47 protein-coding genes, 1 tRNA gene and 4 pseudogenes (2 of these 52 cut by a window edge) are annotated in these 57248 nt (G+C 70.9%); 32 read left to right on the forward strand and 20 right to left on the reverse strand.

What is annotated here, in order from left to right:
• From OHB09_RS17975 to OHB09_RS17985, 3 genes are all read right to left on the reverse strand, one after another.
• Window positions 1–430 carry the 5' portion of an ABC transporter ATP-binding protein gene (locus OHB09_RS17975; RefSeq protein ID WP_006141996.1) on the reverse strand. Its footprint begins 329 nt before the window's first position, so only the first 430 of its 759 coding nucleotides appear in the window; the start codon lies at window positions 428–430; its stop codon lies off the left edge, out of view.
• Window positions 427–1716 (reverse strand): hypothetical protein, encoded by a 1290-nt coding sequence (locus OHB09_RS17980; protein ID WP_191852575.1) that lies wholly within the window; start codon window positions 1714–1716, stop codon window positions 427–429. The genes OHB09_RS17975 and OHB09_RS17980 overlap by 4 nt, the downstream gene beginning before the upstream one ends.
• Before the next feature lie 71 nt (window positions 1717–1787).
• A complete protein-coding gene (locus tag OHB09_RS17985) occupies window positions 1788–2450 on the reverse strand; it encodes a hypothetical protein (protein ID WP_167793874.1) in 663 nt (220 codons plus the stop codon).
• A 102-nt stretch (window positions 2451–2552) separates the two neighbouring features.
• Between OHB09_RS17985 and OHB09_RS17990 the strand changes: the two genes are divergently transcribed.
• Together OHB09_RS17990 and OHB09_RS17995 are read left to right on the forward strand one after the other, a co-directional pair.
• Window positions 2553–3278, forward strand: coding sequence for a response regulator transcription factor (locus OHB09_RS17990; RefSeq protein WP_040896142.1), 726 nt, complete (start codon window positions 2553–2555; stop codon window positions 3276–3278).
• Window positions 3265–5052, forward strand: a complete 1788-nt coding sequence (locus tag OHB09_RS17995; RefSeq protein ID WP_328922247.1) for a sensor histidine kinase — start codon at window positions 3265–3267, stop codon at window positions 5050–5052. Before OHB09_RS17990 ends, OHB09_RS17995 begins: the two co-directional genes overlap by 14 nt.
• Before the next feature lie 58 nt (window positions 5053–5110).
• Here OHB09_RS17995 and OHB09_RS18000 read toward each other — a convergent pair.
• Window positions 5111–5512: pseudogene (locus OHB09_RS18000) on the reverse strand (Rid family hydrolase); the annotation flags it as partial.
• A 134-nt stretch (window positions 5513–5646) separates the two neighbouring features.
• On the opposite strand from OHB09_RS18000, the gene OHB09_RS18005 reads away from it, so the two are divergent.
• From OHB09_RS18005 to OHB09_RS18025, 5 genes are all read left to right on the forward strand, one after another.
• Window positions 5647–6030 carry a winged helix-turn-helix transcriptional regulator gene (locus OHB09_RS18005; RefSeq protein ID WP_093596942.1) on the forward strand — a complete coding sequence of 128 codons (384 nt, stop codon included), beginning with the start codon at window positions 5647–5649 and terminating at the stop codon, window positions 6028–6030.
• Window positions 6031–6175: 145 nt separating this feature from the next.
• Window positions 6176–6355, forward strand: a complete 180-nt coding sequence (locus OHB09_RS18010; protein ID WP_006142003.1) for a hypothetical protein — start codon at window positions 6176–6178, stop codon at window positions 6353–6355.
• Window positions 6356–6442: 87 nt separating this feature from the next.
• Window positions 6443–7252: a formate/nitrite transporter family protein gene (locus OHB09_RS18015; protein WP_006142004.1), complete on the forward strand. Its 810-nt coding sequence runs from the start codon at window positions 6443–6445 to the stop codon at window positions 7250–7252.
• 333 nt (window positions 7253–7585) lie between these two features.
• Window positions 7586–8071: a hypothetical protein gene (locus tag OHB09_RS18020; protein WP_328922248.1), complete on the forward strand. Its 486-nt coding sequence runs from the start codon at window positions 7586–7588 to the stop codon at window positions 8069–8071.
• Between the two features lie 659 nt (window positions 8072–8730).
• A complete protein-coding gene (locus OHB09_RS18025) occupies window positions 8731–10833 on the forward strand; it encodes an ATP-dependent nuclease (RefSeq protein WP_328922249.1) in 2103 nt (700 codons plus the stop codon).
• A gap of 138 nt (window positions 10834–10971) precedes the next feature.
• On the opposite strand, the gene OHB09_RS18030 is transcribed toward OHB09_RS18025, so the two are convergent.
• Complete coding sequence (locus tag OHB09_RS18030; protein WP_191889824.1) at window positions 10972–12192, reverse strand: IS110 family RNA-guided transposase; 1221 nt, start codon at window positions 12190–12192, stop codon at window positions 10972–10974.
• Window positions 12193–12854: 662 nt separating this feature from the next.
• Between OHB09_RS18030 and OHB09_RS33315 the strand changes: the two are divergent.
• Together OHB09_RS33315 and OHB09_RS18040 are read left to right on the forward strand one after the other, a co-directional pair.
• Window positions 12855–12956 (forward strand): annotated as a pseudogene (locus OHB09_RS33315) (helix-turn-helix transcriptional regulator); the annotation flags it as partial.
• A 184-nt stretch (window positions 12957–13140) separates the two neighbouring features.
• A pseudogene (locus OHB09_RS18040) lies at window positions 13141–13458 on the forward strand (tyrosine-type recombinase/integrase); the annotation flags it as partial.
• Window positions 13459–13555: 97 nt separating this feature from the next.
• Here OHB09_RS18040 and OHB09_RS18045 read toward each other — a convergent pair.
• The 3 genes from OHB09_RS18045 to OHB09_RS18055 all read right to left on the reverse strand — a co-directional run bounded on the left by OHB09_RS18045 (window position 13556) and on the right by OHB09_RS18055 (window position 15518).
• Window positions 13556–13629 (reverse strand) — tRNA-Pro (locus OHB09_RS18045).
• 32 nt (window positions 13630–13661) lie between these two features.
• Window positions 13662–14447, reverse strand: a complete 786-nt coding sequence (locus OHB09_RS18050; RefSeq protein ID WP_328922250.1) for a Pr6Pr family membrane protein — start codon at window positions 14445–14447, stop codon at window positions 13662–13664.
• A gap of 141 nt (window positions 14448–14588) precedes the next feature.
• The gene (locus OHB09_RS18055) at window positions 14589–15518 is read right to left on the reverse strand and encodes a metallophosphoesterase (protein ID WP_328922251.1); all 930 of its coding nucleotides are present in this window, start codon (window positions 15516–15518) and stop codon (window positions 14589–14591) included.
• Window positions 15519–15658: 140 nt separating this feature from the next.
• Between OHB09_RS18055 and OHB09_RS18060 the strand changes: the two genes are divergently transcribed.
• Window positions 15659–16123: a GatB/YqeY domain-containing protein gene (locus OHB09_RS18060; protein WP_319351172.1), complete on the forward strand. Its 465-nt coding sequence runs from the start codon at window positions 15659–15661 to the stop codon at window positions 16121–16123.
• 137 nt (window positions 16124–16260) lie between these two features.
• Here the strand turns inward: OHB09_RS18060 and OHB09_RS18065 are convergent, their stop codons facing one another.
• Window positions 16261–18642, reverse strand: a complete 2382-nt coding sequence (locus OHB09_RS18065) for a transglycosylase domain-containing protein (RefSeq protein ID WP_328922252.1) — start codon at window positions 18640–18642, stop codon at window positions 16261–16263.
• Window positions 18643–19177: 535 nt separating this feature from the next.
• On the opposite strand from OHB09_RS18065, the gene OHB09_RS18070 reads away from it, so the two are divergent.
• Complete coding sequence (locus OHB09_RS18070; protein ID WP_006142009.1) at window positions 19178–19516, forward strand: WhiB family transcriptional regulator; 339 nt, start codon at window positions 19178–19180, stop codon at window positions 19514–19516.
• Window positions 19517–19659: 143 nt separating this feature from the next.
• Here the strand turns inward: OHB09_RS18070 and OHB09_RS18075 are convergent, their stop codons facing one another.
• On the reverse strand, window positions 19660–21189 hold the full coding sequence (locus OHB09_RS18075) for an ArsA family ATPase (protein WP_318295327.1): 1530 nt from the start codon (window positions 21187–21189) through the stop codon (window positions 19660–19662).
• The gene (locus OHB09_RS18080) at window positions 21186–22163 is read right to left on the reverse strand and encodes an ArsA family ATPase (protein ID WP_093596972.1); all 978 of its coding nucleotides are present in this window, start codon (window positions 22161–22163) and stop codon (window positions 21186–21188) included. Before OHB09_RS18080 ends, OHB09_RS18075 begins: the two co-directional genes overlap by 4 nt.
• Before the next feature lie 72 nt (window positions 22164–22235).
• Between OHB09_RS18080 and OHB09_RS18085 the strand changes: the two genes are divergently transcribed.
• The 4 genes from OHB09_RS18085 to OHB09_RS18100 all read left to right on the forward strand — a co-directional run bounded on the left by OHB09_RS18085 (window position 22236) and on the right by OHB09_RS18100 (window position 24697).
• Window positions 22236–22394 carry a DUF4177 domain-containing protein gene (locus tag OHB09_RS18085; protein WP_009189813.1) on the forward strand — a complete coding sequence of 53 codons (159 nt, stop codon included), beginning with the start codon at window positions 22236–22238 and terminating at the stop codon, window positions 22392–22394.
• The gene (locus tag OHB09_RS18090; protein ID WP_006142013.1) at window positions 22391–22858 is read left to right on the forward strand and encodes a RidA family protein; all 468 of its coding nucleotides are present in this window, start codon (window positions 22391–22393) and stop codon (window positions 22856–22858) included. The genes OHB09_RS18085 and OHB09_RS18090 overlap by 4 nt, the downstream gene beginning before the upstream one ends.
• A gap of 139 nt (window positions 22859–22997) precedes the next feature.
• Entirely contained in the window at window positions 22998–23870 is an 873-nt protein-coding gene (locus OHB09_RS18095; protein WP_040896145.1) for an NUDIX hydrolase, read from the forward strand.
• Window positions 23867–24697: an MBL fold metallo-hydrolase gene (locus OHB09_RS18100; RefSeq protein WP_328922253.1), complete on the forward strand. Its 831-nt coding sequence runs from the start codon at window positions 23867–23869 to the stop codon at window positions 24695–24697. The genes OHB09_RS18095 and OHB09_RS18100 overlap by 4 nt, the downstream gene beginning before the upstream one ends.
• Before the next feature lie 141 nt (window positions 24698–24838).
• Here OHB09_RS18100 and OHB09_RS18105 read toward each other — a convergent pair whose 3' ends face one another.
• Window positions 24839–25513 (reverse strand): Crp/Fnr family transcriptional regulator, encoded by a 675-nt coding sequence (locus OHB09_RS18105; RefSeq protein ID WP_006142016.1) that lies wholly within the window; start codon window positions 25511–25513, stop codon window positions 24839–24841.
• A gap of 314 nt (window positions 25514–25827) precedes the next feature.
• Between OHB09_RS18105 and nth the strand changes: the two genes are divergently transcribed.
• The 3 genes from nth to OHB09_RS18120 all read left to right on the forward strand — a co-directional run bounded on the left by nth (window position 25828) and on the right by OHB09_RS18120 (window position 29051).
• Window positions 25828–26694 (forward strand): endonuclease III, encoded by an 867-nt coding sequence (gene nth / locus OHB09_RS18110; RefSeq protein WP_006142017.1) that lies wholly within the window; start codon window positions 25828–25830, stop codon window positions 26692–26694.
• 373 nt (window positions 26695–27067) lie between these two features.
• Window positions 27068–27733, forward strand: coding sequence for an NUDIX hydrolase (locus OHB09_RS18115; protein WP_191852581.1), 666 nt, complete (start codon window positions 27068–27070; stop codon window positions 27731–27733).
• A gap of 118 nt (window positions 27734–27851) precedes the next feature.
• The gene (locus OHB09_RS18120; RefSeq protein WP_006142022.1) at window positions 27852–29051 is read left to right on the forward strand and encodes a MarP family serine protease; all 1200 of its coding nucleotides are present in this window, start codon (window positions 27852–27854) and stop codon (window positions 29049–29051) included.
• 63 nt (window positions 29052–29114) lie between these two features.
• Here the strand turns inward: OHB09_RS18120 and OHB09_RS18125 are convergent, their stop codons facing one another.
• The 6 genes from OHB09_RS18125 to OHB09_RS18150 all read right to left on the reverse strand — a co-directional run bounded on the left by OHB09_RS18125 (window position 29115) and on the right by OHB09_RS18150 (window position 37804).
• Window positions 29115–29294, reverse strand: coding sequence for a hypothetical protein (locus OHB09_RS18125; RefSeq protein ID WP_006142024.1), 180 nt, complete (start codon window positions 29292–29294; stop codon window positions 29115–29117).
• Between the two features lie 287 nt (window positions 29295–29581).
• Window positions 29582–30532 (reverse strand): alpha/beta fold hydrolase, encoded by a 951-nt coding sequence (locus OHB09_RS18130; RefSeq protein WP_167794947.1) that lies wholly within the window; start codon window positions 30530–30532, stop codon window positions 29582–29584.
• A complete protein-coding gene (locus OHB09_RS18135; protein WP_006142027.1) occupies window positions 30529–31005 on the reverse strand; it encodes a phage holin family protein in 477 nt (158 codons plus the stop codon). The genes OHB09_RS18130 and OHB09_RS18135 overlap by 4 nt, the downstream gene beginning before the upstream one ends.
• A 121-nt stretch (window positions 31006–31126) precedes the next feature.
• A complete protein-coding gene (gene nhaA / locus OHB09_RS18140; RefSeq protein WP_006142029.1) occupies window positions 31127–32563 on the reverse strand; it encodes a Na+/H+ antiporter NhaA in 1437 nt (478 codons plus the stop codon).
• A gap of 362 nt (window positions 32564–32925) precedes the next feature.
• A complete protein-coding gene (gene acs / locus OHB09_RS18145; RefSeq protein ID WP_167794949.1) occupies window positions 32926–34887 on the reverse strand; it encodes an acetate--CoA ligase in 1962 nt (653 codons plus the stop codon).
• A 265-nt stretch (window positions 34888–35152) separates the two neighbouring features.
• Window positions 35153–37804, reverse strand: coding sequence for a SulP family inorganic anion transporter (locus tag OHB09_RS18150; protein WP_328922254.1), 2652 nt, complete (start codon window positions 37802–37804; stop codon window positions 35153–35155).
• 301 nt (window positions 37805–38105) lie between these two features.
• Here OHB09_RS18150 and OHB09_RS18155 point away from each other — a divergent pair, with 301 nt between their 5' ends.
• Together OHB09_RS18155 and OHB09_RS18160 are read left to right on the forward strand one after the other, a co-directional pair.
• Entirely contained in the window at window positions 38106–39452 is a 1347-nt protein-coding gene (locus OHB09_RS18155; protein ID WP_191852528.1) for a polysaccharide deacetylase family protein, read from the forward strand.
• Between the two features lie 229 nt (window positions 39453–39681).
• A complete protein-coding gene (locus OHB09_RS18160) occupies window positions 39682–40503 on the forward strand; it encodes a Fic family protein (RefSeq protein ID WP_006142036.1) in 822 nt (273 codons plus the stop codon).
• Between the two features lie 469 nt (window positions 40504–40972).
• On the opposite strand, the gene OHB09_RS18165 is transcribed toward OHB09_RS18160, so the two are convergent.
• A complete protein-coding gene (locus OHB09_RS18165) occupies window positions 40973–41806 on the reverse strand; it encodes an HAD family hydrolase (protein ID WP_006142037.1) in 834 nt (277 codons plus the stop codon).
• A gap of 526 nt (window positions 41807–42332) precedes the next feature.
• Between OHB09_RS18165 and ssd the strand changes: the two genes are divergently transcribed.
• From ssd to OHB09_RS18200, 7 genes and pseudogenes are all read left to right on the forward strand, one after another.
• Window positions 42333–43427, forward strand: coding sequence for a septum site-determining protein Ssd (gene ssd / locus OHB09_RS18170; RefSeq protein WP_191852529.1), 1095 nt, complete (start codon window positions 42333–42335; stop codon window positions 43425–43427).
• A 149-nt stretch (window positions 43428–43576) separates the two neighbouring features.
• On the forward strand, window positions 43577–44824 hold the full coding sequence (locus OHB09_RS18175) for a TadA family conjugal transfer-associated ATPase (protein ID WP_318295328.1): 1248 nt from the start codon (window positions 43577–43579) through the stop codon (window positions 44822–44824).
• A gap of 13 nt (window positions 44825–44837) precedes the next feature.
• Entirely contained in the window at window positions 44838–45755 is a 918-nt protein-coding gene (locus OHB09_RS18180; protein WP_191891535.1) for a type II secretion system F family protein, read from the forward strand.
• A 68-nt stretch (window positions 45756–45823) separates the two neighbouring features.
• Window positions 45824–46600: a type II secretion system F family protein gene (locus tag OHB09_RS18185; protein ID WP_328923034.1), complete on the forward strand. Its 777-nt coding sequence runs from the start codon at window positions 45824–45826 to the stop codon at window positions 46598–46600.
• Between the two features lie 320 nt (window positions 46601–46920).
• Window positions 46921–47133: a DUF4244 domain-containing protein gene (locus OHB09_RS18190; RefSeq protein ID WP_040896148.1), complete on the forward strand. Its 213-nt coding sequence runs from the start codon at window positions 46921–46923 to the stop codon at window positions 47131–47133.
• A 166-nt stretch (window positions 47134–47299) separates the two neighbouring features.
• Window positions 47300–47650 carry a TadE family type IV pilus minor pilin gene (locus OHB09_RS18195; protein ID WP_191852532.1) on the forward strand — a complete coding sequence of 117 codons (351 nt, stop codon included), beginning with the start codon at window positions 47300–47302 and terminating at the stop codon, window positions 47648–47650.
• A gap of 119 nt (window positions 47651–47769) precedes the next feature.
• Window positions 47770–48072 (forward strand): annotated as a pseudogene (locus tag OHB09_RS18200) (Rv3654c family TadE-like protein); the annotation flags it as partial.
• Here the strand turns inward: OHB09_RS18200 and OHB09_RS18205 are convergent.
• Window positions 48066–50711 (reverse strand): DEAD/DEAH box helicase, encoded by a 2646-nt coding sequence (locus OHB09_RS18205; RefSeq protein ID WP_191852533.1) that lies wholly within the window; start codon window positions 50709–50711, stop codon window positions 48066–48068. The pseudogene OHB09_RS18200 and the gene OHB09_RS18205 sit on opposite strands and share 7 nt — an antisense overlap.
• An 83-nt stretch (window positions 50712–50794) precedes the next feature.
• Here OHB09_RS18205 and bldG point away from each other — a divergent pair, with 83 nt between their 5' ends.
• From bldG to OHB09_RS18230, 5 genes are all read left to right on the forward strand, one after another.
• On the forward strand, window positions 50795–51136 hold the full coding sequence (gene bldG, locus OHB09_RS18210; protein ID WP_005475923.1) for an anti-sigma factor antagonist BldG: 342 nt from the start codon (window positions 50795–50797) through the stop codon (window positions 51134–51136).
• Between the two features lie 101 nt (window positions 51137–51237).
• Window positions 51238–51684: an ATP-binding protein gene (locus OHB09_RS18215; RefSeq protein ID WP_006142049.1), complete on the forward strand. Its 447-nt coding sequence runs from the start codon at window positions 51238–51240 to the stop codon at window positions 51682–51684.
• 513 nt (window positions 51685–52197) lie between these two features.
• Window positions 52198–54606 (forward strand): sodium-translocating pyrophosphatase, encoded by a 2409-nt coding sequence (locus OHB09_RS18220; protein ID WP_006142050.1) that lies wholly within the window; start codon window positions 52198–52200, stop codon window positions 54604–54606.
• Between the two features lie 323 nt (window positions 54607–54929).
• The gene (locus OHB09_RS18225; protein ID WP_040896151.1) at window positions 54930–55520 is read left to right on the forward strand and encodes a hypothetical protein; all 591 of its coding nucleotides are present in this window, start codon (window positions 54930–54932) and stop codon (window positions 55518–55520) included.
• Window positions 55521–55855: 335 nt separating this feature from the next.
• Window positions 55856–57248, forward strand: the 5' portion of a protein-coding gene (locus OHB09_RS18230) for a class I SAM-dependent methyltransferase (protein WP_328922255.1). 152 nt of this gene lie beyond the right edge of the window; 1393 of the gene's 1545 nt are visible here — the first part of the coding sequence; its start codon is at window positions 55856–55858; the stop codon falls past the right edge of the window.

Raw genomic sequence — 57248 nt, forward strand, 5'->3', positions numbered from 1 at the left:
AGAGCTGAGCCGGCCGGTGTTCCGCCCGATGGGCGAGCCCGACCCGTTCCAGCGCCCGCAGGGCCATCGGACGGCGGTCGCGCCGCGGAACGCCCGCGTACAGCAGGCCGGTGGCGACGTTGTCGGTGGCGGTGAGCCCGTCGGACAAGTGGAAGTGCTGGAAGACGAAGCCGAGTTGCCGTCCCCGCAGGGACGACAGCCGCCGGTCGGACAGCCCGGCGACGTCGTGCCCGGCGATCTCCACGACACCGGCCGTCGGCCGGGCCAGCGTGCCCATGATGTGCAGCAGGGTGGACTTGCCCGAGCCCGACGGCCCGACGATGGCGAGGAGTTCGCCCTCGTGGATGGTGAGCGAGACGCCGTCGAGGCCCTTCACCCCGCCGGGATACTCCACGCGGACGTCCTTGACCGACAGCACCGGCGGCGTCATGACGCGACCACCACCCGGGCGCCCTCGGCGAGTCCCGCCCCGCTGACCTCGACCTGCCCCTTGGCGAACAGCCCGGTGGTCACCGCGATGAGCCTGCCCCTGGACAGCTGCACGCCGTAGCCGCCCTCGCGCAGCGCCAGCAACGCCGTGACCGGGACCGCGAGCACGTGCCGACGGGTCTCACCGACGAACTCCACCTGCACCGGCCCCGCGTCGAACCTCTTCACCTTCGACGCGTCCTCGAACGTCACCAGGACGTCGACCTTGGGAGCGGAGTCGTCACCCTCCGCCTCCGCGGCGGTGGAGACGGAGGCGACCCGGCCCGCGGCGGTGGAGTCGTCCGGGAGGTGGACGGTGACGTGCTGGTCGCGCGCGATGCCGCCGGCGTCACCCGCCTCCACCGGCACGGTCACGGCCTTGCCCGTCGCGGTCGCCTTGAGCAGCTCCCCGTCCGCCGGATCCCCGACCTGCGCCTGCAGGCTCTCCACCCGCATCGGCCCGGTGAGAACGACCACGTCGTGCGGGTCGACGACGCCGGTGGCCGGGGCCCCGATGGCGGTCTGCCACCGCTTGACCGCGTTGATCAGGTCCGTGGTGAGCACCGCGTCGCCCTGCTCGACCCTGACGGGGGCGGACACCGGCGCCGCGGGAGCGGACTGCCCGGCGGACGCGGTCCCCTCCGTGGACGCGGTCCCCCCTGCGGATCCGTTCCTCCCTTCGGGCGAGGGCTTCCCGTCCGGCGCGTCGTTCCGCCCGGCGGTGTTCTTCTCCGGCCGACCCGCCGGCTGGTCCTCCGACCCCGCCCCCGACCCCGATCGCGGCCCCGGCTCCGCCGGCATCGGGACGACCGTCCGCCCCGGTGCCGGCTGGGGGCCGATGGCGTACCCGAGGGCCAGGAGGTTGTCGGCGAGGACACGGACGTCCCGGCCGACCGTGTTGACGGCACGGAGCGTGCGGTACAGCGGGAGATCGCCGTACAGCACGGGCACGGGACGGTCGTCTACCCGGTAGAGCGTCTTCCCCCGGGTGACCGTCGTGCCACTGGACGGCAGCCAGGTGATCCGGCCCTCGCCGCCGCCCCGTACGGTCGTCGCCGCACCGTGCCCGAGGGTCCCCTCCAGCGTGCGGCTGTTGCTGAGGTCGGTGCGGATCACGCGCGCGGTGCGCGCGGACGGATCCGACGCCGCGGTCCTCGTGCCGCTCCCGTCGCCGAAGCCGCCACCGCTCAGCGCCACCGCGGCCGAGCCGGCCACGAGCAGCGCCGCGACGGCCGCCCCGGTCGCCATCCGGATCCGCCGGCGCCGTCCGGGAGGGCCGTCCACCCGGTCGGGACGGTCCCCTCCCCGGTGCCCCACCCTCACCACTTGTAGGACTCCACATAGCACTTGTCGCGGACCTTGTGCCTGGCCTCGTCGTCGTGCGCGAGCTTTGGGGCGACCTTCCCCCACGTCCAGAACTCGTCGTCCCAGTCGCCGCTGACCTCGATGCCGTGACTGTTCAGGCAGGCCATCAACGCCTTGGTCTGCTCGGCGTAGTGCGGGTTGGTGTCCTTGTCCAGGAGCGGGTCCGGGTAGGGCTCCTTGTCCGCACAGGCGCGATAGGCCGCGGCCGGCTCCCGCGACTCGTCGTTCTTGATGAGTTTCTGGCCGGTCCTGGGCTTCTTCACCATCTGCACGCCGTGCGACTCGAGGCAGTCCATCCAGGCGCCGTCGATGGCCGCCATCTCGTCGTTCGACGCCGTCATGGGGATCATGACGCCCTTCTTCCCGCCTTTTCCGTTCCCCGCGCCCCCGGCCCGGGACCCACCCGATCCGCCCGAGGTCTTCCCCGCCCCGCCCTCGCCCTTCGGCGTCTTCACGGAGGCGACCCCCTGGTCCTTTCCGTCCTTTCCGCCGTAGCCGGACTCCTGCGAGGAACAGGCCGCGAGCAGCGCGCAGCACGCGGCGGCCACCACGAGACGGGGCAGGCGGGACGTACGAGAGGGGCCGGGCGCCGTACGGCGCGTCATCCATGGGTTCATGCCGGGCAGTCTGGTGAGCCCGCATCAGACCGCGGTCAGCCTCATGTATCGAAGTTGTCAGCTTTCCCGGAGCCCCGCCGGGCCGCTCATATAGTCCGGAACATGAACGCCAGGGTGCTGATAGCGGAGGACGATCCGCGGCAGGCGGAGGTGCTCCGCCTGTATCTCGATGCCGAGGGGTACGAGACGGTGGTCGCCCACGACGGCCGTGCCGCCGTCGACGCCGCCCGGCGGCTCCGGCCGGATCTGCTCGTGCTCGACGTGATGATGCCGGGCGTCGACGGCCTCGACGTCTGCCGGATCCTGCGGCAGGAGACGGCGATGCCCATCCTCATGCTGACCGCACGGTCGAACGAGGACGATCTGCTGCTCGGCCTCGACCTCGGCGCCGACGACTACATCGGCAAGCCGTACAGCCCGCGCGAACTGATGGCCCGGGTGCGCACCCTGCTGCGGCGGGTCGAACGGGCGGTCCCGCGGCGCGACGGCGTCCTGCGGGTCGACGGCCTCACCGTGGACCCGCTGCGCCACGAGGTGTGGGTGGACGACCGCCTCGTCGACTGCACGGCCGGCGAGTTCACGGTGCTGGCGACCCTCGCGGCCGAACCGGGGCGCGTGTTCACCCGGCAGCAACTGCTGGAACGCACGCGCGGCTGGGACACCGCGCCCACCCAGCGCACGATCGACATGCACATCATGCACCTGCGCAAGAAGGTGGAACGCGACCCGCGCCGCCCCGCCCGGCTGCTGACCGTCCACGGCATCGGCTACAAGCTCGGTGTCCCCGCCGCACCGCGGAGCGGCGGGGACACCGATGGCCCGGCGTAAGGTCCCGGCACACCGCAGCCTGCTGGTCCGGATGCTGCTGGCGTCCGTCGTGATCGCCCTGTGCGCGGTCGCCGTCACCGCCTGGCTCACGGTCACCGCCACCACACACACCCTGCGCACGGAACGCGACCGGTCCATCTCGGGCGACACCCGGATCTACGACACCCTCGTCGGGTACGCGGCCACGCACCGCGACTGGGACGGCGTGCAAGGCCTGGTGAACCGGCTCGCGAAGCAGACGAACCGCACGATCACGCTGACCACGCCCTCCCGCGGGCGGCTCGCCGGCTCGCCCGGCTCACCCGGCACACCGCACGGGCTGCCGGACCGCCCGGCCGCCGCCGTGGATCCTCTGCAGGTCGACCCGGCCCTCGCGCACCGGGGCGAGGGGCCCATCGACCCGCGCGCCGTCGGCCCCTACCGCCTCACGGTGCAGGAGCGCGCCCGGCTGCGGAAACAGGTCGCCAAGGCCGCCTCCTGCGTGCGCCGCCGTGGCCTCGACCCGCAGGTCGTCGAACTGCCCGGCGGCCGGCTGGACCTGCGCTTCCCCAACCCGGTCCTGGAGTACAAGTACGCGGAGACCTGCGAACTCCCCGACAGCTCGGACGCCTTCCCCACCCGGCGGGCGGCCATGAGGGAACTGACCACACGCACCGCCGCCTGCCTCGGAGCCGAACCCCACTCGGTCGAGGTGACGCCCGACTTCGCGGTGTGGCTCCTCGGCCCGCGACCGAGGACCAGCGCCGACCCGGCGGCCCGCGTGTGCCTGGAGGACGCACGCCGGCAACAACTGCGCCCCTACGTGGCGCCCCCGGCGTCCCTGTTCCTCGGCACGGACGCGCACGCGGGCGGTTCCTCCCGGCTCACCCTGACCGGCGACGGCGTGCGGCGCGTCGCCGGCGCCGCCGCGCTCGTCCTGGCCGTCACCGTGGGCATCACCGTCGTCGTCGGGCTGCGCCTCATCCGCCCCCTGCGCTCGCTCATCGACGCGACCCGGCAGCCCGCCGACCGCAACATCCGCATCCCGGTGCGCGGCAACGACGAGATCGGCCACCTCACCGCCGCGTTCAACGACCTGGCCGAACGGCGGGAGTTGCTGGAGGCGCAGCGCACGTCGATGGTCAACGACGTCGCCCACGAACTGCGCAGCCCCCTGACCAACATCCGCAGCTGGCTGGAGGCGGCCCAGGACGGCATCGCGCCGACCGACCGGCAACTCCTCGACCTCCTCTTCGACGAGGCCGGAGCGCTGCAGCACATCATCGACGACCTGCGGGACCTGGCCGCCGCGGACACCGGCGAACTCGCCCTCCACTACGAGATGGTGCGCGTGGCGGACATCCTCGACCAGGTCGTCGCGGGACAGCGCAGCCGGGCGGAGCACGCGGGCGTGGCACTGGAGATCCACGTCGACGAGGACAAGCACGAGGTGTGCGCCGACCCGCTCCGGCTGCGGCAGGTCATCGGCAACCTGGTGGGCAACGCCGTACGTCACACGCCGAGCGGCGGCCGCATCAGCCTCACCTGCCGCCACCTCGGGGACGAGGTGCGGATAGAGGTCCGGGACACCGGCAGCGGCATCGCCCCCGAGGACCTCCCGCACATCTTCGACCGGTTCTGGCGGGCCGAGAAGTCCCGCAACCGCCGCACCGGCGGCAGCGGCCTCGGACTCTCCATCGCCCGTAAGCTGACCGAGGCCCATGGCGGAACGATCACCGTCCGCAGCACCCTCGCCGAGGGCACCACCTTCACGGTGGCCGTCCCGCGCTACTGAGCGCCGCACCGATTCCGCGGCCCCCGGTGGGCCCGTGCCCGTCCGCCTTGCGGCCTCCGGCGGGCAGCCGCAGGTCGACGGCGAAGGCGATCTCCACCACCTGCCCGGGCACGGCCGGCTCGGTGACCCCCAGAACCGTGGCGGCCGGCCGGTGGTCACCGAAGTACTTCAGATCGCCCTCCGACGCCGCCGCGGCGTTCCGCCGCACCCCCACCATGTACACGGTCCGCGAGACGATCTGATCGCGGGTGGCGCCGCCGTAGTGGTCGAGGACCCGGTCCATGTCGGCGCAGGTTTCCGCTCGAGCTGGGCGGCGAAGTCGCCGGGGTGCGGGAACTCGCCCGCCTCGTCGAACGCCACCTGCCCGAAGACATGGATCAGCTCACCGGACCTGATCACCCGTGCGTAGCCGAAGTCGCTCGGCCGGGATGCCGTAGCTGAGGACATCGTTGCCGGCCATGGTGCTCGCCCTCCATCGGAATGCCTGAGCCGCCCTCGCCACTGGACGTGGACGCTCTCTTGCGGTTACTGGGGAACTGTAGGAGAGTTTGCGCTGACCTGGAAGAACGTACTTTTTGGCGACTGGGGAACCCGATGGTGACCAAGCAACAGCTCAAGGGCCTGCCCGAGGACGCCGACCTGCGGCGCGCCGACTCCCTGGCCAGGGAGATCTTCTCGGACGTCGCCAACAAGTGGGCACTCCTGATCATCGGAGCCCTCCACGAGCACACCCTGCGCTTCAACGAACTGCGCAACGAGGTCGAGGGCATCAGCCACAAGATGCTCACCCAGAACCTGCGCATGCTGGAACGCAACGGCCTGGTCGACCGCGAGGTGTACCCCACCGTGCCCCCGCGCGTGGAGTACACCCTCACCGAGCCGGGCCGGGGCCTGTACATCGCGGTCGACTCCCTCTGCGGCTGGACCCAGCAGCACCTCACCCACATCGAACGCGCCCGCGACAGCTTCGACGCCTGAGACCCGGCGCGGACCCCGACGAAGCGGACCCGAGGCGCACTTGACGACGCACCTACAGTGAACACAGACGCATCCACGTCCGAACCGGACCGCGCGGGGGCCGCGAACCGGACGGGCCGAGCGGGGGAAGAAAGGTGCGTGCCCGATGACGGTCGGGCTGCTCTCCACCATCACCGCCGTGTTCTACGGCAGTACGGTCTCCGTCCTCGCGCTGACCGCGACCTTCTCCGGACGGGACACCCTGCGACGGGAAGCCCGCCGCACCCTCGCCGTCCTGGTACCGGGCCGGGCGGTGGAACCGCGGCAACCGGACCGCGAGGCGTAGTGGGCAGTGGGACGGCGTGGGTGACGCGCTCCGGGCCCCACCGTCACCGAAGATGCATCGGTCACTCACGCGCGACCGGAGGAAACGATGCAGCCGGACGAACGGATCATGCGGGGCCCCGGGGAACGACGGGTCGCCGAGGCCGCGGAACGCATCATCGCCGAGGGACGGCCCCGGCTGCACCGCACCTGGGCGTCACTGGTGGCCACCTCGCTGCTCGGCGGCATCGACGTCGGCGTCGGCATCATGGCGCTGCTGTTCGTACGGCACGAGACCGGCAGCGAACTGCTGTCCGGACTGGCCTTCTCCATCGGCCTCATCGCCCTGCTGCTCGGCCACAGCGAACTCTTCACCGAGGGCTTCCTGGTCCCCGTCACGACCGTGATCGCCGGCGCGGCCACCTGGCTCGACCTGGCACGCCTGTGGGCGACGGTCCTGGTGATGAACCTGGTCGGCGGCTGGATCTTCACCTGGATCGTCATCCAGGCATTCCCCGAGCTGCACCACACCGCGGCCACGACCGGGGCCCACTTCGTGAACGGGGGCTACTCGCTGAGCACGTTCTGCCTGAGCGTGCTCGGCGGCGGCGTCATCACCCTGATGACCCGCATGCACCACGGCACCGACTCCATGACCGGCAAGATCACCGCCTCGATCATCGCCGCCTTCGTCCTGGCCGGCTTCGGCCTGTGGCACTCGGTCCTCGACTCCCTCCTCGCCTTCGCCGGCCTCCACACCGGCCACACCCCCTACGGCTACGCCGACTGGCTCCCCTGGCTCGCCTGGTCCGTCCTCGGCAACATCACCGGCGGCCTCCTCCTCACCACAGCCCTCCGCCTCATCCGCAGCGCCCCGGTCCTGAACGAGGAGGAGCCCTCGGCGGAGGACGACTCCTGAGACCACGAGGCGCGGCCGTACCCGAGCACCACGCAACAGCACACACCTGGAAACACCTGAGGGCCCCTACCGCGAACGGTAGGGCCCTCACCTGCTGTTTTGGCTGTCGGGGTGGCGGGATTTGAACCCACGGCCTCTTCGTCCCGAAGCAACTTGGGTGGGGGTGCTGCCTTGGGCTGGGGTGCCTCTCACCTCGGTTGATGGTCCGTAGACGTTCGTGCTCGTCCGCGGTTGTTCGTTGGCGTTGTCACGCAGTTAGACACTCACCGCATGCCTGCATGATGAGACACAGTCGTGGCATGGCTGGCATCGGCCGGGTGGAACAATGGCCCGGTGGACGTAGCTTCTGAACTGCACGCCCTGATCGGATTATTGTCACGGGAAGAAGGGGTCTTCGGCCGCGTGGTCGGCAAGGCCGACGGATCTGTTCCGGAGATCGTCCACCGAGTGACCGCCGAGGCGGAACAGGCGTGGAAGGACTATGCCGTACAGGGGGCAGTTGGCCCGGACACGCCCGCAGAGGTCGAAGGTGCACTCTCGCAGATTGAACATGAGCGCGCTGTACAGCTCTTGACCCATCTGGCGACCGCTGACCTCGTGTTCCCGGGCACACGACGCCGCGACCGCACCCACGCTCGTCGAGCGGCGGAACGCGTCGTGCGCCTGCTGGGCTACCAGTCCGTCTGGTACACGAACATCAGTGAGCTTTCGCCCGGAGCACGGGTATGGGAAGCGGTCACACGACACACCTTCGACGGGGTCGTCGCGGGGACCGGCGGCAACTTCACCGTGGTGTTGTTGCAGGTGGGTGAGGACTGAACCTCGCTGGAGAGAAACACCCCATCTTGCCGGACGGCTACTCCGGGGGGAAACCCGATTGGCCGGGAGCCTCTGACCTATGATTTCGCTACTGGTGACCGCGGGAGGTCTGTCACTGACGGTTGCCGTCGAGCGCCCTCGGCGAACCCCGGACGGCCCAGAGACGGCCCAGGATTGATTATCGCGGACGGCCGGTCGGCCGACGACGGCCACCCTCAGTGCGGCCAGTCCGAACCTCAGCCGACGACAGCCAGCCACGACGGCGAGCGCGCCGACCGACCAGGCACGCGTGTGCCTCGCTGCACCCCCACCGGCCTCAGCCACGCTGCCGGTGCCGTCGACCAGAGCAAGCCGCGCCGGCCGACCCGAGACGACGGTGCCTAGCTGCTAGGGCGCTGACCTGGCCACAGGCCGGCTGTGGCCTCGCCGGGTGGAGCCCTGCTCTGGGCAACTGCGCGCCCGCAGGAGCTTCCTCGGCGCGGGGTGTGCTGTCCTGGGTTTCTCCTTCGCCAAAGCCCTGTAGGAGTAGGGGAGCTGACAGCAGGGTCGGCCAACTCGGGAAAAACAACACCCACATGAGCCTCATAGACCTACGCTGGTTATCTCACGAACCAGAGCACCGTCGGGCTTGGGGCCCATGATCCATGAGAGGCACAACGATGCGGATCTCGCATGTACATGTCCAGAATTATCGCGGACTTCGAGATCTTCAGATTCCAGTCTCTCAATTTGGCTGCATCATTGGCGAGAACAACGCAGGAAAATCCTCCATCTTGCAAGCTTTGGACATCTTCTTCAGTGGCCCCACCTTGAAAGACACAGACTTCTATGATGCGCGTAATCCATTGCGCATCGAGGTCACATTCGAAGAGATCAAAGACGAGGACCTTGCGCGGCTTGCTGAGGAACATAGAGGTCGCATTGAGAAGGTAGCCGAAGGCGGAAGGCTGACGCTTTCGCGAGCTTACGCCGTTCCTGGCAAGGGTGTCCTAAAGCAAGTTGACGATGTTCCGTCTGACAGACGCTATTGGCCCTCTTCCGTTCAGGAACTCGTGGCGGGTAAGCGCGGAGAGGAACTGCGACAGGGCGCGATTTATACATTCCCTGAACTTCGCGAAAAACTGTCACCGAAGCCGACGCAGAAAGAGGTGAAGGAGGCGATTGCCGAGCTGTCGGCTAACCTCTCGCCTGCCGAGCGGACTAAGGGTGATGTTGATCTGGTGACGGGGATGGATAAATCCATCCAAGCCCTCCTTCCTGAGGTAATCTACATCCCAGCGGTGAAGGAACTCTCCGACGACCTCAAAACATCCGAGAGTTCTTCGTTTGGGAAACTTCTAGGGATTCTATTCGAGCAGATCAAGCCGCAATTGTCCGATATCGATACCCTATTTGGGCAGCTGCGTAGTTACCTCAACGCCGAAGTCATGCCTGACGGCAGTTTGAGCGATAAACGTCTTGACGAAGTTCGCCAAATCGAGTCCTTGGTGCAAGGAAACCTACAGGCGGCCTTTCCTGACACGTCGGTGAGTATTGAAATTCCTCCTCCTGATCTTAAAAGTATTCTGTCAAGTGCGACTATTACAGTCGATGACGGGGTCCGTGGGGCGTTCAAAAGTAAGGGAGACGGCCTCCGCAGGTCTGTGACGTTCGCCATTCTGCGATCCTATGCAGAGTTGCGAACTACCGTTCGCGGAGACTCCATGGAGGTTAAGCCGAGGCCTTACCTCCTCCTATTTGAAGAGCCTGAGCTCTTCCTGCACCCGCGTGCTCAGCGTCAACTTTTCGAGGCGCTGCGTATTTTCGCGCAGGATAATCATGTCCTCGTCAGCACCCATTCCACCGCGTTCTACAGCCCTCAAGCGACGGGTACCTTCGTCAAGATTGCAAAAAACCGGAGCACAACGCCTCCGACTGCCATCGCATACCCTGTAGATCTTTCGCACCTTAAGGCGAAAGATCAGTTCCAAATGATTCGCCAAGAGAACAATGATGCCGCTTTCTTCTCCGACAAAGTACTTCTCGTCGAAGGGGACAGTGATCATATCCTGGTTCCGCATATCGCTCGGATGTTGAATTCAGATTGGGATTTCGATAAACAATCTGTCGCCATCGCGCGCGTTAACGGAAAGGCGAGCATTGCAAGATATCGAGAGTTCTTTGAGCGATTTGGTGTATCAGTAGCTGTTCTTGCGGATCTTGACGCCATCGCGGAGGGATTTGGCAAGTTGGGTGCCAGCGAGACTTCGCTGAACAAGCAGCGTCATCTCATGCAGTTGGTTGGGGAGGATATCGCCGCCGGCGGTGCAGAGTCGGATGAACTCTCTAACAATCAAGCCCGTAGGCTGCGCGATGCCCCTGCCATGAAAGAACTTTGGAGAGATGCGAAGCGGTTTGGTGATCTTTTCGCGGAGGGGAAATGTGAATGGCCTGAACTTCAGAAGAGGGTGGAAGATTTCTTCACCCGTGCTGTGACTCGTGACATGCGGACGATTCTCGTTAAATACCCTCCCTCTGGTGATATCTCTGAGGCGAAGCGAGATCTTATCTCGTCTTTGCGTAACGAGAAAATCTATGTACTTGAGCGGGGTGCAATTGAAGACTACTATCCCGACTCGATTTCAGGGGACAAGCTGACGGCGGCCCAGAGCTTTTGTGACGAGTATCGAACGGCTAGCGCGATCAGATCCGCTCTTGCGCAAGATGCCCCTGCTGATGAATGTGAGTTCGACCTGATCTTCCGAAGCTTCTTCGAGAAGTAGAACCCTGTTTGCGGCGTCCAGCTACTCAAGGCACTACATACCCCTTCCTTCACATCAGGGGCTGACTGCTATGAGCGCGGCACGGGCGCCGGCCGGGCTGGAGCGGGGCGGAGACAGACATCCGATGCGGTTGATCAGTCAAGCGGTGTTGGGGAAGGCGGTCTGCTCGTTGTAGGGGATGCGGTGGGTGAGGCAGTGGTGCAGGCATCCGAGTAGGCGGTTGAAGAGGTTGCGTTGGGCCGAGACGTGTCGGTCTTCGGCTGCGCGGCGGCGGTCGTAGTGGGCCCGTGCTCCGGGGGATGCGGTGAGGGCGGCGAAGGCCCAGATGTAGCCGGCTGAGGCGAGACGCTGGTTCTTGATGTGCCTGGCCCGGACGGTGGTCTTGCGTCCGGAGGATCGGGTGATGGGTGCTGATCCGGCGTAGGCCTTCAATGCGCGCGGGCTGGTGAAGCGGGTGTGGTCGTCGCCGAGTTCGGCCAGGACGCGGGCACCGGTCAGTGGGCCGAGGCCGGGGAAACTGGTGATGATCTCGGCGTCCTGGTGGGTGGCGAAGACGGTGGTGGTGGCTGCTTCCAGGTCGTCGGCGCTGGCGCAGGCTGCGTCGAACTGTTTCAGCAGGGCCAGCGTCTTGGTGCCCATGGCCTGCTCGACGACGGGTGGTTGGTGCATCTGGGGTTCGCGGAGCAGGGCATGGAGACGTTCGACCTCGCCGGTGATCTCCCGTTGACGTCCGGCCCTCTTGAGGATCGCTCGCAGTTGCGGGCGGGTGAGCTGGGAGGCCTGGGTGGGTGTGGGGGCTGCTGCGAGCAGGGTGCGGGTGACGGGTGAGGCAAGGCCTTCGCGGAAGTGCTTGAAGACGGGGAGGAAGCCGGGGAAGTACTCGCGCAGGTGGGACCGCAGCCGGTTGCCGGTTTGGACGCGGTCCCAGACGGCGTCCTGATGGGCTCGGGCCAGGACGGTGATGGCCTGGGCGAGGTGGCTGTCCGCGGGCAGGGGCCGGTGTTCTGCGGGGTCGGTGCGCAGGATGTTGGCCAGGACCTTGGCGTCGAGGTGGTCGGACTTCTTGCGGCTGAGGGCGTAGCGGTCGCGGTAGCGGGCGGCGGTGAGCGGGTTGATCACGTAGATGGGTCTGCCGGTGGCGCGTAGGCAGGCGACCAGGAGTCCGTGAGAGGTCTCGATGGCGACGGGGACCGGGTTCTCTGGGCTGTCGCCGTGCTGGGCCAACAAGTCCAGGAGCTGGCTGAGGCCGGCGGGGGTGTCGTCGATGCGGAGCTTCGCGAGGAGGGTGCCGGCCTGGTCGAGCAGTGCGATGTCGTGGTGGTCGGTGGCCCAGTCGATGCCGCAGAACACGCTGGTCATGGTGGTGTCCCTGGGTGGGTGGCGGTGGTGTGAGGTCGTCGCCGTGGCGGGGTTGCGCGTCTCCCTAATGGCAGGGCTCGGGGCCCGTCATCCGATTAGCCGTTCGCAATCCCAGCGGTCGCCAGGGGTCTCGGTCAGCTGCGGAACTGGGGCGTTCGCCGAGCGGTGAGAGGTGTTCCCTGGCGGCGGCTTGGACAACGAGAGCCAACGATGCCGCTGTTTGTGTGCGAGCGGGGGTGGCGGGGCCGGTCCGCGCGGGACGAAGGCATGAGCGCGGGCCGGCCCCGCCACCCCCGCGCTGCTGCACTGGGTGAGCAGGCACGTGGGGCCGACTCTGTCTTGAGAGGTCAGGCCTCAGGAGCGATTACGGATCACCACATGCCTGTCCACCAAGGCGCCTGGCACGACTCACCGCCCGACGTCTTATCGCGCCATTAGGAGCACAGGCCCGGCCGGGGGCCGTGCCGCGCGCGGGGAGCGGAGCGAGCCGCCTTGAACCAGTAGAGAAAGTTTGAATCATGCACGGGCTGTTGGGGTGTCCGGTCTCGGGACATGCTTGACGGTCGTCGGTGTGGCTTGGGCTCGTGGTGGCTGCTGCCTGGTGGCTGGGCATGGGGAGTGAGCGGCGGGAGCTGATGCGGGCGCTTGGCGGGCGTCTTCGGATGCTGCGGGCAGAGGCCGGCCTGACGGGTGCTGCCCTGGCGCAGCGTGCGGGTGTGGGGCAGCCGACCGTGTCCAAGGTCGAGACGGGGCGCATGGTTCCGAGTCTCGATGTGCTCGACCGGCTCTTGGGCGCCCTCGACCTCGACGAGCCGAGGGCTCGTGAGGTGCGTGATCTCCTGGCCGCTGTGGTCACTGCTGCGGACTCTGGCCGACCGGCAGACAACGGGGCCCCTGTCGGTGCGACCGTTGACGAAGAGGTTCGGACCGCTCGGCTGGTGCGGTCGGTGGGACGAACACGGGCTGGTCCTCTCCTCCGCCGTCGGCAAACCGCTCGACGCCGCGAACGTTCGCCGCGCCTTCCGCCAGGCGCTCAAGGACGTCGACGGGATCGACGCCGACGAGTGGACGCCGCGGGAGCTCCGGCACAGCTTCGTGTCCCTGCTGTCCGACCGGGGCGTCCCGCTGGAAGTGATCTCCCGCCTCGTCGGGCACTCCGGGACGGCCGTGACGGAAGAGGTCTACCGGAAGCAGATCCGGCCTGTGATCCAGACCGGCGCCGTGGTCATGGACGGCATCTTCGGCGCGGAGGAATGGCGGCCGTAGACACGCGGAAAGCGGTAGTCACGCAGATAGACACGCAGCCGGAAACAGGTGAGGGCCCTACCGCGAACGGTAGGGCCCTCACCTGCTGTTTTGGCTGTCGGGGTGGCGGGATTTGAACCCACGACCTCTTCGTCCCGAACGAAGCGCGCTGCCAAGCTGCGCTACACCCCGGTGTCGCTGCTGTCGCGGCGACGACGTTTACTTTAGCCCACCGGTGCCCGGAGACGAAATCCGGTTTTGCGGCGGCGGCGCAAGGGGGCCGGGCGGATGTGGTCCAGGGTGACCAGGAGGATCGCGAGGGCGTAGACGGCCAGGCACAGCAGGAGGGCGTTGGCCAGGACGTGCTGGTAGCCGTGGGAGGCCACGTCGAGGAAGGGGTGGACGTAGCGGTCCGGGGTGCCGGGGGTCAGGAGGGCGCCCCGGGTGAGGAGCAGGGCCAGGTAGGCCAGGGGGTAGAGCAGCCAGGCCGTGGCGTGGCGTGGGCGGAGTCGGCGCGGTGGGGTGAGGAGCAGCCAGTCCAGCGCCGCCGCGAGGGGGACCGCCGTGTGCAGGAGTTGGCCGGCCAGGGCGGGCCAGCCGGTCGCGTCGGCCGGGGTGTCGGCGAGCGCGAACGGCTGTGTCGTGTGTGCCAGGAGCAGGTGGTGGGTCAGGGCCGCGGTCACCGTGTAGAGGAGGGTGGCGCCGGTCAGGGCCGGTGGAAGGGGGCGGCGGGCCGCCCAGGCGCGCTGGGCGGACAGGGTGAAGACGATCGCCGCCAGTGCTCCGCTCTGGAGGGCGAAGTAGGTCAGGGCCCGGGTCGGGCTGCCGTGGAGCAGGGCGAGCGTGACGCCGGCCGCCGCCGCGGCGCCGGTGAGGAGGCGGAAGGCGGCCGTGGCGGGGCGGCGTACGGGCGCCACCACCGCCGCGGCCGGGACGGCGGCCGACAGGGGTCCGGGCACGCCCGGTAGCGCCGGAAGTCCCGGTATGTCCCGGGGTATGGGGGTGAGCATGCCCTCACGCTAGGGAGGGGGGTGGGGTGGGGCGATTCGGGTGGTCTGTTCGGGTTTCGGGGTGAGGGAGAAGGGGAGAGCGAGGGAGGGCAGGGGGCGAGTGGAGGGGTGCCGGCCGCCGGTGCCTCCGGCTTCCTGAACCTACTGCTTCGGGGTCAGCGTCAGCAGGGTGGCCTCCGGGGGGCAGGCGAAGCGGAACGGGGTGTAGCGGTTGGCGCCGCAGCCCGCCGAGACGTGCAGGTACGAGGTGTGGCCCTCGGCGGTGTGCGTGGAGAGGCCCTTGACGCGGTCGGTGTCCAGGTCGCAGTTGGTGACCAGGGCGCCGTAGAAGGGGATGCAGAGCTGGCCGCCGTGCGTGTGGCCGGCCAGGATCAGCGGGTAGGCGTCCGCCGCGAACGCGTCCAGGACGCGCAGGTACGGGGCGTGGACCACGGCCAGGGAGAAGTCCGCCTCGGCCGACGGGCCGCCGGCCACCTGTGCGTAGCGGTCCCGCTTGATGTGCGGGTCGTCCAGGCCCGTCAGCTCCAGTGAGAGCCCGCCCTCCAGCTTGAGCGTGTCGCGCGTGTTCGTCAGGTTGAGCCAGCCCGCCGCGTCGAAGCCGTCGCGGAGGTCCTCCCACGGGTTGTGGATCACGCGCTTGGCCGGTCCGTTGCCGTTCAGACCGTGGCGTCCGCTGATCTTCTCGCCCAGGTAGCGGGCGGGGTTGCGCGGCACGGGGCCGTAGTAGTCGTTCGAGCCGAAGACGTAGGCGCCGGGGAACTCCATCAGCGGGCCCAGGGCGTCCAGCACCTCGGGGACGCCCTCGGGGTCCGAGAGGTTGTCGCCCGTGTTGATCACGAAGTCGGGGCGCAGGCCCGCGAGCGACCGCAGCCAGCGCTGCTTCTTGCGCTGTCCGCCCACCATGTGGATGTCGGAGACCTGCAGGACGCGCAGCGGGCGCATGCCCGCCGGGAGGACGGGCACCGTGACTCGTCGCAGACGGAAGGAGCGGGCCTCGAACCCGGCCGAGTAGAGCAGTCCGGTGGCGGCAACCGCCGTGATTCCCAGGGGTACTTTGTATCGCGCGCGCATGTGTCCATCGTGGCAGACGGCGGAGGATGCTCCGCGCGGCCTGTGGACAACTCCGGCGGCCGGGCGGACGGCGCCGAGGACGAGGCGGGTGCCCGGGAAATGGCGGGCGGGCTTCTCCTCGTACCTGCGACAATCGAGCCATGACCACGCTCAAGTCGAAGCTGCAGGCAGACCTCAACGCCGCGATCAAGGCGCGGGACGAACTCCGCTCCTCCACGCTCCGGCTGACCCTCGCCGCCATCACCAAGGAAGAGGTCGCCGGCACGGAGAAGCGCGAGCTCTCCGACGAGGAGATCACCAAGGTGATCACCCGTGAGGCGAAGAAGCGCCGCGAGGCCGCCGAGGCGTTCGCGCAGGGCGGGCGTCCGGAGCAGGCCGAGCGGGAGCGGGCCGAGGGCGAGGTGCTCGCCGTCTACCTGCCCAAGCAGCTGTCCGACGAGGAGCTGCGGGCGATCGTCGTCCAGGCCGTCGAGGAGGCACGGGCGGCCGGGGCCGAGGGTCCGCGGGCGATGGGCCAGGTCATGAAGATCGTGAACCCGAAGGTGGCGGGCCAGGCGGAGGGCGGCCGGGTCGCCGCGCTCGTCAAGCAGGTCCTCGCGGGCTGATCCCGTGTTCGGCCCACGGCGGGGACACGTGCCCCCGCCGGACGCCGGCCGGCACCACCGGCCACGGTGACGAAGAGGTGCCCCCTTCGCTCGGAAGCGAAGGGGGCACCTCTTCTCGTGAACGCCGCTTCCGGTCCCTACCCCGTCTGCCCGCCGTTGCCGTTCCCCTGGGCGTTGCCGTTTCCGCCGCCGTCCTGGCCCTGGAAGAAGCCGTCGGGGAAGGAGAACGTCGGATCGGGGTTCGGGTTCGTCGTGCCCGCGTTGGTGCCGACGGTCGTCCCGCCGCCCGGGCCTCCGTTGCCGTTGCCCCCGTTGCCGTTGCCGCCGTTGGTGAATCCACCGTTGGTGAAGCCGCCGAGCAGACCGCCGAGGGGGTCGTCGTCCCCGTTGCCGCCGTCTCCCCGGCCGCGGCCGGGGCCCTTGTTCTTGTCGTTCTTGTCGCCCTTGCGCTTGGGGTCGGGGATGTTGATCGTGTGGAAGTCGGGCGCCGCCTTGCCCGCCAGCGCGCCGGACATCATGTCGCGCCAGATCGGGCCGGGCACCTCACCACCGAACACCTTGGCGTGCCACTGGCCGCCGATGGAGATGTCGACCATCCGCCGCTTGTGCGCCGGGTCGCCGACCCAGACCGCGCCCGCCATGTTCGGCGTGTAGCCGACGAACCAGGCCGCGTAGCGGAAGTCCGTCGTACCGGTCTTGCCCGCGCTGGGACGGTCGCCGAGACCGGCCTGTGTACCCGTACCGTCCTCGACCACGCCCTTGAGCAGCGTGTTCACGGTGTCCGCCGTCTTCTCCGACATCGCGCGCGAGCACTTCGTCTTCGGCACCGGGAGTGACTTCTTGCTCTCGCCGATCTTCTGGGTGATCGCCTCGATCGCGATGGGCGTGCAGTACGTGCCCCGGGAGGCGAAGGTGGCGTACGCGCTCGCCATCGTCAGCGGCGACATCTCCTGGGTGCCGAGGGCGATCGACGGCGCCTGGGTGATCTTGTTGCCGTCGGCGCGGTGGACGCCCATCTTCCCGGCCATGTCGATGACCGGGCAGATGCCGATGTCGGAGATGAGCTGCACGTAGTAGGTGTTGACCGACTTGGCGGTCGCCTCCTTCATGCCGTACGGGCCGCGCTCCGACTCGTTCTCGTTGGTCAGCTTGGTGCCGTCGGAGTTCACCCACTTCTTGCCGTTGCACACCGAGACCGGGCTCGGGTACTCCATCTCGTACGGCGAGGAGTAGGACTGCGTGGGCGGCTTGCCGCCCTCGAGCGCGGCGGCGGCCACGATCGGCTTGAACGTCGAACCGGGCTGGTAGCCGGCGCCGCCGCCCATGCCCTGGTTGACCGAGAGGTTGATCTGCGTCTCGTTCTTCCGGAAGCCGTACGGGCGGGACTGGCCCATGGCGAGGATCTTGCCGGTGCCGGGCTCGACGATCGTCGCGGCCGTGGCCACGCTGTCGCTCTTGTTGACGTGGTCCTTGATCGAGGCCTGGGCCGACTCCTGCGCCTTCGGGTCGAGCGTCGTACGGATCGTGAGGCCGCCGCGGTTCCACACCTTGGCGCGGTCGGCCCGGGTCTTGCCGAAGGCCTTGTCGTCGAGGAAGACCTCGCGCACGTAGTCGCAGAAGAAGCCGGCGCCCTTGACGGCCGTGATGCAGCCGTTCTTCGGGCGGCTCACGTGCAGCCCGAGGGGTGTCTTCTTGGCCTTGTCGGCCTCGGCCCGGGAGATGTCGTGGACCTGTGCCATGCGTGTGAGCACCACGTTGCGCCGCTTCTTGGCCTGCTCCGGGTTGTTCAGCGGGTCGTAGCCGGAGGGCGACTGGACGATGCCGGCGAGAAGGGCGGACTCCGGGAGGGTGAGGTCCTTGGCGTGCTTGGAGAAGTAGCGCTGGGAGGCCGCCTCGACGCCGTAGGCCTGCTGCCCGAAGAACGTGATGTTCAGATAGTTCTCGAGGATCTTCTTCTTGCCGAGGTTCTCCTCGAGCTGGATCGCGTACTTCAGCTCGCGGATCTTGCGGCCCAGCGTCTGCTGGGTGGCCTGGGCGACCTTCGTCGGGTCGTTGCCCGCCTCTTCGACGAAGTAGTTCTTCACGAGCTGCTGGGTGAGCGTGGAGGCGCCCTCGGAGACGCCGCCGCTCTGCGCGTTCTTGTTGAGCGCGCGCAGCACGCCCTTCAGGTCGACCGCGCCGTGCTCGTAGTAGCGGGAGTCCTCGATCGCGACGATCGCCTTCTGCATGTACGGCGAGACGGACTTGAGGTCCACCACCGTGCGGTCGCGCGAGTAGACCGTGGCGATCTGGCCGCCGCCGCTGTCCAGGATCGTGGTGCGCTGGCTCAGCTGGGGGCTCTTGAGGTTGGCCGGCAGATCGTCGAAGCTCTGGACCGAACCCTTGGCGGCCAGCCCCAGCGCACCGGCCGCGGGCAGTGCGATGCCGGCCATCACCGCCCCCGCGAGCACACTCACCCCGAGGAACTTGGCGGCCTGCTGCGTGGGGGAGGTGCCCCCGCCCGAGCGCTTTTTTGGCATGGGGGCAGCCTAATCCGAAGTGATGAGCGTTCCGGGGGAGCGAACGCCCATCGGAATGTTCGAGTGCAGGATCGTGACATACGGGGCGGTCGGTCGAGGGCGACCGGAGCGCGGGGGACCGGACGCGGCCAAGGGCCTACCTTCCCATTCGCCGGACACACGGACAGGCGTTGGCCTAAGCTGCTCACTGCTGTCACAGCGACAGGCCCACGTATCAAGTACGGCCGGCGACCCCGAATCGTTCCGGTGTTCAGCCACTTTTTTGTGGGATGCGTGTCCGAATCCGCCTCGTGTGTCATCCGGCGTCCGTTGTGGCACCGCCCACCTGCCCTGTTCTGACGGGAAAGTCACGCATGTCGCCGGCTCACTCCCCCGGGTGATCTGCCGCTTCCCCATAGTCCGTTCGGACCATTCAAGATTGGGCCCGCTGGGGGTGTTGCGCTGTGCCCACCTTCCGTAACGTCCTCAACTGGCGGCGGTGAATATGCCGCCGTCGCCGTGGGGGAGCCTCGATTCGGGAGAGGACGGCGCCGGTATGGGCTGGGTAACCGACTGGAGTGCGCAGGCGGCCTGCCGCACTACCGATCCGGATGAACTGTTCGTTCAAGGAGCAGCGCAGAACAGGGCCAAGGCGGTGTGCACGGGATGTCCGGTGCGCACGGAATGCCTGGCCGACGCGCTCGACAACCGCGTCGAGTTCGGCGTGTGGGGAGGCATGACGGAGCGCGAGCGCCGCGCACTGCTGCGCCGGCGGCCGACCGTCACCTCGTGGCGCCGTCTGCTGGAGACCGCGCGCACGGAGTACGAGCGCGACGCGGGACTGCTGACGCTCGACGAGGACGAGACGTACTCGGACTACGCCGCGGTGGGCTGAGCCGGCCCGTATAGGTGCGTGGGTGCGAGACCCGCCCCGCTCGTCCGTTGTTCGGTTGTCTGTGCGTCTGTGCGTCTGTGCGTCTGTGCGTCTGTGCGTCTGTTGAGTCGCGCCGCCCCGTTCGCCGGTCCGGTGCCGCTGCGTCAGCTCGGTTCCGCGTCGGCCGCGAGCCGGTCGCCGATCTCGCGCAGACCGGTGAGGTCGTGCACGTCGCCGGGCAGCGCGGCCACCTCGGCCACCGCCACCTCGGGGTGGAGCGCGAGGAAGCGGTCGCGGGTGCGCTGCTCGCGGGAGAGCAGCCGCATGCGCTCGGCGTGCAGCCGGAGCAGACCCGCCGACAACTGGTCCATGGTGGCCGCCCGGGCACCGGTCTGCCCGCCGCCGTCCTCGCCGCCGGCGGGGGAGCCCTCGTCGGAAGCGGCGGCCGGGCCCTCCGGGTGACCCGTACTGTCTGAACTGCCGTGTGTTTCGGGAGAGTTACGAGAACTGTCTTTCCCGTCCCGCTGATCCACAATGCGGGAGTCCTCAAGATTTTCCGCGGCGGCCAGCGCCCGCTCGGCGGACAGCTGGGCGGCCCCGCTGCCGTGCACCCGGTTGAGGACCAGACCGGCCAGCGGCATCCGCTCCGCGGCCAGGCGCTCCACGAAGTACGCCGCCTCGCGCAGCGCGTCCCGTTCCGGCGCCGCGACCACCAGGAAGGCCGTGCCGGGAGCCTGGAGCAGCTTGTACGTGGCGTCCGCGCGGGTGCGGAACCCGCCGAACATCGTGTCCATCGCCGCCACGAACGTCTGTACGTCCTGCAGAAGCTGGCCGCCGAGCAGCTTGCCCAGGGCCCCCGTCATCATCGACATCCCGACGTTGAGGAACTTCATCCCGGCCCGGCCGCCGACCTTGGCGGGCGCGAGCAGGACGCGGATCAGCTTGCCGTCGAGGAAGGAACCGAGCCGCTTGGGCGCGTCCAGGAAGTCCAGCGCCGAGCGCGAGGGAGGGGTGTCGACGACGATGAGGTCCCACTCCTCGCGCGCGCGCAGCTGCCCCAGCTTCTCCATCGCCATGTACTCCTGCGTGCCCGCGAAGCCCGCCGAGAGCGACTGGTAGAAGGGGTTGCCCAGGATGGCCGCCGCCCGTTCCCGGTCCGCGTGCGCCTCGACGATCTCGTCGAAGGTGCGCTTCATGTCGAGCATCATGGCGTGCAGTTCGCCGCCCGCGGTGTCGTCGACGCCCTTCACCCGGCGCGGGGTGTTGTCCAGCGCGTCGATGCCCATGGACTGCGCGAGCCGGCGGGCCGGGTCGATCGTCAGGACGACGACCTTGCGGCCGCGCTCGGCGGCACGCAGGCCGAGGGCGGCCGCGGTCGTCGTCTTGCCGACACCGCCGGAACCGCAGCACACCACGATGCGGGTGTCGGGGTCGTCGAGGAGGGGGTCGATGTCCAGTACGCGCGCCGGCTCCAGGGAGCGGGCCGCCGCCAGGTCGTGCGCGGAGGCCGCGGCGCGGGCGGCACGCTCCGGACCGGCCGCCGGGGCCTCGGCGGCCTCCCCGGCGCGCACCGATCCGGCGTGCTCCTGCCCGGTGTCCTGGGCGCGGGAGGTGTGCGTGCGGGCGGTCCGCGTGCGGGTGGCCTGAGTGCGGGCGGTCTGGAGGCGGCGCGCGGGGGCCTGGTCCGGAGTCATGAGATCCCTTGCTGACGCAGTTCCTTGGCCAGGTGGTACAGGCCCGCCAGGTCCATTCCCTCGGCGAGCAGCGGCAGTTCGTGCAGCGGCAGGCCGAGCTCGGTGAGCTGGGCGCGCTGCTCGCGTTCCAGCGCGTACCGCTCGGCGTACTCCTCGGCCTGCTGCAGCAGCGGGTCCACCAGGCGTTCGGCCAGCCCGCCGCGCCGGGCGCCGCCGAGGCCCGCACCCGAGAGGGACTTGGCGAGCGCGGTACGCGGCGCCGTGCCCGCGAGTTCCAGGTCCGCCTGGTCCAGCACGGTCGGACGGACCATGTTGACGATGATCCGCCCCACCGGCAGCCGGGCCCCGCGCAGCTCCGCGATGCCGTCCGCGGTCTCCTGGACGGGCATCTCCTCCAGGAGGGTGACCAGGTGCACGGCCGTCTCGCTGGACTTGAGGACCCGCATCACCGCCTGCGCCTGGTTGTGTATGGGCCCGATCTTGGCGAGGCCCGCCACCTCGTCGTTGACGTTGAGGAAGCGGGTGATGCGGCCCGTGGGGGGCGCGTCCATGACGACGTAGTCGTAGGCGAACCGGCCGTGCTTGTCCTTGCGGCGGACCGCCTCGCACGCCTTGCCGGTCAGCAGGACGTCCCGCAGTCCCGGCGCGATGGTGGTGGCGAAGTCGATCGCGCCGAGCTTCTTCAGGGCGCGGCCCGCGCCGCCGAGTTTGTAGAACATCTGGAGGTAGTCCAGAAGGGCCAGCTCGGGATCGATCGCCAGTGCGAACACCTCGCCGCCCCCCGGGGCGACGGCGATCTTCCGTTCCTCGTACGGCAGCGCCTGCGTCTCGAAGAGCTGTGCGATGCCCTGTCTGCCTTCCACCTCCACCAGAAGCGTGCGCTTTCCCTCGGTCGCGAGGGCGAGCGCGAGTGCTGCGGCGACCGTGGTCTTACCGGTACCGCCCTTGCCGCTGACGACCTGGAGCCTGCTCACGTATTCGAGCCTAACCAGTCCGTGCCCGGGCTACTCGGGAGGCTGTGGACAACAGCGGATACAGTCGGCCGCATGACCAAGTGGGAATACGCAACCGTGCCGCTGCTCGTCCATGCCACGAAGCAGATTCTGGACACCTGGGGCGAGGACGGCTGGGAGCTCGTCCAGGTCGTGCCCGGCCCCAACCCCGAGCAGCTCGTGGCCTACCTGAAGCGCGAGAAGCAGGCGTGAGCGCGGTCGAGGCCCGGCTCGCGGAGCTGGGGCTGACCCTGCCGGAGGTCGTGCCGCCGCTGGCCGCGTACCAGCCGGCGGTGCGGTCCGGAATGTACGTGTACACGGCGGGTCAGCTCCCGCTGGTGGACGGGAAGCTGCCGGTCACCGGCAAGGTGGGGGCGGAGGTCACCGCCGAGGAGGCCAAGGAGCTGGCGCGCACGTGCGCGCTGAACGCCCTCGCCGCCGTGAAGTCGGTCACGGGTGACCTGGACCGGATCGCCCGCGTGGTGAAGGTCGTCGGGTTCGTGGCCTCCGCCGGTGACTTCACGGGTCAGCCGGGGGTCGTCAACGGGGCCAGCGAGCTGCTCGGTGAGGTTCTGGGGGACAAGGGCGTGCACGCGCGGAGCGCGGTGGGCGTCGCCGTTCTGCCGTTGGACGCGCCGGTCGAGGTGGAGATCCAGGTCGAGCTGGTGGGCGAGTAGCGGTGTGACCGCGCGGGAGGACGGGGACCTGCCCGCCCCTTCCCCCGCGCCTGCCCGCCGGGCGGTGCGGGTGTGAGCGTTCCTACCGGTCGGTCGGGTCGGTCTCGAACATCTGCGCATGGCGGGATAGCCTCCCCGCATGGGGAACGGGCAGTGGTTCCCGGCTGAGTGGCCGGAACTGATTCGCGCGCAGGTCGCCGGCCGTCTCGATCCGGTGCCCGTCAGGCGCGCGGCCACCGTATTGCTGCTGCGGGACACCGGGGGCGGGCCCGCCGTCCACATGCTGCGGCGGCGCACCTCCATGGCATTCGCCGGGGGCGCGTACGCCTATCCGGGTGGCGGCGTCGACCCGCGTGACGACGAACAGCACGTCCGCTGGGCCGGGCCCACCCGTGAATGGTGGGCCCGCAGGCTCGGCGTGGACGGGACGGCCGAGGCCCAGGCCATCGTCTGTGCGGCCGTACGCGAGACGTACGAGGAGGCCGGTGTCCTCCTCGCCGGGCCCACCCCCGAGACCGTGGTGGGCGACACCACAGGCGCCGACTGGGAGGCCGACCGAGCCGCCCTGGTCGCCCGTGAGACCTCTTTCGCGGAATTCCTGGACCGTCGGGGCCTCGTCCTGCGCTCCGACCTGCTGGGCGCCTGGGCCCGCTGGGTCACCCCCGAGTTCGAACCGCGCCGCTACGACACCTGGTTCTTCCTCGCCGCCCTGCCCGAGGGCCAGCGCACGCGCAACGCCTCCACCGAGGCCGACCGCACGGTGTGGATCCGCCCCTGTGAGGCGGCCCGGGCGTACGACGCGGGCGAGCTGCTGATGATGCCGCCCACCGTGGCGACGTTGCGCCCGCTCGCCGCCCACGCCACCGCGGCCGAGGCGCTGGCCGCCGCGTCCGGCCGGGACATGGCCCCGGTGCTGGCGCGAGCCGAGGTCCGGGACGAGGAGATCCTCCTGTACTGGCCCGGCCACGAGGAGTTCACCAAGCACATACCGACCGGCGGAGGCCACGGATGACGGAAGCAGCGCCTCTCCCCGGCCGGCCACGCGGTGGGGTCCTGTCCGGCCCCGCCACCGCGCGCGCGGTCAACGTCCTCGCGCCGAACCCGTCGGCGATGACCCTCGACGGCACCAACACCTGGATCGTCGCCGAGCCGGACTCCGACCGGGCCGTGGTGATAGACCCGGGTCCTCTCGACGAGGCGCACCTGCACCATGTCGTCGCCACGGCCGAGCAGGCCGGACGGCGCATAGCGCTCACCCTGCTGACGCACGGTCACCCGGACCACGCCGAGGGCGCCGGGAGGTTCGCGGAACTGACGTCGACGAAGGTGCGGGCGCTGGACCCGGCGCTGCGGCTGGGGGACGAGGGGCTGGGCGCCGGGGACGTGGTCGCGGTCGGCGGCCTGGAACTGCGTGTGGTCACCACCCCGGGGCACACGGCGGACTCCCTGTGCTTCCACCTCCCGGCCGACCGGGCCGTCCTCACCGGCGACACGGTCCTGGGGCGCGGCACGACGGTCGTCGCCCATCCCGACGGCCGCCTGGGGGACTACCTGGACTCCCTGCGCCGTCTGAGGTCCCTCACGGTCGACGACGGCGTGCACACGGTGCTGCCGGGCCACGGCCCCGTCCTGGAGGACGCCCAGGGCGCCGTCGACTTCTATCTCGCCCACCGGGCCCACCGCCTGGCCCAGGTCGAAACGGCGTTCGAGAACGGGCACCGTACGGCCTCCGAGGTGGTGGCCCACGTCTACGCGGACGTGGACCGCTCCCTGTGGCCGGCAGCGGAACTGTCGGTGCGGGCCCAGCTGGAGTACCTGGGCGAGCACGGGATCATCTAGGGCGTCCGCGGCCCGCGAAACCTGCCCACGTGGCGGGAGCGGACCCTGCCCCCTTACGCGCACGGCGGCCGACCCGGCCGTCGAGACCGGGTCGGCCGCCGTCACCGAGTCACTGCGGCAGCGCGCCGGCGCGTCGCCGCGTCAGCGCGAGCGCTTGGCCAGCCGCTCGACGTCGAGCAGGATCACCGCGCGTGCCTCGAGGCGCAGCCATCCCCGCCCCGCGAAGTCCGCGAGCGCCTTGTTGACGGTCTCCCGCGAGGCCCCCACGAGCTGGGCCAGTTCCTCCTGCGTCAGGTCGTGCACCACGTGGATGCCCTCCTCCGACTGCACGCCGAAGCGCCGGGAGAGGTCGAGCAGCGCCCGCGCGACACGGCCCGGCACGTCGGAGAAGACGAGGTCGGCCATCTGGTCGTTGGTCTTGCGCAGTCGCCGGGCGACGGCGCGCAGCAGCGCGGCGGCCACCTCGGGGCGGGCGTTGAGCCAGGGCTGGAGGTCGCCGTGGCCGAGGCCGAGCAGCTTCACCTCGGTGAGCGCCGTGGCCGTCGCCGTGCGCGGGCCCGGGTCGAACAGCGACAGCTCGCCGATCAGCTCGCCGGGGCCGAGGACGGCCAGCATGTTCTCGCGTCCGTCGGGGGAGGTGCGGTGCAGCTTCACCTTGCCCTCGGTGACCACGTACAGCCGGTCACCGGGGTCGCCCTCATGGAACAGCGAGTCACCGCGCGCGAGGGTCACCTCACTCATGGAGGCGCGGAGCTCCGCGGCCTGCTCGTCATCGAGCGCCGCGAAGAGCGGGGCGCGCCGCAGAACGTCGTCCACGAGTTCTCTCCTTGTCGACCTGCTCAGGGGTTGTTGCCCCCCGGGTACCCATCCGTCCACCAGGGGACCCTGCTGCCCATTTTGCCGGATGGATCAAACAGTGTGATCTGTCACAAGGATGCCGCACACCTGTGCCGGGCAGGGGGGCAGGGTCCGTTTAGGGGGCTTCCCACGCGGGAGGCGGCGCGGATGTCGGTGCCGGGTCGTAGGCTGGCCGGGTGTCCAAATCGCCGGTGAGAGCACAGGCCAAGGGGGCTGGGCGGGTGGTTGAACGTCAGGATTCCGCTGACGGCGAACAGAGCGGAGGCGGTTCCGTGAAACCGGCGAAACGGGCGCGTTCCGCCGCGCCCCGCCGGGCGGCCGGTGGTGCGCGCGCAACCGCCGGTGAGCCGCGCGCGGCGGCCGCCGAGTCGCGCACCGCCCTGGTCCGCCGCGCCCGCCGCATCAACCGCGAGCTCGCCGAGGTGTACCCGTACGCGCACCCCGAGCTGGACTTCGAGAACCCCTTCCAGCTCCTCGTCGCCACGGTCCTGTCCGCGCAGACCACCGACCTGCGCGTCAACCAGACGACACCGGCGCTGTTCGCCAGATACCCCGCTCCGGAGGACCTGGCGGCGGCCGATCCGGAGGAGGTCGAGGAGATCCTGCGGCCCTGCGGCTTCTTCCGGGCCAAGACCAGGTCGGTCATGGGGTTGTCCAAGGCCCTCGTGGAGCGCTTCGACGGCGAGGTGCCGGGCCGTCTGGAGGACCTGGTCACGCTGCCCGGCGTCGGCCGGAAGACCGCCTTCGTCGTGCTGGGCAACGCCTTCGGGCGACCGGGCATCACCGTGGACACGCACTTCCAGCGGCTGGTGCGGCGCTGGCGGTGGACGGAGGAGACCGAGCCGGAGAAGATCGAGGCGGCCGTCGGCGCGCTCTTCCCCAAGAGCGACTGGACGATGCTCTCGCACCACGTGATCTTCCACGGCCGCCGCATGTGCCACGCACGCAAACCGGCCTGCGGCGCCTGCCCGATCGCCCCGCTCTGCCCAGCCTACGGCGAGGGGGAGACGGACCCCGAGAAGGCGAAGAAGCTCCTCAAGTACGAGAAGGGCGGCTTCCCCGGCCAGCGCCTCAAGCCCCCGCAGTCGTACCTGGACGCGGGCGGCGTCCCGGCCCCTCCCCTGGGGGCCACCCGGTGAACACGGTCCCGGACGGACACCCGTACGAGGGACATCCGGGGCGCGTGAGGCGACACGAGGAACGTTCCGAGCGCTCGCGCGCGTTGGGACCGGCAGGACGGGGGTGGCGGTGACACACATCAGCGACACGAACACGGAACGCGCGGACGCGCGGGCCGAGAAAGCGCGGGCCGGGGACGCGCGGTCGGGAGAGGCGCGGGACGGGGACACGGGGCCCGCGGTGACGGACGCCGGACTCGCGCTGCCGGGTGCCGGGCCGGCGCTGCCGGGCGCGAGTGCTGCCGCGGGCACGGCTACCGGCACAGGCACGGGCGCCGGTACTGCCACCGGCAGTGGCGCCGGTACTGCCGCCGGTGGCGGGCGGCCCGGCGTCGTGGCGCGTCTCGTCAAGGAGGGCCTGCCCGAGTGGCTGGCGCCCGTCGCGCGGGCCGCCGAGACCATACGGCCCTCGCAGCTCAGCCGGTTCCTGCCGCCGGGGGACGGCGGCGGGCGGCAGTCCGCCGTGCTGATCCTCTTCGGCGAGGGTGAGCGCGGCCCGGAGCTGCTGCTCATGGAGCGCGCCGGCTCCCTGCGCTCGCACGCCGGCCAGCCCGCCTTCCCCGGCGGCGCCCTCGACCCGGAGGACGGCGACCCCGCCGCCGACGGCCTCCTGCGCGCGGCCCTGCGCGAGGCCGAGGAGGAGACCGGTCTCGACCCCCGGGGCGTCCAGCTCTTCGGCGTGCTGCCGCCGCTCTACATCCCGGTCAGCGGCTTCGTCGTCACCTCCGTCCTCGGCTGGTGGCGGGAGCCCAGCCCGGTCGGTGTGGTCGACCCGAAGGAGACCGCCCGGGTCTTCACCGTGCCCGTGGCGGATCTCACGGATCCCGCGAACCGGGTCACCGCCGTGCATCCCAGAGGTCACGCGGGTCCGGCGTTTCTGGTCGAATCCGCCCTCGTGTGGGGGTTCACGGCGGGCGTGATCGACCGTCTGCTGCACTTCGCGGGCTGGGAACGGCCCTGGGACCGCGACAAGCGGGTCCCGCTCGACTGGCGCGCATGACAGGGTGGCACCCGTGCTGTGTTTCGACGGGGGACGCCGTGTCCTCCGCCGCCTCGTGTTCCGGAACACCGGCCGGACTTCGTGGTGAGAGGAACGTGACGAGGCGAGGCGTGGAGCGGTGAACGTGCTGGACATCCTGTTGCTGGTCGCCGCGGTGTGGTTCGCGGTCGTGGGCTACCGGCAGGGTTTCGTCGTCGGCATCCTGTCGGTGACCGGCTTCCTCGGCGGCGGCCTCGTCGCGGTCTACGCGCTCCCCGTCCTCTGGGACGAGCTGACCGACGGCGCCGAGGTCAACACGACGGCCGCCGTGATCGCCGTCGGAGTGGTGATCGTCTGCGCCTCGGTCGGGCAGGCCCTGACCACCCACCTCGGCAACAAGCTCCGCCGCTACATCACCTGGTCCCCGGCGCGTGCGCTGGACGCGACGGGCGGCGCCCTCGTCAACGTCGTGGCGATGCTGCTGGTCGCCTGGCTGATCGGTTCGGCGCTCGCGGGGACCACGCTGCCGACGCTCGGCCGGGAGGTCCGCGGCTCCAAGGTGCTGCACGGCGTCTCGCAGGCCCTGCCCTCCCAGGCGGACTCCTGGTTCGCGGACTTCTCCTCCGTCCTCGCGCAGAACGGCTTCCCGCAGGTCTTCAGCCCGTTCGCCAACGAGCCGATCACCGAGGTAGAGCCGCCCGACCCGGCCCTGGCCCGCAGTGCCGTCGCCACCCGCGCGAAGCGCTCCATCGTCAAGGTGATGGGCACGGCCCGCAGTTGCGGCAAGGTCCTGGAGGGCTCCGGCTTCGTCTTCGCCGACCGCCGCGTCATGACCAACGCGCACGTGGTCGGCGGGGTCGACGAGCCGACCGTGCAGATCGGCGGCGAGGGCCGCAAGTACGACGCGACGGTCGTCCTCTACGACTGGCGGCGCGACATCGCCGTGCTCGACGTGCCCGACCTGCCCGCGCCCGCGCTGCGGTTCGCCTCCCCCGGGGCCTCCAGCGGCAAGGGCGCGATCGTCGCCGGCTTCCCGGAGAACGGCTCGTACAACGTGCAGCCCGCGCGCGTCCGCGGCCGGATCACCGCGAGCGGTCCGGACATCTACCACCGCGGCACCGTGCGCCGTGACGTGTACTCGCTGTTCGCGACCGTGCGCCAGGGCAATTCCGGCGGCCCGCTGCTGACCCCTCAGGGGCGCGTCTACGGCGTGGTGTTCGCCAAGTCGCTGGACGACGCCGAGACCGGGTACGCCCTCACCGCCGAGGAGATCAAGCAGGACATCGACCAGGGCCGCAGGGCGAACCAGCAGGTGGACAGCGACAACTGCGCGCTGTGACGGCCGGCCCCGGCCGTGGCGACCGGGGTGGCCGTGTGGGGATGCGCGGGAAGACCGGGTCGGTCAGCCGCGTGCGTGCCGCAGGCGGGCGGAGACCCAGCGGGCGCGGCGGCGGAGGATGTGCGGGATACCCACGCGGGGATCGGCGCCCGCCAACTGCGGGGCACCCCTCTCATGAGGGCCCGGACCAGCGGCCGAGCGGCGGTTGCGTGCTACGTCGTTGTAGTCGTGCGTCCAGCCCATACCCCGACCGTGCCCCCACCCCAAGGTCGATAACCGCCCCGCGGGCCCCCAAATTGGCCTATGCGCCAGGCACATGGCTGGGGGAGGAACAGGCGTTCGCCGTTCGGGTACCAGGCGTGGCGCATTGGTTACGCAGGGGATCCGTGCGGGCCCTTTCGACGTCCCGCGTCGGGCGATACCCGGCCTCCCGGCCTCCCGGCCTCCCCGCCTCCCGGATGCCGGGCAGCCCGGACGTCGGCTCACCGGCTGCCCTGCTTTCCGGATGTTCGTCTCGCCGGATGTTCGTCTCACCGGTCCGGTTCGGGGTCCCGCAGCCAGTTGATCAGCTCGGTGGAGAACGCGCCGGGGTCCTCCTCGTGCGGGAAGTGCCCCAGACCGTCGAAGAGGCGCCAGCGGTACGGGGCCTCGACGTACTCCCCGGAGCCCGCCGCGCTGCGCGTGCGCAGAACGGGATCGAGGGAGCCGTGCAGATGCAGCGTCGGCACCCGCACCGGCCGCTTCATGCGCCGGTTGAACTGGAAGCCGTCCGGCCGGGCCAGCGAGCGCACCAGCCAGCGGTACGGCTCCACCGCGCAGTGCGCCGTGGACGGGATGCACATGGCCTTCCGGTAGGCCTCGAGCGCCTCCTCGTCCGGCAACCGCGGCCCCGACCACTCGCGGATCAGCCGCCCGACCAGCGCGCCCTCGTCGGCGGTCAGCCGGCGCTCGGGAACGAAGGGCCGCTGGAAGCCCCAGATGTGGGCGCTCGCCGCCGACTGCCTGGGGTCCCGCAGCATCGCGGCCCGCCAGCGCCGGGGGTGCGGCATCGAGGTCACCGCGAGCCGGCGCACCAGCTTGGGCCGCATCGTCGCCGCCGTCCACGCCAGATAGCCGCCCAGGTCGTGGCCGACCAGCGCGGCGTCCGGCTCGCCGAGGGAGCGGATCACCCCGGTGACGTCCAGGGCGAGGTTGGCCGGGTCGTAGCCGCGCGGTGTGCGGTCGCTGCCGCCGACCCCGCGCAGGTCCATCGCCACCGCCCGGAAACCGGCGTCGGCGAGGGCCACCAGTTGGTGCCGCCAAGTCCACCAGAACTGCGGGAATCCGTGCAGCAGCAGCACCAGCGGCCCCTCGCCCAGCTCCGCGATGTGGAAGCGGGCGCCGTTGGCAGCGACGTCCCGGTGGATCACCTCTTCGCCGCCGGGGACGTCGAGGCGTACGACCGAGGCGGGCTGGGCCCAGGGTGTGGCGGGGTCCGTCATGAGGACGAGCGTGCCACAACCTCGACGTGAGTGTCCGGCAGGTCCGGACGGGGGTGCGGCTTGGCGTTCTGCAGCACCCCGGCGGTCTCCTTCATGGAGGCGGCGACCTTCTGCGGCCCCTTGCCCTTCTTGGCCTTCTTCGCGAACGCCATGCCGATGAGGCCGAGCAGGCCGGCGACGACCACGTTGGCGGCGAAGGACAGCAGGAAGCAGACCGCGAGGTTCCAGTGGCTCCAGGTGCGGATGCCGTAGGCGAGTGCGAAGTTGAGCATCGGCAGGGAGAACAGCAGCACGGCGCCGGCTCCGGAGAACGCGCCGCCGGAGACCGCGCCGCGCTTCACGTCCTGCTTGAGCTGGGCCTTGGCCAGCGCGATTTCGTCGTGCACCAGTGCGGACATCTCCGCCGTGGCCGAGGCGAACAGCTTGCCGATGCTGGGCTCCGCGCCGACCGGGCTGCCGTCGGGTGCGCTCATCGAGGTCTCCCTGTGTTCGTGAGGGTCGTCTTGAGTTGTCGTACGTGGGTGCCTGCGAGGGGCGTCCGCGTCGTGATCCGTTGTCCGTGCTCCGTCGAGGACGTTTTGTGCACAGGTCAGATCATGCCGGACCGTGGTCCCCCTCGCCTGCCCCGCCCATCACTTCGGCAAGCCTTCGGTGTTCGGCGGCCCTGGCCTCGTAGATCTCGGCCATGCGCAGGTGGTACGCCGGGTCGTGCTCCTCGTAGACGTCGGGGATGCCGTCGAGGTCCTCGTCGCGCTCCTCCTCCGCCGACAGGGCCCGGTACTTGGCGTTGCGGATCTTCAGCAGTACGGCCGCCAGGACGGCGGCGATCAGCGAGCCGCACAGCACGGACGCCTTCACCTCGTCGGTCAGCACCGGAGCGTCGGTGAAGGCGAGTTCGCCGATGAGGAGGGAGACGGTGAAGCCGATGCCGGCCAGCGTGGCGAGCGCGAAGACGTCCGACCAGGTCAGGTCCTCGCTGAGCGAGGCCCGGGTGAAACGGACCGTCAGCCAGGTGCCGCCGAAGACGCCGAGCGCTTTGCCCAGGACGAGACCGAGGACCACACCGAGCGTCTCCGGCTTCCCGAAGACGTCCCCGAGCGCGCCCCCGGACAGGGAGACACCTGCGCTGAACAGGGCGAACAGCGGCACGGCGAGACCGGCGGACAGGGGGTGCACCAGATGTTCGACGCGCTCGCCGGGGGATTGCTCCTCACCCTCGTGGCGGTGGCACCGCAGCATCAGGCCCATCGCGACACCGGCGATCGTGGCGTGCACGCCGCTGTTGTACATAAGCGCCCAGATCACGACGGCGAGCGGCACGTACACGTACCAGCCCCGCACCCCCTTGCGCAGCAGCAGCCAGAAGAGGACCAGACCGGCGACGGCCCCGCCGAGCGCGGCGAAGTTCAGGCCGGAGGTGAAGAAGACCGCGATGATCAGGATGGCGAACAGGTCGTCGACGACGGCGAGCGTGAGCAGGAAGGCGCGCAGCGCGGAGGGCAGCGAGGTGCCGATGACCGCGAGCACGGCGAGCGCGAACGCGATGTCGGTGGCGGTGGGCACCGCCCAGCCGGACAGCGAGCCGCCGCCGGCGAGAGCGGTGGCGGTGTAGACGAGCGCGGGGGCGGCCATCCCGCACAGCGCGGCCACGACGGGCAGAACGGCCGCGCGCGGATCCTTCAGGTCCCCGGCGACCAGTTCGCGTTTCAGCTCGATACCGGCGACGAAGAAGAAGACGGCCAGCAGACCGTCGGCGGCCCAGTGCGCCACGGAGAGGTTCAGGCCTAGCGCGGAGGGGCCGAAGTGGAAGTGGCTGACGCTCTCGTAGCTGTGGCCGAGCGCGGGCAGGTTCGCCCAGATCAGTGCCGCGACCGCGGCGACGAGGAGGATGACTCCGCCGACGGTCTCGGTGCGCAGGGCGTTGGTGAGGAATGTCCGCTCGGGCAGGGAGAGACGGCCGAGGAACCGGTGGTTGCCGGCGTGGGGCTGGTCGGCACGGCCGGGTGTACGGGGCTTGCGGGGCGGGGCCACGAGGGGGTCCTCCGGGTGATGTGGGCAGCACGCATTACGTGCCGACCAGACTTCCCGGCGCGCCCGAAAAAACCGTTTCTGTGGGAGAGGGTGTCGCGGCAAGCCTACCCAAGACCGACCCCGTAGGCACGATGCGGCTCCCGGGGGTCGATGTGGCCGGCCTCCCGAGTGGTGTTCCGCCCTTGGTATTCCGTCGCGGTGTTCCCGTGGGGGACGCCCTCTCGCCGGGGCACTGGGGCGCCTCGGCACACCGAGGCGCCCCAGTGCCCCGGCGTCCCGGTGTCCTCCGGTGCTCTCTCAGAGGCTACCGAGGACACCGGGGCCAGGTTCATTCAGCCCGGTTCAGTCTCCGGCGGTCCTTCTCAGTCCTCCGACGGTGCCGCCGGCAGCTTCTCCTGGATGAGGTCCATCACCGTGCTGTCAGTGAGCGTGGTGACGTCTCCGAGCTGACGGTTCTCCGCCACGTCCCGCAGCAGCCGCCGCATGATCTTTCCCGACCGGGTCTTCGGCAGTTCCGCCACCGGCAGGATCCGCTTGGGCTTCGCGATCGGACCGAGCGTCGCGCCCACGTGGTTGCGCAGCTCGCCGACCAGGTCCGCCGTCTCCGCCGCCGTGCCCCGCAGGATGACGAAGGCGACGATCGCCTGACCGGTCGTCTCGTCGGCCGCGCCGACCACGGCCGCCTCGGCGACCGAGGGGTGCGAGACCAGGGCGGACTCCACTTCGGTGGTGGAGATGTTGTGCCCGGACACCAGCATCACGTCGTCGACGCGACCGAGCAGCCAGATGTCCCCGTCGTCGTCCTTCTTGGCGCCGTCGCCGGCGAAGTACTTGCCCTCGAAGCGGGACCAGTAGGTGTCGAGGAACCGCTGGTCGTCGCCCCAGATGGTGCGCAGCATGGACGGCCACGGCTCGGTCAGCACCAGGTAACCGCCACCGCCGTCGGGCACCTCGGTCGCCTCGTCGTCGACGACCGTCGCGGCGATGCCCGGCAGCGGGCGTTGCGCCGACCCCGGCTTGGCCTCGGTGACGCCCGGCAGCGGGGAGATCATGATGCCGCCGGTCTCCGTCTGCCACCAGGTGTCCACGACAGGTGTGCGGTCGCCGCCGATGTGCTTGCGGTACCAGATCCACGCCTCGGGGTTGATCGGCTCGCCGACCGAGCCCAGCACGCGCAGCGAGGACAGGTCGAACTTCGCGGGGATGTCGTCGCCCCACTTCATGAACGTGCGGATCGCGGTCGGCGCGGTGTAGAGGATCGACACCTTGTACTTCTGGACGATCTCCCAGAAGCGGCCCTGGTGGGGGGTGTCGGGCGTGCCCTCGTACATGACCTGCGTCGCGCCGTTGGCCAGCGGGCCGTAGACGATGTAGGAGTGGCCGGTGACCCAGCCCACGTCGGCCGTGCACCAGTACACGTCCGTCTCCGGCTTGAGGTCGAAGACCGACCAGTGGGTGTAGGCCACCTGGGTGAGGTAACCGCCGGAGGTGTGCAGGATGCCCTTCGGGCGGCCCGTCGTGCCGGACGTGTACAGGATGAACAGCGGGTGCTCGGCCTCGAACGCCTCGGCGGTGTGCTCGGCCGGCTGCTTCTGCGTGAGCTCGTGCCACCACACGTCACGGCCTTCGGTCCAGGCGACCTCCTGGCCCGTGCGCCGTACGACGACGACGTGCTCCACGGTGGTGCCCTCGCGGCTCACCGCGTCGTCGACCGCCGGCTTGAGCGCGGAGGGCTTGCCGCGCCGGTAGCCGCCGTCGGCGGTGATGACGACGCGGGCGTCGGCGTCCTCGATGCGGGTGGCCAGGGCGTCCGCCGAGAAGCCGCCGAAGACGACCGAGTGAGCGGCGCCGATGCGGGCGCAGGCCAGCATGGCGATCGCCGTCTCAGGGATCATCGGCATGTAGACGGCGACCCGGTCGCCCTTGCGCACTCCGAGTTCCAGCAGGGCGTTGGCCGCCCTGGACACCTCGTCCTTGAGTTCGGCATAGGTGATCGACCGGCTGTCGCCGGGCTCGCCCTCGAAGTGGATGGCGACCCGGTCCCCGTTGCCCGCCTCGACGTGCCGGTCCACGCAGTTGTACGCCACGTTGAGCCGGCCGTCCTGGAACCACTTGGCGAACGGCGGGTTCGACCAGTCCAGAGTCTCGGTCGGCTCGGTGGCCCAGGTCAGCCGACGGGCCTGCTCTGCCCAGAAGCCGAGCCGGTCAGCCTTGGCCTGCTCGTAAGCCTCCGCCGTCACGTTGGCCTGCGCGGCGAGTTCGGCGGGAGGCGCGAAACGACGCTCCTCCTTCAGCAGGTTGGAGAGGGAAGGATTCTCGCTCACTTTCCCATCTCCCCCTTCAGAAGGTTGGCCAGGCTTTCGTTGCTCACGACATCTCCCTTTCCCAGGGTGTCCGTTGTGTCCCAGGCCACAGCTCATCAGACCGGCACCCCCGATGACAAGGGTCGTCGGACAAATGGTTTAGACCTCTTGTGGTGTGAGGGGTGTGGCCCCGGCGTGGCTCCCGGGCGCGGGGCCACACGTTCTCACGGACGGCGGACGTGATCGGTTCACCACGCGTGGCGGGCCGCGTGCGGCCCGCCGGCTCTCAGGCGGGCGTGCCCCGGGTGGGACGCAGGGCCTCCACCCGCGTGAACACGCCCTCCCGCGTCCCGTCCCCCGGTGTCCCGTCGAGCAGGTAGGCCTGTGCCCTGCCCACGTGGAAGTACATGCCCTGCAGATCCAGCGAGCCCTCCCGCAGGGCGCGGGCCACGCTCTCGTGTGCCGCGAGGTGCTCCAGCTGCTGCACCACGTTGGTCAGGCAGAGCCGCTCGGCGAGGTCGGCGGGCTCCCCGTCGGCGAACCGTGCTGCGGGCCTGCCGTCGGCGGTCATACGGTGCACGCTCGGCCGCCCGTGCCGCAGCCAGCGCCCCAGCGGCGTCCGGGGTGTTTCGGATCTTCCGGCCCCGCCCAGTCCGTCGGACCTGTGACGCCTGGCTGGTCCGTCGGGCCCGCTCGGCCCGCTCGGCTCACGCGGCTCGCTCGGTCCGCGCGGTCCGCCGGGATCAGCCGATCCGTCCGGCTCGCCCCGTCCGTTCCGTCCGTCCGGTGCGGTGGCGTCACTCGGTCCGTGGGGCCTTTCCGGTCCGCCGGGAGCGGTGGGCGTCTTGGCCGTCGCCAGGAGTGCCTGCATCGCGCCGCAGCCCGAGTGTCCGCAGACGGTGATGGACCGGACCCGTAGTACCTCGATCGCGTACTCGATGGCTGCCGCCACCGAGTCGTCACCGCTCTCCTCGCCGGGCAGCGGCACCAGATTGCCCACGTTGCGCACGACGAACAGGTCGCCGGGACCGCTGGCGGTGATCATGGAGGTGACGACTCTGGAGTCGGCGCAGGTGAGGAAGAGCTGCGAGGGGTTCTGTCCCTCACGGGCGAGCCGTGCCAGCTCTTCGCGCACCAGAGGAGCGGTGCGGTGCTGGAAGGCGCTGATGCCCCGGGCGAGTTGGTGCTGTCCGCTGGTGGACCGGCGCCCGCTCTCGGGCGCTTGGCTCTCGACGGCCCAGCGGCCGTGGGCTGAGCGCCGTTCACCGGTGGGTGCCTCGTCTCCGTCCGGCACATGGGTGGATCCTGCGGTGGACTCCGGGGCGCACTGGTGGTTGCGCCAGGGTGTCCATGGCCCGCAGTGGCACACCGGTGCCCCGGTGACCGGCTCGGCGAAGCGCGGCCCCGTCCGCCCCGTCAGCTCCACCGAACCGCCTCGGGCGAGGTGTTGTCTGCGCCAGTCCTGCAGGGCCTCGTACGCCGCGTGGTCCATGAAGGAGCCGTCGAGTTCCACGACCGTGTCGGCCCCCGGTGGTACGAGGTGCAGGGTGCGGCTGAGCCGCGGCACGGCGAGGAACGTCAACTGTCCCCGGACGCGGAGGTGATGGGCGCCGCCGCGTTCCTCGTGGGTGATGCGGGTGCGGGCCAGTCGGTGCAGGGCGACGGCGACGGCGGCGGCGATGCCGAGAGCGACGCCCTGAAGGACGCCGAGGAGGACGACGCCGGCGATGGTGACCGCGTAGACGAGCATCTCGCGGTGGCGGGTGACGGTGCGGATGTGGTGGGGCGAGACCATCTGGATGCCGACCGCCATGACCAGCGAGGCGAGCGCGGCCAGCGGGATGAGCTCCAGTGCGGGGGCCAGCAGCAGGGCGGCGACGACCATCCACACGCCGTGCAGCATCGTGGAGTTCCGGCTGACCGCGCCCGCGCGCACATTGGCCGTCGAGCGGACGGCGACTCCCGCGATCGGCAGCCCGCCGAGTGCGCCGGAGACGATGTTGCCGGCGCCCTGCCCGAGGAGCTCCCGGTCGAGGTCGGAGCGGTCCACGTGCGCGTGGGCGCCGGTGCGGGAGGCGGCCAGCTTGTCCACCGCGACCGCGCCCAGCAGCGACTGCACGCTGCACACGAGCGTGATGGTGAGGACGGCGGCGGCGAGGCCGAGCACCGGGCCGTCCGGGAATCCCGCGAGTGCGTGGTTGCGCCAGGAGGGCAGTTCGACCTTCGGCAGGGTGAGCGCGGTGAGCGAAGCGGTCGTGGTGGCCCCGGCCACGGCGACGAGGGGGGCGGGGACCGTTCGCAGCAGACGTCCCGTGCGACCCGGAATGCGTGGCCAGAGCAGCAGCAGTGCCAGGGTGAGGACGCTCATCGACAACGCGGCCGTGTCGAGGTTCGCGATCTGGCCGGGCAGTGCGCGCAGGTTGTCCGGGACGGAGCTCTGCGGGGTGCCGCCCAGCACGATGTGCACCTGGGCGACGGCGATGGTCACCCCGATGCCGGCGAGCATGCCGTGCACGATCGCGGGACTGACCGCGAGTGCGGTGCGGGCCACGCGCAGGCAGCCGAGAAGGAGTTGAGCACATCCGGCGAGGACGGTGATCGCACAGGTGACGCGCCATCCATAGCGCTGGATGAGGTCTGCGGTGACCACGGTGAGTCCGGCGGCCGGGCCGCTGACCTGGAGCGGCGAGCCGCCGAGCCGACCTGTGAGGAGGCCGCCGACGGCCGCGGCCACCAGACCGGCCTGCAGGGGCGCGCCGGTGGCCAGGGCGATGCCCAGGGACAGGGGAAGCGCGATCAGGAAGACCGCGATCGATGCCGACAGGTCGACGCCCGCGATGCGGAACGGGCGGCGCGGCGCGGGCGGAGGGCTGTGCGGTGGATGGGTGCGCCTGGTGTGGCTCGGGTCGGTGGCGCGGGTGGGCAGGCAGGCTGACATGGGTCCCGTCTCCTCCGTGATACGGCGTACAGCGGGGAATTGCCAAGACTCGGCAAATCGACAGTAATGCGAAGTAAAAAAAGCGTAGCTCGAATCCGAGCAAGTGGCGCAATAAGTCACTCTTGCGGGTTAACCAGTAATTTCATCGGCTTGTCATACAAATTCCTTCGAAGTCGCGTGCGACCTTGACCGGGCTGTTCGCGTGCGCGGTTCTCGCCCGTACGGCCGTCCCGCCGTACGGGCGGGCACCGCGGCACGCCCGACCGGCCTTGCCCCGAACGAAGGAAGAAGGTGGGCGGAGATGGCCGCCACCCAGAAGATCGCCGCAGGCGTCGCACTCGCCGCGGCCTGTGCCACCGCGGTCGCCGGCTGCGCGAGCGACACCTCGCACGCTCCGCCCGGGGAACACACCTCCGGTGCCACGAAGAGCCCCGGTGCGACGGGCGGCAGGAAGGGCGCCGGTGCGCCGGCCGCCCCCGGCAGCGTGCTCCGTCCGCTCGGCGACGGATCCACCGCCTACACGGGTGCACAACCGCACCTGCCGGCGCCCCAGCGGCTGAAGCCCGGACAGCGGCCCCCGCAGTTCGTGGTCTTCTCCTGGGACGGCGCGGGCGAGGACAGTCAGAAGCTGTTCTCGCACTTCCGCGAGGTCGCCCAGGACAACAACGCGACGATGACGTTCTTCCTCAGCGGGGTGTACATGCTCCCCGAGGAGAAGCGCGATCTGTACCGGCCGCCGCAGCACGCGCCCGGCCGCTCGGACATCGGCTTCAACGACGAGCAGGGCATCCGGGACACCGCCACCCAGGTGCGGCTGGCGTGGCTGGAGGGCAACGAGATCGGGACCCACTTCAACGGTCACTTCTGCGGACCGGACGGCGGAGCCGGCAAGTGGTCGGTCGACGAGTGGAAGTCCGAGATCGCCCAGGCCAAGTCGTTCGTGAAGTCCTGGAAGACCAACGCCCCCGCCCTGAAGGACCTCCCCCCGCTGCCCTTCGACTACGACAAGGAGCTCATCGGCGCCCGCACCCCCTGCCTGGAGGGCCAGAAGAACTTCACGAAGGCGGCGCGCGACCTGGGTTTCCGGTACGACAGCTCGGGTGTCGACGAGCAGGTGTGGCCCGCCAAGAAGGAAGGGCTGTGGGACCTGTCGATGCAGCTCGTGCCCTTCCCCGGGCACTCGTACCAGCAGCTCACCATGGACTACAACTTCATGGTCAACCAGTCGGGCACCCGCACCCAGGGCGACCCCGACAAGCGCGCGCTGTGGGGCGACCAGATGCGCGACGGGCTCCTGAAGGGCTTCGACCGCGCCTATCACGGCAACCGCGCGCCCCTGATCATCGGCAACCACTTCGAGTCCTGGAACGGGGGCACCTACATGCGTGCCGTCGAGGAAGTCGTCGAAAACGTGTGCGGTAAGCCCGAGGTGCGGTGCGTCTCCTTCCATCAGCTGGCCGACTGGCTGGACGCACAGGATCCGCAGGTTCTCGCCAAGCTGCGTGGACTCAAGGTCGGCGAGGCCCCGGCGTCTGGCTGGGCCTCCTTCCTGTCGGACCGGCCGGCCCCTGCCCCGAAGGGGGTTCCGGGAGCGCCTGCGGAGAAGGCGGACGCGGTGGACAAGGACGGGCACGGGACCAAGGGGTAGCGGAGGCGCGAAGGACCGCAAGGACCGCGAAGGCCCGCGAGAGACCGCGGGAGATCGCGGGAGATGAGGACGGAAAGGACACGGAACAGGGGAGAGGAAGGGCGACGCGCCAGGAGAAGTGGGGCGGGGCGGGCGCGGGAGCGCGGGGATGCCCGGGCACCCAGGCGCCCGGACGTGAAGAAGGCCACTCCCGCACGTCCGGGCGCTTCGGGTGCGTAGGGTCGTACTCATGAGTACGACAGGTGCGACCGCCGATCCTCTCGCCGCCCTCGCGACGTTGCCCGGCGTGCCCGAGGCCGTGGAGTCCGTGCGCAAGGCAGTGGACCGGGTCTACGGACACCGGATCATGCGGCGCCGCAGCAACGAGATCACCTCCGAGGCCGCGCTGCGCGGCGCCCGTGGCTCGGCGGCACTGTCCGGCGCCGACTGGGCGCTTGAGGAGGTGCGCAGGCGCAGCGACTTCGGCGAGGGCGACGCCCGTACGGTCGGTGCGGCGCTGCGGGTGACCGCGGAGGGCGGGCAACTGCTGTCCATCTGGCGGCAGTCGCCCCTGCGGGTGCTGGCACGACTGCACCTGGTGGCCGCCGCGAGCAAGGAGGACGAGGTCGGACGTCCCCGCCGGGACGGCGAGCCGGTCCACGAACCGCTCGTGGAGCTGCCGCTTCCCGGTGCCGCCGAGGTTGCGGGCCGTCTGGACGGTCTCTCGGAGCTGGTCGTCGCGGGCGGTTCCGCGCCCGCCCTGGTGACCGCGGCCGTGGTGCACGGCGAACTGGTGGCCCTACGGCCGTTCGGCTCGTACAACGGTGTCGTCGCGCGCGCGGCGGAGCGCATCGTCCTGGTCGGCAGCGGCCTGGACCCCAAGGCGGTGTGCCCCTCGGAGGCGGGCCACGGCGAGCTGGGGCGGGCGGCATACGTGGCCGCCCTTGAGGGATACGTCAGCGGCACCCCGGAGGGCATGGCCGCCTGGATCACCCATTGCGGCCGGGCCGTCGAACTGGGCGCCCGGGAGTCGACGGCGGTGTGCGAGGCACTCCAGCGCGGGGCGGCCTGAGGGCCAGGCCGTTCGGCGGCTCGTGCAAGCAGCCCATGCAGCCCATGCAGTCGGGCGGCCCGCTAGGCGATCAGGCGTGGGCACAAAAGTGCGGCGGTACGAGATTCGTACCGCCGCTGGCATGGGTGCCGGGTTACCAAGCGTCCTCGATATGTTGCCCATCAGGTCGGGTACTTCGCCCGTCACCTGGTGCGGCTGGCCCGTAATCGACGGGTCGACGTCGCGTGGGTGCCCGGTGTCCATGCGCGGTCCGTGGGACCAACTGCGTTACGAAAGGGGATCCTCGCGGATTTCCTTCGGTCTCGCGGTCCGTTGACTCCTTTGTACTCCTGGACCAGGAAGAGGGGAAGTGGAAGCCGCGCTTCTTTACTTTTGCCTTCAAACAGTCGTGAAACGGGCGTGCGGTCGTGAGGATCGGCGGCTCGGGAAGCTACCGGCGTCGATCATGGAATCCTGAGCCGGCCGCTTCTCAGGCGGTCGCCGCGCGCCTCCTGCTGGCGTACCAGACGAGTCCCGCCGTAGCCGCCGCCGCTCCCACCGCGGCCATCGCCACGAGGGCCGGCCGCGGCGGTACGGAGAACCCGGGCAGCCGTTGCTTGAGCCGCACCGGCCGGTGGAAGTCGAGCACCGCCCAGCCGCGGGCGACGGCCTCACGGCGCAGTGCCCGGTCGGGGTTGACGGCGTGCGGGTGCCCCACGGACTCCAGCATCGGGATGTCGGTCGCGGAGTCGCTGTACGCGTAGCAGCGGGAGAGGTCGTACCCCTCGGAGGCGGCCAGTTCGCGGACCGCCTCGGCCTTCGTCGGGCCGTACGCGTAGTACTCCACCTCGCCGGTGAAGCAGCCGTCGTCGCCCACCACCATGCGGGTGGCCACCACCCGGTCCGCGCCGAGCAGTTCGCCGATGGGTTCGACCACCTCGGCCCCGGAGGTGGAGACGATGACGACGTCGCGGCCGGCGGTGTGGTGCTCCTCGATGAGGGAGGCGGCCTCGTCGTAGATGATCGGGTCGATGAGGTCGTGCAGCGTCTCGGCGACGATCTCCTTCACCTGCCGGACGTTCCAGCCCTTGCAGAGCGCGGACAGGTACTGCCGCATGCGCTCCATCTGGTCGTGGTCCGCGCCGCCGGCCAGGAAGACGAACTGGGCATAGGCGGTACGCAGGACGGCCCTGCGGTTGATGAGGCCGCCCTGGTAGAACGACTTGCTGAACGTGAGCGTGCTCGACTTCGCAATGACCGTCTTGTCCAGGTCAAAGAAGGCCGCTGTGCGGGGCGAAGGGTGCTTTTCCACGAACCCGAGCATATGCGCCCACCATTCGGGCTAGCGCGGGGCGCGGCTGGTTTGCCTGGGAGGGGCTTCGGGTACACCATGGAAGTCACGGATCGTTCGCGACCGTGCTAACCCGGCCCGACTCCTCCCCCCCCCCGAGTCGGCCGTGGAGACGACCCCCGCTCTCCCCCCCGGCGGGGGTCGTCGCATGTCCGGGTGGCTTTTCTCGCTGTGGGTCCCGTCTGTGCCTCTTCCCTGCGAGCGCGGCGACCGCTGTATGTCATGGGCATGCCATGTTACCGACGGTAGTCGCAATGTCGCAGTGCGAAAGTCGTACATCGTTCACCGATATGGGTGAGGGCGATATCCACAATCGCCGAGTTGTCCACCGTTTTGGACCAAGATCCACACGATTTCGAGGATCGCCACATCGTGTTTCCAGCGCGTCCACTCGCGGCGAGTTCGGCCGAGTTCATGGCCGGTTGTCGTTTGTCGGACGCAATGGCCGGTTCCTATCGGCTGTTCGCCGTGAGAACCCGACAACGAAGGGCTGGAGACCGTGGCGGAAACCATCGCGCACGACGGGGCGCACCGCGCCGAGGGACGGCAGCGCGGACCACTGATCGTCACCGAGGACACCGAGCTGCTCGACGACCTGCTGCGCCTGTGCGCCGCTGCCGGTGCCCGGCCCGAGGTGTGTCCGACGCTGCCCGAGGGACGGGCGGGCTGGGAGGCGGCACCCCTGGTGCTGGTCGGGGACGACGCGGTTCCCCGGGTGCGCGGGGCCACCCGAAGGCGGGGAGTGGTGCTGGTCGGAAGGGACCAGGACGACCCGGGGGTGTGGCGCCGCGCCGTCGAGATCGGGGCCGACCACGTCCTCGTCCTCCCCGACGGCGAGCAGTGGCTGGTGGACCGCATCGCCGACGTGACCGAAGGCGTGGGGCGACCCGCCCTGACCGTCGGAGTGCTCGGCGGACGAGGCGGGGCGGGCGCCTCCACACTGGCCTGCGCGCTCGCCCTCACCTCCGCCCGCGAGGGCCGGCGCACCCTCCTGGTGGACGCGGACCCGCTGGGCGGCGGACTGGACGTCCTGCTGGGCGGCGAGACGGCACACGGCCTGCGCTGGCCCGCCTTCGCCGCCTCGCGGGGTCGCGTGGGCAGTGGGGCGCTGGAGGAGTCCCTGCCCGCGCTGCACGCCCTGCGGGTCCTGAGCTGGGACCGGAGCGACGCCGTGACGGTGCCGCCCGAGGCGGTCCGCGCCGTCCTGGCCGCCGCCCGCCGGCGCGGCGGCACGGTGGTCGTCGACCTGCCGCGCCGCGTCGACGAGGGCACCGCCGAGGTGCTCGCCCAGGTCGACCTGGGGCTCCTGGTCGTCCCGGCCGAGCTCCGCGCGATCGCCGCGGCCCGGCGGGTGGCCTCGGCGGCCGGCATGGTCCTGGGCGATCTACGGGTCGCGGTGCGCGCCCCCTACGCGCCCGGACTGGACGACCGGGAGGTGGCCCGGCTGCTGGGACTCCCGCTGGCCGGCGAGGTGCCGACGGAACTTCTCGCTCCGGACGGGAGCACACCTCCCGGGGCGGTTGCGCGCGGCCCGCTCGCCCGCTTCTGCTCGGCCTTCTGGAGCCGGGCCCTGGCCGGGACGGAGGCGGCGTGAACGGCGTCGGCCTCGGCGTACGCGGTGGGGGCGGGGCCGACCGCGGGGGTGGGGGCGGTGGGGGCCGTGAAGGGAGGAACGGCCGCGACGGCGGCGGCACGGGCGTCGGACGCGCCGACGAGCACTGTCCCGAGGACGGACACGCCGCACTGCTGGACGGGGTGCGGCGGTGGCTCGCCGAGAGCGGCGCCGAGCCGACCCCCGCACGCGTCGCACAGGCACTGCGGGAACAGGGCAGGGTCCTGGGGGACGCCGAAGTCCTGGGCACCGCCGAACGGTTGCGCTCCGAACTCGTCGGCAGCGGGCCACTGGAACCCCTGCTCGCCGACCCCTCGGTCACCGACGTCCTGGTCTCGGCACCCGACCGGGTCTGGGTGGACCGCGGCGGTGGCCTGGTACTGACGCCGGTCACCTTCCCGGACGCGGCGGCCGTACGGCGTCTCGCGCAACGCCTCGCGGCCGTGGCGGGACGGCGCCTCGACGATGCCCGGCCTTGGGTGGACGCCCGCCTTCCGGACGGCACGCGACTGCACGCCGTCCTGCCTCCGGTCGCCGTCGGTTCCACTTGTCTGTCGCTCCGCGTGGTCCGGCCGCGCGCCTTCACCCTCGGCGAGCTGGTCGAGGCGGGTACGGTGCCGCCGGGCGGCGACCGTCTGCTGCGGGCACTGATCGACGCCCGGCTGTCGTACGTCATCAGCGGCGGCACCGGCTCGGGCAAGACGACGCTGCTCAGTGCATTGCTGGGGCTGGTCGATCCGGGGGAGCGGATCGTGCTCGCCGAGGACTCCGCGGAGCTGAGGCCCGACCACCCCCACGTCGTGCGGCTGGAGGGACGGCCCGCCAACCAGGAGGGCGCCGGCCTGGTCGGACTGCCGGACCTGGTGCGGCAGGCGCTGCGGATGAGACCCGACCGGCTGGTCGTCGGTGAGGTCCGGGGCCCGGAGGTCGTCTCCCTGCTGGCGGCGCTGAACACGGGACACGACGGTGGCTCGGGCACTCTTCACGCCAACGCGGCGGCCCAGGTACCGGCCCGACTCGAAGCGCTCGGCACCGCCGCCGGACTGGACCGTGCGGCCCTGCACAGTCAGCTCGCCGCCGCACTGTCGGTCGTCCTCCACCTCGTGCGTGGCCGTGACGGTCGGCGGCGCATCGCAGAGGTGCACGTCCTGGAGAGGGACGCGGCGGGGTGGGTGGTCACCGTGCCCGCGCTGCGCTGGGGCAGGGTCGCGTTCACGCGCGAGGAGGGCTGGCAGCGGCTGAGAGCGCTGCTTCACCAGGCGGGTGCGGCAGTGGGCGGGGACGAGGACCCGCCGACGGACACCCGGACCAGGACGGGAGAAGAGGCGCGCGCCGGGTGGGAAGCGGGCGGCGGGCGAGCGCTGGGAGCCGGACGATGAGCGGAGCGGGGCGATGACGGGGATCGGCGCGGTGGGTACGGGCACGGGTCTGGCCTGCGCCGGGGCGGCCGCCTGGCTGCTCGGCGGCCGGAACGGCGGGCCGGGACGGGCGCGGTGGCTGTTCGCGGACAGCTCAGACAGCTCAGCCAGCTCGGGCGGATCGGGTGGCGGGGGTGGCGGAGCCGGCACGGTGGGAGCCGAAGGCCGGAGCGCTGCGCGGTGGCGGCAGGCACAGGCCCGGGTGCGTGGGCTGGGCCCCGAGTGGTGGTCGGTGGCAGTGGGCGCGCTGCTCGCGCTGCTCGGCATGTCGGTACTGCCGCTGCTGGCCGGGGTCCTGGGGGTTCCCGCGCTGCGGAAGGCACGGGTGGCCCGGACGGTCCAGCGGGACCGTGAACGCCGAGGGGAGGCGGTCATCGCGCTCTGCGCGGTGCTCGCCGGAGAGGTCCGCGCCGGACGGCAGCCGGGCGAGGCGTTACGGCACGCTGCACAGGACTCGGGCGGTCTCGGCGGAGCCAGGGCGGCGGTGCTCGCGGCAGCCCGGTTCGGCGGTGACGTCCCCGGGGCGCTCACCGAGGCGGCGCGCGGGCCGGGGGCGGAGGGGCTATTGGGGCTCGCCGCCTGCTGGCGGGTGGCTGTCGACCGGGGCGCGGGGCTGGCCGCCGGGCTCGACCGGCTGGAGGCCGCGCTGCGCGCGGAGCGCGACCAGCGGGCCGATCTGCGGGCCCAGCTCGCGGGCGCCCGCTCGACGGCGGTGATGCTCGCCGGACTGCCCGTGCTCGGCCTGCTGCTGGGCACCGCGCTGGGCGCGGATCCGCTGCACGTGGTGCTGCACACGGGGCCGGGGCTGATGTGTCTGCTCGCCGGCGTGGTGCTGGAGGTCGCCGGGCTGTGGTGGGCACTGAGGATCGTCCGGGGAGCTGAGGAGACGTGAACGGGCAGGTGCTGGACGGGTTCCTGGCGATGGGGGCGGGGCCACGGCTTGTCCACAGGCTGGGGACGATGTGTGCGGTGGCAGCCGCCCTGTGGTGGTCGGCCCGCGTCCTCACCCGGGAGCGGCGCGCACGGCGACTGCGCCGACGGCTGCACGCGGTGCTGCTGCGGAGGCCGAGCGGCCGGCGACGGCACGGCGCCCGTGCACGGGACGCGGCCCAACGCTGGCTGCCCCCTGCCGGAGCGGCGTGCGGAGCATGGGCCCTGGTCGGGGGCGCCGGTGGCCTGCTGCTCGGACTGCTCGCCGGAGCCGCCCTGCACTGGTGGCGTGTGCGGCACGAGAGAGCCACCGGCACCGAGGCGGGGCGATCCGGACGGTCCGCGTACGAGGACGCGCTCGCCGCCCGCCAACTACCGCTCGCGGCGGAGCTGCTGGCCGCCTGCATCGCGGCCGGTGCGACTCCGGTGACCGCGGCCCGGGCGGTGGGCGAGGCGCTCACGGGCCCCGTGGGGGAACGGCTCGCCACCGGGGCGGCCGAGGTACGGCTGGGAGGGGAACCGGCCGCCGCCTGGCGGAGGCTGGCGGAACTGCCGGGCGCGGCACCCCTGGCCCGGCTGCTGGAGCGTGCCGGTGACTCGGGTGCCCCGGCGGCCGTACCCGTGGCCCGCCTTGCCGCGGACGCCCGCGCGGACCGGGGCCGCGCCGCGACGGCACGGGCCCGGCGGGCGGGAGTCCTGATCACCCTGCCGCTGGGGCTGTTCTTCCTGCCCGCCTTCCTCGTGGTCGGCGTCCTGCCCGTGGTGATCGGACTGGCCGGCGGACTGCTGAGCGGCGGTGCCGGCTGAGCCCCTGCCCGGAGCGCGAGGGGCGGACCCGCGTGGCGCGAACACACGGAAAACGACGGACGAGGCGCGGCAGCCGGAACGGCTGCCGGAACCAGGAACACAGCAACGACGAACACAGCGACAGAGACAGACGAACACAGCGACAGAGACAGACGAACACAGCGACAGAGACAGACGCACGGCGGAACGGGGTCGAGATGAGCAGGACAGCAGCACAGAGCAGTGCCCGAGGACAGCGCCGAGGACAGCACCGCCAGCAGGAAGGGCGACAAGGATCGGGGCAGGTTCCGGCGCGAGGCCGGGCGCGGTCGCGGCGGTGGATGCGGGCGCTGGTGCACAGGACGCGCGGGGTGTGCGGGGTGCGTGCGCGGGTGGCGCTGCGCCGGGACGGCGGAATGGTCACATCCGAATACGCCGTCGGCATCATCGCGGCGGTGGGGCTCGCGGCCGTGCTCTACAAGGTGCTGACCAGCGGCCAGGTGGCCGGGGAACTGCAGGACATCGTGAAGCGGGCGCTCAGTGTCCGGATGTGAACGGGCGAGGTGCGTGGACGTACGGGAGAGCAGGGCTCCCGTACGGAGGGCGAGGGCGAGGGCGAGGGTGACGACGAGGGCGGGGCGCACGCATCACCGCACCCCGGTTCACCGTGGTCCCGCTCACCGCAGCCCGGTTCACCGCGGCGCCGCTCACCGAGGTTCCGTGGCGAACGACCGTGGCTTCGTGACGGCGGAGGCGGCCGTCGTGCTGCCCGCGCTGGTGTTGTTCGTGATGGCGCTGATGTGGGCACTGCTCGCCGCGTCCGCGCAGATCCAGTGCGTGGACGCGGCACGGGCGGGGGCCCGTGCCGCGGCTCGCCAGGATCCGCCGGAGACGGTCGAGGCGACGGCCCGCCGGGCGGCACCGGACGGCGCGACGGTCATGGTGGGCCGGGAGGGCGACCTGGTCCGCGTGACGGTGGTCGCCCATCCGCCCGGGCCGGACAGGCTGACGCTGGAGTTGCGCGGCACGGCCGTGGCGCTGGCGGAGGAGACGGTGGGGGTGGGCGTATGAGCGTGGAGGGAGGAGTCACCAGAGGGCGGGAGCTCACTGACCGGAGCGCGCGTGGGGGGTGCGGAAACTCCGGTGACGGCAATGGCAGTCGAGGTGATCGCGGGTCGGCCGCCGTCTGGGTGGTCTTCGCGCTGGCCGGGCTCTGTGCCGTGTTCGGTGCCCTGCTGTTGGCGGGTCACGCGGTGGTCGTGCGTCACAGGGCGGCCGCGGCCGCCGATCTGGCGGCGTTGGCGGCCGCGGACCGCTGGACGGAGGGTGGCGGGCCGGCCTGCGACACCGCCGGGCGGGTCGCGCGGGCGCAGGGCGCGCGGCTGGTGCGGTGCGGGATCGAGGGTGAGGTGTCCGACGTGACCGCCGCTTCGGGCAGGGCGCCGTTCACGGTGCGAGTAAGGGCCCGCGCGGGCCCGCCCGGCGCCTACCCGGCCGGAGACACCGCCCCGGCACTCCCCTCCGCGGCGCCCCCTTCCGCACCGCACACCGCCGTGCCCCCGCTCGCCGTGCCCTCACTCGTGGTGCCCCCGCTCACCGGGCCCGCGCCCGGCGGGTCCTCCCTCACCGTGCCCCCGCCGATCGCGCGTCCGCTCGCCGTGTCCCGGATCGCCGTGCCGCCGTCCCCCGGTGCTCCTCGCAGAAGTTCGGTCAGCAGCCGTACGGCACCCCTCTTGTGCAGCGGTTCGTTGCCGTTACCGCACTTGGGGGACTGGATGCAGGAAGGGCAGCCGGCCTCGCACTCGCAGGAGGCGATGGCCTCGCGCGTGGCGGTGAGCCACTCGCGTGCGGTGTGGAAGGCGCGCTCGGCGAACCCGGCGCCGCCGGGATGGCCGTCGTACACGAAGACCGTGGGCAGCAGGGTGTCGGGATGGAGCGGGACGGAGACCCCGCCGATGTCCCAGCGGTCGCACGTGGCGAACAGCGGGAGCAGACCGATGGACGCGTGCTCGGCGGCGTGCAGGGCGCCGCCCAGGTTCTCCGGGTTGATCCGGGCCGCGTCGAGCTGGTCCTCGGTGACCGTCCACCACACCGCGCGGGTGCGCAGCGTACGCGGAGGGAGGTCGAGCTTGGACTCGCCCAGCACCTCGCCGGTGAGGACGCGGCGGCGCAGGTAGGAGACGACCTGGTTCGTCACCTCGACGGAGCCGTAGCAGAGGCGGCCCTCGCCCCAGGGGACCTCGACGTCCTTCTCCAGTACGGAGATCGACGTGGTGTCGCGGGCGACGGTGGTGTACGGCGGGTCGGCTCGCTCGACCAGGGCGACGGAGTCCTCCAGGTCGAGCGAGCGCACCAGGTAGGTGCGGCCCTGGTGGAGGTGGACCGCGCCCTCGTGCACACCGGTGTGGGCGGCGCCCGCGTCGACCGTGCCGAGCAGCCGTCCGGTGCCCTCCTCCACGACCTGCACCGGCCGTCCGCCCTGGCCGCGGATGTCGGCGAGGTCGGCGGCGCGTTCCCGGCGGGTCCAGTGCCAGGCCTTCGTACGGCGGCGCAGGAGGCCGGCGTCCTCGAGCTGGGGCATCAGGGCAGCGCAGGCGGGGCCGAAGAGCGCGAGGTCCTCCTCGGTCAGCGGCAGTTCGGCGGCGGCGGCGCACAGGTGCGGGGCGAGGACGTAGGGGTTGTCGGGGTCGAGGACGGTGGACTCGACGGGCTGGTCGAAGAGGGCCTCGGGATGGTGGACGAGGAAGGTGTCCAGCGGGTCGTCGCGGGCGACCAGCACCGCCAGGGCGCCCTGTCCGGCGCGGCCCGCCCGGCCCGCCTGCTGCCAGAGCGAGGCCCGGGTGCCCGGGTAGCCGGCGATCAGCACGGCGTCGAGGCCGGAGACGTCGATGCCCAGCTCCAGGGCGGTGGTGGCGGCGAGGCCGAGGAGTTCGCCGGAGTGCAGCGCGCCTTCCAGGGCGCGGCGTTCCTCGGGGAGGTAGCCGCCGCGGTAGGCGGCGACACGCCGGGCGAGCGAGCGGTCGACCTCGGCCAACCGCTCCTGGGCGATGAGCGAGATCAGCTCGGCACCGCGCCGGGAGCGGACGAAGGCGACCGAGCGCACGTCCTGCACGACGAGGTCGGTCAGCAGATCGGCGGTCTCGGCGGTGGCGGTGCGGCGGACGGGGGCGCCCTTCTCGCCGTGCAGCTCGGTGAGTGGGGGCTCCCAGAGGGCGAACACCAGTTCACCGCGGGGAGAGGCGTCGTCCGCCACCTCGACCACGGGCAACCCGGTCAGCCGGCCCGCGGCCACCGCCGGGTCGGCGGCGGTGGCCGAGGCGAGCAGGAAGACGGGGGAGGAGCCGTAGCGGGCGCACAGCCGGCGCAGCCGCCGCAGCACCTGGGCGACGTGCGAGCCGAAGACGCCACGGTAGGTGTGGCACTCGTCGATGACCACGTACTTCAGGGCGCGCAGGAAGGAGGCCCAGCGCGGGTGGGAGGGCAGGATCCCGCGATGCAGCATGTCGGGGTTGGTGAGGACGTAGTTGGCGTACTGACGTACCCATTCGCGTTCCTCGGGCGGGGTGTCGCCGTCGTACACGGCGGGCCGCACGGCCGTGCCCAGGGGTTGGGAGAGTTCCCTCACCGACCGCCGCTGGTCGGCCGCGAGTGCCTTGGTGGGGGCCAGGTACAGGGCGGTGGCGCCCCTGCCGTTGGGCGCCTCGGAGCCGTCCAGGAGGCGGGAGAGCACGGGCACGAGGTAGGCCAGGGACTTGCCGGAGGCGGTACCGGTGGCGACCACGACCGAGTCGCCGTCCAGCGCGTGTTCGGCGGCCAGTGCCTGATGGGCCCAGGGGTGTTCGATGCCGCACTCGCGCACGGCGGCGAGCACCTCCGCGCGAATCCGGTCAGGCCAGACGGCATGGCGGCCCTCCCGCGGGGGCAAGTGCTCCGTATGAGTGACGCGCGAAGCCCGGCTCGGCCCGGCGGTGAGCCGGTCCAGCACGATGCCCGGCGGGGTCCGCTCTGCGGTGCCCGCCGGGGGTCGATCGGATCGGTGATTCTTGGCCATCGGTCCCGAGTGTGTCACCGGCGTGACGGACAATGGACCCAAGGCGTCGTGCACGCCTGCCGGTAAGTGATTGAATGCCATCGCGGCTGGCGAACCGTCCCCAGGGCTCTCATGCCGAGATGACCCGAAGGACGAACGCTCGATAGCAAGGTGCTGGAGGATCCGTGGACCTGTCCCTGTCGACCCGTACCGTCGGCGATCGTACGGTCGTCGAGGTCGGTGGCGAAATCGACGTATACACCGCGCCCAAGCTGCGCGAGCAGCTGGTCGAGCTGGTGAACGACGGGAGTTTCCACCTCGTCGTCGACATGGAGGGCGTGGACTTCCTCGACTCCACCGGGCTCGGCGTACTGGTCGGTGGTCTGAAGCGGGTGCGTGCCCATGAGGGCTCGTTGCGCCTCGTGTGCAACCAGGAGCGCATCCTGAAGATCTTCCGTATCACCGGTCTCACCAAGGTGTTCCCCATTCACACCTCGGTCGACGAAGCGGTGGCGGCCACCGACTGACACCGTCGCCGGGCCCCGTGCCCGGACGGCAGATCGAAGCGGAGGGCCGGGGCCGCAGTGGCCCGGCCCCCCGAGAGCACGCCCAGTTCCGAGGGGGACGCATGGCCACCGTTGAGCTCCGCTTCAGCGCGCTGCCCGAGCACGTCAGGACCGCCAGGTTGGTGGCGGCGGCGGTGGCGCGCAGGGCCGGGGTGGACGAGGCCGTTCTCGACGAGGTCCGGCTCGCCGTCGGCGAGGCCTGTTCGCGGGCTGTCGGGCTGCACCGCACCAGCGGCGTGCAGGCGCCGGTGCATGTGGTGCTGGTCGAGGAGGAGAAGCAGTTCTCCATCGAGGTCGGCGACGAGGCCCCGGACAGCACGTCGCCCGTGGAGCGCATCCCGGGCACGTCCGGCGCGGACGATCCCGATTCCGACAGCGAGGACGACGACATGGGCCTCGCGGTCATCAGCGGGCTCGTCGACGACGTCGAGGTGACCGCGGGGGAGCATGGCGGGCGGATCAGGATGACCTGGCCCACCACACCGGAGCCCACCACGCTGCTGCCCTGAGCGGCGCGCCGTTCCCCGAGTCTCGGAAGAACCCATTGCCCCATGAGGGAGGGCCCCGCTCCGGCGGGGCCCTCCCTCATGGGGTTCGCCTTCGTGACGCCTTGGGAGGGCCTGGGGAGGGCCTCGGGAGGGCGTCATGAGTCCTCTCGGTGCCGGCCCCCGGCGCCGACCCCGGTGTCGGCCCCCGGCGTCGGTTCCTGGCATGGCCGCGGTTCCGCCCCAGCTCCGGGCGGGTCCGCCGAATGCGTGAAGTAATTCACGAGCAATTCCCCGCCCGCCGCGTCCCGCCATTGTGGTGATCATTCGATCACGCGGCAATCCGGTGAAATCCACGGTCAATGGTTTTGGGGCATTACCTCATTCGAGTAGGCCGGGGCGCCGCCGGAGATCATTCCGATGGACGAACATCGGCGAACCAAGACCGATTCCGTTTACCGCACACTGTTTAGATCAGGTTCCGCTACCTACAATCCGTCCACATCTTGAGCTCAGCCCAAGCGTCAAGGAGGACGAATGGCGGGGCTTTCTACCCCTCAGCAGTTCGACCACCCCAACCACCTCGCCGGTGCGGTGCTGACCGACGACAATCGTTTGATCGTCATCTTCATCGGCATCGTCGCGCTCGCGGCGCTCGTGGTCGCCGGAGTCCTGGTCCGCCAGGTGCTCCGGGCGGGCGAGGGCACCGACAGCATGAAGAAGATCGCGGCAGCGGTGCAGGAGGGCGCCAACGCCTATCTGGCCCGGCAGTTGCGCACGCTCGGCGTATTCGCCGTGATCGTGTTCTTCCTGCTCATGCTGCTGCCCGCGGACGACTGGAATCAGCGCGCCGGACGATCGGTGTTCTTCCTGATCGGCGCGGCGTTCTCGGCCGCCACCGGGTATATCGGCATGTGGCTCGCCGTACGGAGCAATGTGCGGGTCGCCGCGGCGGCGCGGGAGGCGACACCGGCGGCCGGAGAACCGGAAAAGGATCTCACTGCCGTCTCGCACAAGGCCATGAAGATCGCATTCCGCACGGGCGGCGTCGTCGGCATGTTCACGGTGGGGCTCGGTCTGCTGGGCGCCTCCTGCGTGGTGCTGGTCTACGCCGCCGACGCGCCGAAGGTGCTGGAGGGCTTCGGCCTCGGCGCGGCGCTCATCGCGATGTTCATGCGCGTGGGCGGCGGCATCTTCACCAAGGCCGCCGACGTCGGCGCCGACCTGGTCGGCAAGGTGGAACAGGGCATTCCGGAGGACGACCCCCGCAATGCCGCGACCATCGCCGACAACGTGGGCGACAACGTCGGCGACTGCGCGGGCATGGCGGCCGACCTGTTCGAGTCGTACGCCGTCACGCTCGTGGCCGCGCTGATCCTCGGCAAGGCCGCCTTCGGCGACGCCGGGCTCGCGTTCCCGCTGATCGTGCCCGCGATCGGCGTCCTCACCGCCATGATCGGCATCTTCGCGGTCGCCCCGCGCCGGGCCGACCGCAGCGGCATGAGCGCCATCAACCGCGGCTTCTTCATCTCCGCGGTCATCTCGCTGGTGCTCGTGGCGGCGGCGGTCTACGCCTACCTGCCGGGGACGTACGGCGAGCTGGACGGCATCGGTGAGGCGGCGATCGCCGGGAAGAGCGGCGACCCGCGGATCCTCGCGCTCATCGCCGTGGCCATCGGCATCGTGCTCGCGGCCCTCATCCAGCAGCTCACCGGTTACTTCACCGAGACCACCCGGCGTCCCGTGCGGGACATCGGCAAGAGCTCGCTGACCGGCCCGGCCACCGTGGTCCTCGCCGGCATCTCCATCGGCCTGGAATCGGCCGTCTACACCGCCCTGCTGATCGGACTCGGGGTCTACGGGGCGTTCCTGCTCGGCGGCACCTCGATCATGCTGGCGCTGTTCGCGGTGGCGCTCGCGGGCACGGGCCTGCTCACCACGGTCGGTGTGATCGTCGCCATGGACACCTTCGGTCCGGTCTCCGACAACGCGCAGGGCATCGCCGAGATGTCCGGCGACGTCGAGGGCGCGGGCGCCCAGGTGCTCACCAACCTGGACGCGGTCGGCAACACCACCAAGGCCATCACCAAGGGCATCGCCATCGCGACCGCCGTCCTCGCCGCCTCCGCGCTGTTCGGCTCGTACCGCGACGCGATCACCACGGGCGCGCAGGACGTCGGCGAGAAGCTGTCCGGGGCGGGCGCGCCGATGAGCCTGATGATGGACATCTCGCAGCCGAACAACCTCGTCGGCCTCATCGCGGGCGCGGCGGTCGTCTTCCTGTTCTCGGGACTGGCGATCAACGCGGTCTCGCGCTCGGCGGGCGCGGTGGTCTACGAGGTGCGGCGCCAGTTCCGGGAGAAGCCCGGGATCATGAACTACACGGAGACCCCGGAGTACGGCAAGGTCGTCGACATCTGCACCAAGGACGCCCTGCGGGAGCTCGCCACGCCGGGGCTCCTCGCCGTCATGGCGCCCATCTTCATCGGGTTCACGCTCGGGGTGGGCGCGCTGGGCGCGTTCCTCGCGGGCGCGATCGGAGCCGGCACGCTGATGGCCGTCTTCCTGGCCAATTCCGGTGGCGCGTGGGACAACGCCAAGAAGCTCGTCGAGGACGGTCACCACGGCGGCAAGGGCAGCGAGGCGCACGCCGCCACGGTCATCGGCGACACCGTCGGGGACCCGTTCAAGGACACCGCGGGCCCGGCGATCAACCCGTTGCTGAAGGTGATGAACCTGGTCGCGCTGCTCATCGCGCCCGCCGTCATCAAGTTCTCCTACGGCGACGACAAGAACATCGGTGTACGGATCGTCGTCGCCCTGTTGTCGCTGCTGGTGATCGTCGTCGCGGTCTACGTCTCCAAGCGGCGCGGCATCGCGGTCGGCGACGAGGACGAGCACGCCGAACGCGTGAGCGAGACGACGAATCCCGCGGTGGTGTCCTAGGAGACGGCACCCGAGGCCGCGAGCGGTGGGCGGCCACACTCCACAGGGGCGGACGGCACGTGCTGACGTGCCGTCCGCCCCTCGTGCGCGCCCGCTGACGCGCCGTCCGTCCGTACGTGGACGCTCGCCGAGGTGCCCTCCGCTCCCCGTGCGGGCGCGGGCTGACGACCCGTCCGCCGTTCGCACGGGCGTGCGCGCCGGTTCGTGAGCCTTCTCTCGCTTCCGGCGGGCGCCTTGGTGCAAATGGCTTCACCGGGGTACATAAGGGCGGTCCGGCGTCCGGTCGCCTCGCCTCCGGCGTGTATGTTCCGGGGCCGGAAGCCATGGAAGGGACCAAACCGGTGAACAAGAAGCTCGCTGCCGCACTGTCCGGCGGTGCGGTACTTGCAGTGGTGCTCACGGGCTGCGGCGGGGACGACGACAAGAGCAAGGAACTGGACGCCTGGGCCGCGAAGGTCTGCGACGGCGTCCAGCCGCAGGCGAAGAAGATCGAGGCCGCGAACACCGCGATCCAGAAGGAGACGTCGGACAACAGCACGCCGGCCGACGTCCAGAAGACGGACTCCCAGGCCTTCCAGGACATCTCCGACGCCTACAAGGCGATGGCGCAGGCCGTGCAGAAGGCGGGGGCGCCGCCGAACGTCGACAAGGGCGAGACGAAGAAGACCAACGCGGTCAAGGAGCTCAACAACCTGTCGTCCTCCTACGCCGACCTGAAGAAGCAGACCGAGGACCTCGACACCAAGGACCAGGCGAAGTTCGCCTCCGGGCTCAAGGACGTGGCGACCCAGCTGGAGAAACTGAGCAAGAGCGGCAGCGACGCCCTGAAGGATCTGGAGGAGGGCGACGTCGGCAAGGCCATGGCGAAGCAGCCGAGCTGCAAGTCCGCCACGGCGACGTCCTCGGCGGCCTAGGTGTAGTGACCCGCAGGGTTGTTCACACGGCTGATGGGGTGGGTGTCCGTCGAGTGCGGCGCGTGTGAGCTTGCCGGTCGCGCCGAGTTTCGGGAGGGCGGCTTTCCGGGCCGGGCCCTTGCGGCGGGCCCGGGCGTCGTCCGTCAGGATCCGTCCGACGGTGACGCCCTGTTGGGCGAACCAGTCAGTTGCCCGTCGCAGGAAGCCGCCGCGGGTGGCGGCCTTCTCGTCGGGCAGGCCCTCGGCGCAGGCCGGGCGGGAGTGGTCATCCAGGGCGGTGTGCAGGTGGGCGCGGGGGCGGGCGCAGGGGTGGGCGTGCGGGCCACAATGGGGGCGTGAGCACCTCCCACCCGGCCCCTCCGGCCGCCTCGGCCCCCCTGCCGTCCACCGACCGCCTCGACGTCACCGCCGCGTTGCGGGACGCGCTGCGGGCGGCCTCCTTCACCGCCGACGGGCTGCTCGAACTCCTCGGCGCCCCGGCCTACGCCGCCCTCGCCCGCAGTGAGGTGGTCCCGGCGCTGCGGGCCACCCGGGGCGACACCCCGCTGGAGGCACTCGTCCGGCTGTTCCTGCTGCAGCAGCCCGTGCCCCTCGCGCGCGTGGCGGCGGCGCTGCCCGTCGAGGCCTGCGTGGAGGCCGGCTGGCTGACCCGCGCCGCCGACCGCGCAGACGAGGTCGCCGCCACCGTCGACGTGCGGCCGTACGGCGGGGCCGACGGCGACGACTGGTTCATCGTCTCCGACCTCGGTTGCGCGGTCGGCGGCGCGGGCGGCATCGGCAGCCGTCAGGAGTCCGTGGTGCTCGGCGTGGGCGGCGCCTCGACGACGCTGGCCGGGCTCACCGTCCGCACACCCGTGGGCGCCGCGCTCGACCTCGGCACCGGCTCCGGCATCCAGGCGCTGCACGCCTCCCGGCACGCCACGCGGGTGACCGCGACGGACGTCAACCCGCGTGCGCTGCACATCACCGCGCTCACCCTCGCCCTCTCCGGGGCGCCCGCCGCCGATCTGCGCGAGGGCTCCCTGTTCGAGCCGGTCCCGGAGGAGGAGACGTACGACCTGATCGTGTCCAACCCGCCGTTCGTCATCTCGCCCGACGCCCGGCTCACCTACCGCGACGGCGGCATGGCCGGGGACGATCTGTGCCGCACGCTCGTTCAGCAGGCGGGGGGCCGGCTGAACCCGGGCGGGTTCGCCCAGTTCCTGGCCAATTGGCAGCACGTGGAGGGGGAGGACTGGCAGGAGCGGCTGCGCTCGTGGGTGCCGCGCGGCTGCGACGCGTGGATCGTCCAGCGCGAGGTGCAGGACGTCACCCAGTACGCCGAACTGTGGCTGCGCGACGCGGGGGACCACCGCGACGACACGGCCCGGTACCAGTCGCGCTACGACGCGTGGCTCGACGCGTTCGAGGCGCGCAAGGTGAAGGCGGTCGGCTTCGGCTGGATCACCCTGCGCCGGTCGGAGGCCCCGGAACCCTCGGTGATCGTGGAGGAGTGGCCGCATTCCGTCGAACAGCCGCTCGGGGACGTCGTGCGGGCGCACTTCGACCGGGTCGACTTCCTGCGGGCGCACGACGACGCGGCGCTGCTCGCCGGGCACTTCCGGCTGGCCGCCGAGGTCGTCCAGGAGCAGGTCGGGCTGCCCGGCGCGGAGGACCCGGAGCACGTGGTGCTGCGCCAGTACCGCGGCATGCGCCGAGCCACCACCGTGGACACGGTCGGCGCGGGCT

Origin of the sequence: Streptomyces griseoaurantiacus (genome assembly GCF_036189845.1) — a bacterium.
GTDB classification, from domain to species: domain Bacteria; phylum Actinomycetota; class Actinomycetes; order Streptomycetales; family Streptomycetaceae; genus Streptomyces; species Streptomyces griseoaurantiacus.

What these genes read in the sequence shown, in the direction of transcription:
- OHB09_RS18190 (WP_040896148.1), top strand. Translation starts at nt 46,921, where the DNA reads ATGCGGGCGCTGGTGCACAGGACGCGCGGGGTGTGCGGGGTGCGTGCG.
- OHB09_RS18050 (WP_328922250.1), bottom strand. Translation starts at nt 14,447, where the DNA reads ATGCTCACCCCCATACCCCGGGACATACCGGGACTTCCGGCGCTACCG.
- OHB09_RS17980 (WP_191852575.1), bottom strand. Translation starts at nt 1,716, where the DNA reads ATGGCGACCGGGGCGGCCGTCGCGGCGCTGCTCGTGGCCGGCTCGGCC.
- OHB09_RS18030 (WP_191889824.1), bottom strand. Translation starts at nt 12,192, where the DNA reads ATGACCAGCGTGTTCTGCGGCATCGACTGGGCCACCGACCACCACGAC.
- OHB09_RS18215 (WP_006142049.1), top strand. Translation starts at nt 51,238, where the DNA reads ATGGCCACCGTTGAGCTCCGCTTCAGCGCGCTGCCCGAGCACGTCAGG.
- OHB09_RS18070 (WP_006142009.1), top strand. Translation starts at nt 19,178, where the DNA reads ATGGGCTGGGTAACCGACTGGAGTGCGCAGGCGGCCTGCCGCACTACC.
- OHB09_RS18010 (WP_006142003.1), top strand. Translation starts at nt 6,176, where the DNA reads ATGACGGTCGGGCTGCTCTCCACCATCACCGCCGTGTTCTACGGCAGT.
- OHB09_RS18015 (WP_006142004.1), top strand. Translation starts at nt 6,443, where the DNA reads ATGCAGCCGGACGAACGGATCATGCGGGGCCCCGGGGAACGACGGGTC.
- OHB09_RS18225 (WP_040896151.1), top strand. Translation starts at nt 54,930, where the DNA reads ATGGAAGGGACCAAACCGGTGAACAAGAAGCTCGCTGCCGCACTGTCC.
- OHB09_RS18125 (WP_006142024.1), bottom strand. Translation starts at nt 29,294, where the DNA reads ATGGGCTGGACGCACGACTACAACGACGTAGCACGCAACCGCCGCTCG.
- OHB09_RS18155 (WP_191852528.1), top strand. Translation starts at nt 38,106, where the DNA reads ATGGCCGCCACCCAGAAGATCGCCGCAGGCGTCGCACTCGCCGCGGCC.
- OHB09_RS18220 (WP_006142050.1), top strand. Translation starts at nt 52,198, where the DNA reads ATGGCGGGGCTTTCTACCCCTCAGCAGTTCGACCACCCCAACCACCTC.
- OHB09_RS18130 (WP_167794947.1), bottom strand. Translation starts at nt 30,532, where the DNA reads ATGACGGACCCCGCCACACCCTGGGCCCAGCCCGCCTCGGTCGTACGC.
- OHB09_RS18075 (WP_318295327.1), bottom strand. Translation starts at nt 21,189, where the DNA reads ATGACTCCGGACCAGGCCCCCGCGCGCCGCCTCCAGACCGCCCGCACT.
- OHB09_RS18100 (WP_328922253.1), top strand. Translation starts at nt 23,867, where the DNA reads ATGACGGAAGCAGCGCCTCTCCCCGGCCGGCCACGCGGTGGGGTCCTG.
- OHB09_RS18065 (WP_328922252.1), bottom strand. Translation starts at nt 18,642, where the DNA reads ATGCCAAAAAAGCGCTCGGGCGGGGGCACCTCCCCCACGCAGCAGGCC.
- OHB09_RS18180 (WP_191891535.1), top strand. Translation starts at nt 44,838, where the DNA reads ATGACGGGGATCGGCGCGGTGGGTACGGGCACGGGTCTGGCCTGCGCC.
- OHB09_RS18205 (WP_191852533.1), bottom strand. Translation starts at nt 50,711, where the DNA reads ATGGCATTCAATCACTTACCGGCAGGCGTGCACGACGCCTTGGGTCCA.
- OHB09_RS18135 (WP_006142027.1), bottom strand. Translation starts at nt 31,005, where the DNA reads ATGAGCGCACCCGACGGCAGCCCGGTCGGCGCGGAGCCCAGCATCGGC.
- OHB09_RS18005 (WP_093596942.1), top strand. Translation starts at nt 5,647, where the DNA reads ATGGTGACCAAGCAACAGCTCAAGGGCCTGCCCGAGGACGCCGACCTG.
- OHB09_RS18165 (WP_006142037.1), bottom strand. Translation starts at nt 41,806, where the DNA reads ATGCTCGGGTTCGTGGAAAAGCACCCTTCGCCCCGCACAGCGGCCTTC.
- OHB09_RS18095 (WP_040896145.1), top strand. Translation starts at nt 22,998, where the DNA reads ATGGGGAACGGGCAGTGGTTCCCGGCTGAGTGGCCGGAACTGATTCGC.
- OHB09_RS18085 (WP_009189813.1), top strand. Translation starts at nt 22,236, where the DNA reads ATGACCAAGTGGGAATACGCAACCGTGCCGCTGCTCGTCCATGCCACG.
- OHB09_RS17995 (WP_328922247.1), top strand. Translation starts at nt 3,265, where the DNA reads ATGGCCCGGCGTAAGGTCCCGGCACACCGCAGCCTGCTGGTCCGGATG.
- OHB09_RS17990 (WP_040896142.1), top strand. Translation starts at nt 2,553, where the DNA reads ATGAACGCCAGGGTGCTGATAGCGGAGGACGATCCGCGGCAGGCGGAG.
- OHB09_RS18055 (WP_328922251.1), bottom strand. Translation starts at nt 15,518, where the DNA reads ATGCGCGCGCGATACAAAGTACCCCTGGGAATCACGGCGGTTGCCGCC.
- OHB09_RS17985 (WP_167793874.1), bottom strand. Translation starts at nt 2,450, where the DNA reads ATGAACCCATGGATGACGCGCCGTACGGCGCCCGGCCCCTCTCGTACG.
- OHB09_RS18060 (WP_319351172.1), top strand. Translation starts at nt 15,659, where the DNA reads ATGACCACGCTCAAGTCGAAGCTGCAGGCAGACCTCAACGCCGCGATC.
- OHB09_RS18150 (WP_328922254.1), bottom strand. Translation starts at nt 37,804, where the DNA reads ATGTCAGCCTGCCTGCCCACCCGCGCCACCGACCCGAGCCACACCAGG.
- OHB09_RS18185 (WP_328923034.1), top strand. Translation starts at nt 45,824, where the DNA reads ATGTGTGCGGTGGCAGCCGCCCTGTGGTGGTCGGCCCGCGTCCTCACC.
- OHB09_RS18160 (WP_006142036.1), top strand. Translation starts at nt 39,682, where the DNA reads ATGAGTACGACAGGTGCGACCGCCGATCCTCTCGCCGCCCTCGCGACG.
- OHB09_RS18025 (WP_328922249.1), top strand. Translation starts at nt 8,731, where the DNA reads ATGCGGATCTCGCATGTACATGTCCAGAATTATCGCGGACTTCGAGAT.